The sequence below is a fragment of the candidate division KSB1 bacterium genome, from assembly GCA_034506335.1.
Taxonomy (GTDB): Bacteria; Zhuqueibacterota; Zhuqueibacteria; order JANLFK01; family Oleimicrobiaceae; genus Oleimicrobium.
In genome coordinates, this window is sequence record JAPDPR010000003.1 from 1 (window position 1) to 57,671 (window position 57,671).

The 57,671-nt window shown below is 60.2% G+C and carries 50 protein-coding genes (1 of these 50 running past the window's edge); all 50 read left to right on the top strand.

What is annotated here, in order from left to right; all coding sequences use genetic code 11:
- The first annotated feature begins 156 nt into the window (after nt 1-156).
- A complete protein-coding gene (locus tag ONB25_01880; GenBank protein ID MDZ7391639.1) occupies nt 157-1,380 on the top strand; it encodes a DegT/DnrJ/EryC1/StrS family aminotransferase in 1,224 nt (407 codons plus the stop codon).
- A 221-nt stretch (nt 1,381-1,601) separates the two neighbouring features.
- The gene (locus tag ONB25_01885; GenBank protein ID MDZ7391640.1) at nt 1,602-6,908 is read left to right on the top strand and encodes an FG-GAP-like repeat-containing protein; all 5,307 of its coding nucleotides are present in this window, start codon (nt 1,602-1,604) and stop codon (nt 6,906-6,908) included.
- Between the two features lie 518 nt (nt 6,909-7,426).
- On the top strand, nt 7,427-8,173 hold the full coding sequence (locus tag ONB25_01890; GenBank protein MDZ7391641.1) for a TonB family protein: 747 nt from the start codon (nt 7,427-7,429) through the stop codon (nt 8,171-8,173).
- 207 nt (nt 8,174-8,380) lie between these two features.
- On the top strand, nt 8,381-8,857 hold the full coding sequence (locus tag ONB25_01895; protein MDZ7391642.1) for a response regulator: 477 nt from the start codon (nt 8,381-8,383) through the stop codon (nt 8,855-8,857).
- 31 nt (nt 8,858-8,888) lie between these two features.
- Nucleotides 8,889-9,209, top strand: coding sequence for a hypothetical protein (locus ONB25_01900; protein ID MDZ7391643.1), 321 nt, complete (start codon nt 8,889-8,891; stop codon nt 9,207-9,209).
- On the top strand, nt 9,210-10,007 hold the full coding sequence (locus ONB25_01905; GenBank protein ID MDZ7391644.1) for a TPM domain-containing protein: 798 nt from the start codon (nt 9,210-9,212) through the stop codon (nt 10,005-10,007).
- Between the two features lie 79 nt (nt 10,008-10,086).
- A complete protein-coding gene (locus ONB25_01910; protein ID MDZ7391645.1) occupies nt 10,087-10,815 on the top strand; it encodes a nucleotidyltransferase domain-containing protein in 729 nt (242 codons plus the stop codon).
- 13 nt (nt 10,816-10,828) lie between these two features.
- Nucleotides 10,829-11,410 (top strand): LemA family protein, encoded by a 582-nt coding sequence (locus tag ONB25_01915; GenBank protein ID MDZ7391646.1) that lies wholly within the window; start codon nt 10,829-10,831, stop codon nt 11,408-11,410.
- A 64-nt stretch (nt 11,411-11,474) separates the two neighbouring features.
- Entirely contained in the window at nt 11,475-13,097 is a 1,623-nt protein-coding gene (locus ONB25_01920; protein MDZ7391647.1) for a carbon starvation protein A, read from the top strand.
- A 57-nt stretch (nt 13,098-13,154) separates the two neighbouring features.
- Nucleotides 13,155-14,711, top strand: a complete 1,557-nt coding sequence (locus ONB25_01925) for a DASS family sodium-coupled anion symporter (protein MDZ7391648.1) — start codon at nt 13,155-13,157, stop codon at nt 14,709-14,711.
- A gap of 34 nt (nt 14,712-14,745) precedes the next feature.
- Entirely contained in the window at nt 14,746-16,674 is a 1,929-nt protein-coding gene (locus ONB25_01930; protein MDZ7391649.1) for a PAS domain-containing protein, read from the top strand.
- Nucleotides 16,671-18,047, top strand: coding sequence for a sigma-54 dependent transcriptional regulator (locus ONB25_01935; protein ID MDZ7391650.1), 1,377 nt, complete (start codon nt 16,671-16,673; stop codon nt 18,045-18,047). Before ONB25_01930 ends, ONB25_01935 begins: the two co-directional genes overlap by 4 nt.
- 209 nt (nt 18,048-18,256) lie before the next feature.
- Complete coding sequence (locus ONB25_01940) at nt 18,257-18,679, top strand: response regulator (protein MDZ7391651.1); 423 nt, start codon at nt 18,257-18,259, stop codon at nt 18,677-18,679.
- A gap of 28 nt (nt 18,680-18,707) precedes the next feature.
- Entirely contained in the window at nt 18,708-19,556 is an 849-nt protein-coding gene (locus tag ONB25_01945; GenBank protein ID MDZ7391652.1) for an NAD(P)H-dependent oxidoreductase subunit E, read from the top strand.
- Between the two features lie 55 nt (nt 19,557-19,611).
- Complete coding sequence (gene nuoF, locus ONB25_01950; protein ID MDZ7391653.1) at nt 19,612-22,761, top strand: NADH-quinone oxidoreductase subunit NuoF; 3,150 nt, start codon at nt 19,612-19,614, stop codon at nt 22,759-22,761.
- Nucleotides 22,762-22,779: 18 nt separating this feature from the next.
- Nucleotides 22,780-23,454: a 2Fe-2S iron-sulfur cluster-binding protein gene (locus tag ONB25_01955; protein ID MDZ7391654.1), complete on the top strand. Its 675-nt coding sequence runs from the start codon at nt 22,780-22,782 to the stop codon at nt 23,452-23,454.
- Nucleotides 23,455-23,496: 42 nt separating this feature from the next.
- Complete coding sequence (locus ONB25_01960) at nt 23,497-25,086, top strand: FMN-binding glutamate synthase family protein (GenBank protein ID MDZ7391655.1); 1,590 nt, start codon at nt 23,497-23,499, stop codon at nt 25,084-25,086.
- A 252-nt stretch (nt 25,087-25,338) separates the two neighbouring features.
- Nucleotides 25,339-26,535, top strand: coding sequence for an aminotransferase class I/II-fold pyridoxal phosphate-dependent enzyme (locus ONB25_01965; protein MDZ7391656.1), 1,197 nt, complete (start codon nt 25,339-25,341; stop codon nt 26,533-26,535).
- Nucleotides 26,536-26,666: 131 nt separating this feature from the next.
- Entirely contained in the window at nt 26,667-27,554 is an 888-nt protein-coding gene (gene sppA / locus ONB25_01970; protein MDZ7391657.1) for a signal peptide peptidase SppA, read from the top strand.
- A 302-nt stretch (nt 27,555-27,856) separates the two neighbouring features.
- Complete coding sequence (locus ONB25_01975) at nt 27,857-28,171, top strand: HU family DNA-binding protein (protein ID MDZ7391658.1); 315 nt, start codon at nt 27,857-27,859, stop codon at nt 28,169-28,171.
- Nucleotides 28,172-28,519: 348 nt separating this feature from the next.
- A complete protein-coding gene (gene xseA / locus ONB25_01980; protein ID MDZ7391659.1) occupies nt 28,520-29,818 on the top strand; it encodes an exodeoxyribonuclease VII large subunit in 1,299 nt (432 codons plus the stop codon).
- A gap of 7 nt (nt 29,819-29,825) precedes the next feature.
- Complete coding sequence (gene xseB / locus ONB25_01985) at nt 29,826-30,041, top strand: exodeoxyribonuclease VII small subunit (GenBank protein ID MDZ7391660.1); 216 nt, start codon at nt 29,826-29,828, stop codon at nt 30,039-30,041.
- Between the two features lie 20 nt (nt 30,042-30,061).
- Entirely contained in the window at nt 30,062-31,996 is a 1,935-nt protein-coding gene (gene dxs, locus ONB25_01990) for a 1-deoxy-D-xylulose-5-phosphate synthase (protein MDZ7391661.1), read from the top strand.
- A 15-nt stretch (nt 31,997-32,011) separates the two neighbouring features.
- Nucleotides 32,012-32,881, top strand: a complete 870-nt coding sequence (locus ONB25_01995) for an NAD(+)/NADH kinase (protein MDZ7391662.1) — start codon at nt 32,012-32,014, stop codon at nt 32,879-32,881.
- An 87-nt stretch (nt 32,882-32,968) separates the two neighbouring features.
- Nucleotides 32,969-35,572 carry a DNA mismatch repair protein MutS gene (gene mutS, locus ONB25_02000; GenBank protein ID MDZ7391663.1) on the top strand — a complete coding sequence of 868 codons (2,604 nt, stop codon included), beginning with the start codon at nt 32,969-32,971 and terminating at the stop codon, nt 35,570-35,572.
- A gap of 114 nt (nt 35,573-35,686) precedes the next feature.
- Nucleotides 35,687-36,727 carry a PorV/PorQ family protein gene (locus ONB25_02005; GenBank protein MDZ7391664.1) on the top strand — a complete coding sequence of 347 codons (1,041 nt, stop codon included), beginning with the start codon at nt 35,687-35,689 and terminating at the stop codon, nt 36,725-36,727.
- Nucleotides 36,728-36,932: 205 nt separating this feature from the next.
- Nucleotides 36,933-37,811, top strand: coding sequence for a YicC family protein (locus ONB25_02010; GenBank protein ID MDZ7391665.1), 879 nt, complete (start codon nt 36,933-36,935; stop codon nt 37,809-37,811).
- 14 nt (nt 37,812-37,825) lie between these two features.
- Complete coding sequence (locus ONB25_02015) at nt 37,826-38,104, top strand: DUF370 domain-containing protein (protein ID MDZ7391666.1); 279 nt, start codon at nt 37,826-37,828, stop codon at nt 38,102-38,104.
- Nucleotides 38,085-38,732: a guanylate kinase gene (gene gmk, locus ONB25_02020; protein ID MDZ7391667.1), complete on the top strand. Its 648-nt coding sequence runs from the start codon at nt 38,085-38,087 to the stop codon at nt 38,730-38,732. The genes ONB25_02015 and gmk overlap by 20 nt, the downstream gene beginning before the upstream one ends.
- The gene (gene rpoZ, locus ONB25_02025) at nt 38,732-39,064 is read left to right on the top strand and encodes a DNA-directed RNA polymerase subunit omega (GenBank protein MDZ7391668.1); all 333 of its coding nucleotides are present in this window, start codon (nt 38,732-38,734) and stop codon (nt 39,062-39,064) included. Before gmk ends, rpoZ begins: the two co-directional genes overlap by 1 nt.
- A gap of 6 nt (nt 39,065-39,070) precedes the next feature.
- Nucleotides 39,071-40,291, top strand: a complete 1,221-nt coding sequence (gene coaBC, locus ONB25_02030; protein ID MDZ7391669.1) for a bifunctional phosphopantothenoylcysteine decarboxylase/phosphopantothenate--cysteine ligase CoaBC — start codon at nt 39,071-39,073, stop codon at nt 40,289-40,291.
- Nucleotides 40,292-40,303: 12 nt separating this feature from the next.
- On the top strand, nt 40,304-41,002 hold the full coding sequence (locus tag ONB25_02035; GenBank protein ID MDZ7391670.1) for a uracil-DNA glycosylase: 699 nt from the start codon (nt 40,304-40,306) through the stop codon (nt 41,000-41,002).
- 32 nt (nt 41,003-41,034) lie between these two features.
- Nucleotides 41,035-42,429: a replicative DNA helicase gene (dnaB, locus tag ONB25_02040; protein MDZ7391671.1), complete on the top strand. Its 1,395-nt coding sequence runs from the start codon at nt 41,035-41,037 to the stop codon at nt 42,427-42,429.
- Nucleotides 42,430-42,456: 27 nt separating this feature from the next.
- The gene (locus tag ONB25_02045) at nt 42,457-44,637 is read left to right on the top strand and encodes a bifunctional (p)ppGpp synthetase/guanosine-3',5'-bis(diphosphate) 3'-pyrophosphohydrolase (protein MDZ7391672.1); all 2,181 of its coding nucleotides are present in this window, start codon (nt 42,457-42,459) and stop codon (nt 44,635-44,637) included.
- A 65-nt stretch (nt 44,638-44,702) separates the two neighbouring features.
- Nucleotides 44,703-45,041 (top strand): integration host factor subunit beta, encoded by a 339-nt coding sequence (locus ONB25_02050; protein MDZ7391673.1) that lies wholly within the window; start codon nt 44,703-44,705, stop codon nt 45,039-45,041.
- Between the two features lie 14 nt (nt 45,042-45,055).
- Nucleotides 45,056-45,478 (top strand): Holliday junction resolvase RuvX, encoded by a 423-nt coding sequence (ruvX, locus tag ONB25_02055; GenBank protein MDZ7391674.1) that lies wholly within the window; start codon nt 45,056-45,058, stop codon nt 45,476-45,478.
- 97 nt (nt 45,479-45,575) lie between these two features.
- Nucleotides 45,576-47,171, top strand: coding sequence for an apolipoprotein N-acyltransferase (gene lnt, locus ONB25_02060; GenBank protein ID MDZ7391675.1), 1,596 nt, complete (start codon nt 45,576-45,578; stop codon nt 47,169-47,171).
- Complete coding sequence (locus ONB25_02065) at nt 47,168-48,205, top strand: hypothetical protein (protein ID MDZ7391676.1); 1,038 nt, start codon at nt 47,168-47,170, stop codon at nt 48,203-48,205. Before lnt ends, ONB25_02065 begins: the two co-directional genes overlap by 4 nt.
- 6 nt (nt 48,206-48,211) lie before the next feature.
- The gene (locus tag ONB25_02070; GenBank protein MDZ7391677.1) at nt 48,212-48,895 is read left to right on the top strand and encodes a hypothetical protein; all 684 of its coding nucleotides are present in this window, start codon (nt 48,212-48,214) and stop codon (nt 48,893-48,895) included.
- Nucleotides 48,896-48,918: 23 nt separating this feature from the next.
- A complete protein-coding gene (gene bamD / locus ONB25_02075; GenBank protein MDZ7391678.1) occupies nt 48,919-49,719 on the top strand; it encodes an outer membrane protein assembly factor BamD in 801 nt (266 codons plus the stop codon).
- 88 nt (nt 49,720-49,807) lie between these two features.
- Nucleotides 49,808-50,437: a nicotinate-nucleotide adenylyltransferase gene (gene nadD / locus ONB25_02080; protein MDZ7391679.1), complete on the top strand. Its 630-nt coding sequence runs from the start codon at nt 49,808-49,810 to the stop codon at nt 50,435-50,437.
- 32 nt (nt 50,438-50,469) lie between these two features.
- Nucleotides 50,470-51,117 carry a 1-acyl-sn-glycerol-3-phosphate acyltransferase gene (locus ONB25_02085; GenBank protein ID MDZ7391680.1) on the top strand — a complete coding sequence of 216 codons (648 nt, stop codon included), beginning with the start codon at nt 50,470-50,472 and terminating at the stop codon, nt 51,115-51,117.
- Nucleotides 51,110-52,252: a glycosyltransferase family 4 protein gene (locus ONB25_02090; GenBank protein MDZ7391681.1), complete on the top strand. Its 1,143-nt coding sequence runs from the start codon at nt 51,110-51,112 to the stop codon at nt 52,250-52,252. Before ONB25_02085 ends, ONB25_02090 begins: the two co-directional genes overlap by 8 nt.
- A gap of 101 nt (nt 52,253-52,353) precedes the next feature.
- The gene (locus tag ONB25_02095) at nt 52,354-53,031 is read left to right on the top strand and encodes a Crp/Fnr family transcriptional regulator (protein MDZ7391682.1); all 678 of its coding nucleotides are present in this window, start codon (nt 52,354-52,356) and stop codon (nt 53,029-53,031) included.
- Between the two features lie 34 nt (nt 53,032-53,065).
- Entirely contained in the window at nt 53,066-53,827 is a 762-nt protein-coding gene (locus tag ONB25_02100) for an ABC transporter permease (GenBank protein MDZ7391683.1), read from the top strand.
- Entirely contained in the window at nt 53,828-54,586 is a 759-nt protein-coding gene (locus ONB25_02105) for an ABC transporter ATP-binding protein (protein ID MDZ7391684.1), read from the top strand.
- On the top strand, nt 54,583-55,551 hold the full coding sequence (locus ONB25_02110) for an MlaD family protein (GenBank protein ID MDZ7391685.1): 969 nt from the start codon (nt 54,583-54,585) through the stop codon (nt 55,549-55,551). Before ONB25_02105 ends, ONB25_02110 begins: the two co-directional genes overlap by 4 nt.
- A 146-nt stretch (nt 55,552-55,697) precedes the next feature.
- On the top strand, nt 55,698-56,621 hold the full coding sequence (locus ONB25_02115) for a sugar phosphate isomerase/epimerase (protein MDZ7391686.1): 924 nt from the start codon (nt 55,698-55,700) through the stop codon (nt 56,619-56,621).
- 144 nt (nt 56,622-56,765) lie between these two features.
- Entirely contained in the window at nt 56,766-57,491 is a 726-nt protein-coding gene (locus tag ONB25_02120; protein MDZ7391687.1) for a DUF72 domain-containing protein, read from the top strand.
- 2 nt (nt 57,492-57,493) lie between these two features.
- A protein-coding gene (locus ONB25_02125; GenBank protein MDZ7391688.1) for a radical SAM protein crosses the window boundary here: on the top strand, nt 57,494-57,671 show its 5' end (the start). It continues 647 nt past the right edge of the window; the window shows 178 of its 825 coding nt (coding positions 1-178); the start codon lies at nt 57,494-57,496; its stop codon lies off the right edge, out of view.

The window sequence follows — 57,671 nt, forward strand, 5'->3', positions numbered from 1 at the left end:
ATGTAGCCAACGGGGCGCTGAAAAGCAAGGTGTTTTGGCAGGAGCAGGCGGGCATAAATAGTGCTTGCCGGTGAGCGTGATTTTCCCTATATTTGACGCCGACCCATTCTTCAGGCGGACTTTGACTGTGACACAACAATAGAGAGGAGCGGGTGTATGGCAAAGTTGGCATTGCACGGTGGCGCACCTGTGCGCGAGAAGCCTTTCCCCAAATGGCCGGTATGGGGTGACGAAGAGATCGCCAACCTGACGGAAGTGGTGAAAAGCGGGAAGTGGGGCTCTCTGGCAGGGACCAAGGTAAAGGAATTTGAGCAAAAGTTTGCCGACTACCAGCAGGCGCGGTTCGGCATCTGCGTGAACAGTGGGACCACCGCCTTGCGCATTGCTTTGATGGCTGCCGGGGTGGAGAGCGGCCAGGAGGTGTTGGTGCCCAACTATACGTTCATCGCCTCGGCCACGGCGGTGCTGGAGGCGGGAGCAATTCCGGTGTTCGTGGATGTGGAGCCGGATACGTACAACATGGATCCCGAGGTTCTGGAGCAGCACGTGACGCCCCGCACGGCGGCACTGATGCCGGTGCACTTTGCCGGTCGCCCGGCTGACATGGACAGGATTATGGCCTTTGCCCAGAAACATGCGCTGAAAGTGGTGGAGGACGCCTGCCAAGCGTGGGGCTCCGAATGGGACGGCCGCCGCGTGGGGGCCATAGGCGATGCAGGCGCGTTTAGCTTCCAATCGTCCAAGAATATCAATGCCGGCGAAGGGGGGATCATCACCACCAACGACCCGGAGATCGACAAAATGGCGCGGGCCCATGCCAACTGCGGCCGCAGCGCGGACGGGCAATGGTACGAGCACTTCTACTATGGCGGCAACTTCCGGATGACCGAGTTCCAAGCCGCCGTCCTCTTGGCGCAGCTGGGCCGTTTGGACGAGCTCCAGGCCATTCGACATGAGAACGCCGCCTACTTGGACGAAAAGCTGAGCACAATCCCCGGCGTTGAACCCTTGGCTAACCCGACAAAGGCCACGCGGCAGTCCCATCACCTCTATATCTTCCGCTACAAGAAAGAAGAGTTTGCGGGGGCGCCAAAGGCGCGCTTCATCGAGGCGCTCCGCAAAGAAGGGATACCCTGCAGCCCTGGCTATTCCTTGCCCCTCAACAGGCAGCCGGTGTTCTTGCGCAAGTCATTCGGGCCGCGAGGCAAAACCGTACCTCTGCCGGTGGAGTACAGCGCGGTGCACACGCCCGTGACCGAGCGCGCATGCTACGAAGAGGCGGTGTGGTTCACCCAAAACATGCTGTTGGGAACCAGGGACGACATGGCTGACATCGTCGAAGCGATCGCAAAGATTAAAGAACACGCGCGCGAGCTGTAGCGTTTGCCACGCGGGGGTTCGGCCGTGATCTCCTGACCGGCCCCCGCGGCTTCCCCCACGATTTTCTGCGTTTGTTACAAAACCTTTTTTCCGCAATGGGGGTCTCTGCATGTAAGAAAATCCGACAATCGGAAGAGTCGCGGTGTATGGTCAGGAGGGATGGGCCCGCTGTTCCACGCAACTAGGGTGGGGCTGTGGGCTTTTCTTTGAGGATGGCCGGTATGGATCGCAGAGCACTCGCATGGAGGGGACTTGTCCTTGCTGCGTGCATATGGACGGTAGGAGCCGCTGCGCAGCAGATTCGTTTTACTGACATCACTGAGGCGAAGAACGTCAAAGGGTACCTGGTCAACGGGGTGTCGGTCTATGGGCACGGTGTAGCTATGGCCGACGTAACCGGTGACGGGTTGCCAGAGATCTATGTATCGCAGGCAAATGAAGGGACCTCGTCCTACCCCGAGGTGTTCTATGTCAGCGTGCGGAACGCCGCCTACACCGAGGAGGCGTCGCGACGGGGATTGCGGGACTCATACGGTATTGGCAGTCACGGTGTGGTGTTCTTTGACCTCGACAACGATGACGATTGGGACGTGTACAACGGCAACACCACTGCCCGCAATCGTCTGTACCGTAACAGAGGCAACGGTTTCTTCGATGACATCACCGTGTCGGCGGGCTTGCGTGACTGGCCGTACAGCACCAGGGGCGTGGTGGCGTTCGACGCCAACAAGGACGGGTATATGGATCTGTACTGCGTTGGTGCAGGACTGCCCGACAACCAGGCGGAGCCGAACGAGTTTTACATAAACCAGAAGAATGGGACGTTCCAACTCGTGGACTGGGGACTGAGAAATGTAACCCAGGACGGGTTTGGGCAGCAGGGGGTCACGGCAGCAGACGTTGACAATGACGGAGACATCGACATCTACATCTGTCGTCGCGATAACACGCATGACGGTAAGTGGGGCAGTCCCTGCAATCTCCTTTTTATTAACAACGGCGACAACACATTCAGCGAGCAGGCCGGTGAGCGTGGCGTGCGGGGGGCGTTCTGGAACGATGGGGCCACCTTCGTGGACTATGACAACGACGGGGACCTTGACCTGTTTGTGATTGGGCAGAGCAAGTACCTGGGCAAAGTGTATGTCTACCGGAATCGCGGAGACGGCTACTTCGAAGACGTGACTAACACGCTCAATCTCGCCGGAAGGGGGTACACGGTTTTGCCGATAGATGCCGATAATGATGGCGACATCGACCTCTACATTCCGCAGCATTTCGGCAGTACGGATTCTCCCAATCGGGCGATTTTCTACCGCAACGATGGCGGCAGGTTTGTTGCCCTTTCGAGCACGGGTGCCGAAATCTACTCCTATGACCCCCGCGGTGGTGCGGTTGCAGACGTTGATGATGACGGGGATTTGGACATCTATTTCGCGGACGCCAACAAGGCCGCCGACGCGCGCTACTGGAACCGCCTGCTGCGCAACGATACCCAAACCAGTAATAAGTGGCTCAAGGTCTACGGGCGTGGGCCGAAGGGCGACAAAGGGGGCATTGGCACCAAGGTGTGGGTATTCGATAAAGGGTATTGCGATAGCCTCAATCACCTGGTAGGCTACAGGCAGATGATGAGCGCTTACGGCTATCTTTGTCAGGACGACTATGTTCTCCACTTCGGCCTGGGGCAGCGCGACTCGGTCGATGTCAAAGTTGTGCTTCTTGACGGCACAACCCTCCGTGCCCGTAGCGTCCCAGCAAATACCAAGTTATACTTTTCAAAACCCGCGCAACTGGCGATGGTGGACGGCAATGGGCAACAGGGCCCGGGCAACGTAGCATTGCCGGCTCCGTTGCGCGTGAAGGTAACCGACCAATACGGGAAGAATGTCGTGGGGGCCCAGGTGACTTTCACGGTAGTCACGGGCAACGGGCGCTTTCTGGAGCAGCAGCCAGTGTCCACAGATCGTCTCGGCGTGGCCAGTACGCACTTTGTCATGGGAAGTGTGGGGCTCACCCAGAGCGTCCGGGCAACCTGCGCCGATGTGCCGGGGGCGACGGTGGACTTTACGGCCTCGATCTCGCCCCACCGCGTGGCCGGCAAAGTGCGCTACCCAAACGGCACTATACCGCCAGTGGCGACCTTCACCGCCTTTAAGACATCTTATCCCGATGAGGTCATGACCCAGAGCTCGCCGGGCTGTGGGTATAGCAGTGGGAGTTACTGGATCCAGTGCGAGAACTTTCCCCATACATGGACCCCGGGCGAGACGTTACGGGTAGAGGTGCGCGATGGTGGCGTGGGTCGCGGGAGCGCTTCAGTAGTGTTCTCCAGCGCCGCTGTGGACTCACTCAACTTGGTCATTTCCGTTTTTACGCGGCAGATCACAGTGGCGACAAACCCACCAGGCTTGCAACTAAGAGTGGATGGTCAACTGTATTTGGCACCGCAAACCTTCACGTGGATTGAAGGGTCGTCCCACACGGTCGAGGCCCCCTCACCATTAGCCGGCGGTCCAGGGACTCGGTACGTGTTCGGCACGTGGAGCGACGGGGGTGGCCAGAGTCATTCCATCATCGTGCCTGCCCATGACTACAGTATTACTGCCCAGTACGAGACCCAGTATGAGCTGACAGTCGTCTCCGCCTATGGGGCGCCCTACGGAGGGGGGTGGTACCCGGCTGGAAGTTCGGTGACATTCGGCGTGACCTCCCCAGACACCACTACACCGGGCACCAGGCGCTTGTTCCAAGGGTGGGAGGGGAGCGGCCAGGGCTCGTACAGCGGGCCCAATGCTGTCGCCACAGTAGTGATGAGCAACCCCATCTCTGAACAGGCAAACTGGCAGACACAGTACCGTTTGTGGGTTTTTTCCGCCTATGGTTCCCCCACGGGCCAAGGGTGGTACAACGCAGGAGCGACCGCGCGATTCGGCGTCACCTCCCCGGAGGTGCATGGCGCTACCCGGTACGTGTTCAGCGGATGGAAGGGCGACTTTTCGGGAAGCGGCCCGGTGGATTCCTTGCGCATGGATGGGCCGAAAAGTATTACCGCCTCCTGGGTCACGGAGCACCTTCTAACCGTCTTGACCCCCTATGGTACAGCCTTCGGCCAGGGGTGGTATCGGCAGGGAAGCACCGCCACTTTCGGAGTGGCCCCCAGTGTGGTTGGGTTGAATGGAGGGACTCGTCTTGTTTTTGCGCGCTGGACAGGAGAGGGCCAGGGGGCCTACACGGGTGCCGACACCACAGCAAGCGTGGTGATGTTCAATCCAGTCACAGAGAGGGCCCAATGGACCAGGCAGTACCGACTCACCACTGCAGTAAGTCCGCCAGAGGGAGGCACCATGGTCCCCCAGCCGCCAGGTCTGTGGTGTGATAGCTTGGCGGTGGTGGCGTTGAGTGCCGTGCCGAATAGCACGGGGGGCTACACGTTTGCCGGCTGGTCAGGTGCACTCTCAGGGACGGCTAACCCGGCTTCGCTCACTATGAACGGGCCGAAGAGCGTGACAGCCAACTTCACTCCGCCTGGTCACGTGCGCGTGACCACCGAGCCCAGTGGTCTGAGTGTCGTCGTAGACGGCGTCACTTACAACGCCCCTTGTGACTTCGACTGGCCCATAGGTTCGACGCACAGCATTGGGGTGGTTTCACCCCAACCTGGCGCGCAAGGGGTACGGTATGTATTCTCCTCGTGGAGTGACGGCGGGCAGCAGAACCATACCGTTGTGGTCACCGGTGGTGCTCTTTATGCCGCCCGATTTGGCACGGAGTATTTCCTGAGCTTAAGCACGACTCCACAGGAAGGGGGGACGCTGGTGCCGGCCCCGCCGGGCGGCTGGTATGCGCAGGGAGCCACTGTGGTGCTTACTGCTACGCCCGCCCCAGGCTTCGTCTGGGGAGGTTGGGCCGGCGACTTGGTAGGAATGCCAAATCCGGCCACAGTAGTCATGAGCCGCCCTCTGTCGGCCACCGCCACCTTTCTCACCGTTAGGCAGATTGTCGTCGCCTCTGTCCCAGAGGGACGCCAGATCGTGGTTGACGGGATTCCATATGAGGCCCCTCAGACTTTTTCCTGGCCTACAGGGAGCAGACACACTTTGGCGGCACCATCGCCGCAGAGCATCGGTGCGGGCCGGCGGTATCGCTTCTACTCGTGGAGCGACGGCGGTGAGCAGACTCACGAGGTTGTGGTGGATAACACCACCAGCTACACGGCCGTCTTTGGCGTGGAGTGTTTCTTGGCTACACAGGCAAACCCACCGCAGGGTGGGGACGTGGTGCCTGCCCCACCCGGCGAATGGTACCCAGAGGGAAGCCAGGTGGAGGTGCGGGCCTCTGCTGATGGGACGCGCGGATACTCGTTCTGGGGGTGGTCCGGCGACCTGCGGGGTACGCAGAACCCAGCGTTGGTAGGTGTCGACGCGCCTAAGCAGGTGCGCGCGAACTTTGGGCTCGGTTCGTATGCCCCCCCCATACTGCTTTACAGTTACCCGCGCCCTGGATCGGTAGGGGCACCAAGAAACGCCACCGTCTTCCTTGGTATTCAGGCACGCTCGGGTGGCATTGATCCCAGCACGCTGCAAGTTGAGGTGGAAGGGAGCACTGTGCTGTCAGGGGGCGTTGACCAGACCGGAGGACGAGCCTCGATGCTCTTGGTTGGCGATACCTATACAGTCGCTTTTCACCCGGCAACGCCATACCGGTCCAACGGGCATGTCACCGTGCGGGTGGAATGCGAAGACCTGGGGTATCATCTGGGCAGGTTGGATACCAGCTTTGCCTTTGCCACTTGTCGGGATACGGCCTTTGTCATGCTGAGACAGACCGTAGACCAAATGGGCGGCACCCTGTCGTTAGAGCACACGGGCATACAAGTGCTAATTCCGGAAGGCGCCCTTACCGCGCCGACGCCGTTGGAAATTGGATTCATCTGGGACCCCCCTGCCCTGCCATCAAACGTGAAAGCCGTGGACCTTTTCCACTACCTCGGGCCCGATGGCCTGACTTTCGCCGACTCGGTAACGGTGGGAATCGAGTACAGTTGGGACACCCTTGGCTGGGCAGGGGTGACGCGGCCCGTCGACATTCCCTGCTATCGCTATAGTAGCCGGGAGGGAGCTTGGACACGGGTTCCGGTGTACGATGCCAACGACCATGAGCTCTTCGTGCGCCTCAAGGAATTCTGCTACCTTACTCTGGCCACAGAGAAGACGGAGGTTGCTCAGACCTTAGACGCGGCCGTGCCGCAGTGCCTTGCCCTCTTGCCAAACTACCCAAATCCATTCAACCCTGTGACGGTCCTGGAGTACCACGTTCCCACCTCAGGCCTGGTACAGTTGGGGGTGTACAACGTCAGAGGCCAGCTTGTTGCTACCTTGTGTGACCGGCCGCACCAGCCGGGTGTGTACCGGGTGGCCTGGGACGGGCGAGACGCGTCGGGGCAGCCGGTGGCCAGCGGCGTGTACGTGGCGGTGCTCAGACACGAAGGGGAGGTGCGGAGAATAAAACTGCTATTGGCCAAATAGCCCTGCTGGCTAAGGGATGCTGGCGGCCGCACCCCTGTGGCGCCCAACTATGGCGTGCGAATTAAGGCATGTAGAATATTTAGACATATCGCAACCTTGACAGAGATTCGCATTCTTCCGGCCGCCTTTCTTCCAAAAAATCCGCTTGACTTCTTTCGGAATTGTTGTAAATTTCCACAGCATTTTTCGGATAGGCCGCTGTGCGAAAGGAGTCAGTAGGATACCCACCCGAGAAGTGGCATAAGTGCTCCATCGCCGCGCGGCGTGTCTCCATTTGAGAAAGAGTCCGATATTTGCACATGTCGCGGGGCCTGCGCGGCGATTCAGCTGCGGGGGCCATAAAGGGCGCGACCGCCACGAGGAAAGGACCGAAACCGATGGACCTTCGTGACTTTGAAGGGGAACATCGGGGGGCGGTTGCAAAGGGGGCCGTTTGGACCCGGAGGAGCAAGGAAGGGCAGATCGGCCAGCCTCACAGGCTCTGGGTAGCCGTCGCGATGAAGGGAGGTGGAAGGGTCATGGTGCGTCACGCGGGGAAATGGTGTGTTGTAGTCGGCTGCGTGGCCGCAGTGCTGGCGCTGCGCTTGGGCCAGGGAGAAAAGAGCCCCGAACCCCAACGCCCAGCTGTGAGTGCGTGGGATTCGCTTGTGGTGGCAGGCGGAGGTCAAGAGGGTGAGCGCGAAGAACAGAGATTCGCAGGTACCTCTCATACTAGGGAGTGTGCGCCAACGCCACAAGGGAGTGAGAGCGTAGTTACTACTCCGCCCACTGGTAAAGAGAGTACGCTGCGCGGTTCTCAGCTCGCTCAGGCACCGGAGGAGTGCGGTAGTTCTGGTTCTCGTGCCGTGGCAACGAATTGGCTCGACCTCGCGCGGAATGGCGAATTGGAGCTCATGGAAGAGACCCGAGAAGGGAAGGCGCAAGAGTACAAGGGGAGCACTGCGGCGGCGGCAGTGCTGGACCTTCGCTCCCCGCTCTATGTAGCCGAGGTGTTGGCTCGCCACAACGGGGAGATCCAGGAGTGTTACCGTCAACGGGTAAAGATCAACCCCATGTTGGAGGGCTCGTTGGACCTGCGCTTTGTGGTCTCGCCAGAAGGGAACGTCAGCAGCGTGACCGTCATAGCTTCTACGCTGGGTGATGAGGAGTTGGAGCGAGCCCTTGTCAACTGCATGCTCAGCTGGAGCGATTTTGGACGGTGCCCGGCAGGCACTCCTCCTCGCACCTATCGCCAACGTTACACATTTGGCGTGGAAAACAAGTAGCTCCGTCGACTCTCACGGATCGTCCTCGGCGGGCACAGGTGTGCTCGCCTTTTTTCTTGCCCTTCGAGCACCGTTTTTTGCTTGCAAAAAAGGGGAAAATGGGCTATATTCGGCAGAGGCGTGAAAAACGCATCTAAACCAGGCATGTGTCGGTGGACTGGGACAGGATGTGAGGCGACGAGATCGGAGTGAGGTGGGGAGAAGGCTATGACTGCGACCACTAACATCCTCATAGTTGACGACGAGCAGGACATCCTGGATGTCCTACCGCAGGTAATGAAGCGGTGGGGCTACAATCCGATAGTGGCCAAAGACGGTAGGGAAGGCTTGCAGAAGTATCAGGAGTACCCTATCGACGCAGTGGTCACGGACATGAAGATGCCGGAGATGGACGGGTTGCAGTTGCTCAAAGAGATCATGAGCCTGGACCGACATGCGGTGGTCATCCTGTTGACGGCTTACCCTTCGCTTGATTCAGCGATCCGGGCGATGCGCGAAGGGGCCTACGATTACCTTGTGAAACCCGTGAACTTGGAGGAACTCAAGCTCAGGATTGAGCGCGGTCTTGAACGCAAGAGCCAGCTCAAGGCCATCCCCATGCTGAGGGGGCTGAACTGGGCGCTTATCGTCAGCATTCCGTTGTGGCTCATCCTAGGCATAATCCTGGCCAAGCTCTTGCGTTGAGGCATGAGGGCATCTTAGGGACCTGCTTCTCATGGCACACGAATCGGACAATGAGACAGATCATATCCAGGGTTGCCAGGTTGATTTTCCACTGGCCGATACCATTTCCCTGCGCACGCTGGTCAATCTCCTGCTCAAAAAGGGGGTGGTCACCGTCCAGGAATTGCTGGATGAGGAAAGCAGGAACCTTGCGTGGGATGATGAGGCGCCCCCTGCCGCGGGGAGAGAGAGCAGGAGCCAGCGGATGAGAGGCCTGAAGCGGCTGATGAGCAAACGTCGCTTCACCCGTCGCTTGGGCACCTGGCTGTTTGGATGGCACTGGAAACGAGTGCGTGTTGAAACGGAGCGGTGAGTGAAGCTTCACAGAAGGTGGGCCCCACCCATCTTGGTCTTGATCACGATAGGATTGGCGTGGTTTGCGGCCGGGTCGCTTCCTGCCCAGCAGTTCCCACAGCCGCGGGGTTATGTAAACGACTTTGCCAATGTCATCGAGCCTGACTACGAGGCGCGCATCGCGGCGGTGTGTGAGGAGGTCAAGCGTAAGACCGGCGCGGAGATAGCCGTGGTCACCATGCCGACCGTCGGCGACTACGACTACCAGGACTATGCCAACCGTCTGTTTGAGAGCTGGGGGATAGGCGAGAAGGATAAGCACAACGGCCTCCTCATTTTCAATGCAGTTGCCGAGCGCAAGATCTGGGTAGAGGTAGGCTACGGGCTAGAAGGAGCTATTAACGACGCGAGGGCAGGGGACATCTACCGCGATCAGATTCGTCCGTATCTGAGTCGGGGCGAATATGGCAGGGGTTTATTGGCCGGTACGATAGCTGCCGCGCAGCTCATCGCGCAAGAGTACGGTGTGACCCTGGAGCTCGAGGAACCGGCCATAGACACTTCGCCACGGGCAGGGGGGCGCACCGCGCTTCCTTTCTGCTCAATAGTCTTTATCATTCTCATGCTCCTTCTCCTAAGCCGCTTCGGTGGGGGTCTGTTTCCGTTCCTTGTGTTTAATTCCATGTTCGGTCCCTCGCGCCGCGGTGGCTACTGGGGAGGTGGCTTCGGTGGTGGTTTCGGCGGCGGTTTCGGCGGCGGATTTGGCGGATTCGGTGGTGGTGCAAGCGGCGGAGGCGGTGCGGGTGGTGGATACTAAGCTGAAGCCAGCGCCCCAATTCCGATGCGACCAGCGGCAGAAGGCGCCGGGCAGGGGAATGGACGCGTGGAGGTAAGCGATGGCCAAAGTTCCGTACTCACCTGACGAAGTATTCGCCGCATTCACCAATGACTATCGTGCCGTTTTCGGTCAGGACCTTTTGTCTATTGTCCTCTATGGCAGCGGCGCGCGCGGCGAGTACAGGCGCAAGCACTCAGATATCAACTTCCTCATCGTGCTTACGGAAAATGGCATGAAGGAACTGGCTAAAGCTTTCCCGCTGGTACGGAAGTGGCGAAAGAGAAACGTCAGCATCCCATTGTTCATGACCCCCGAGTACATCAGCACTTCCCTGGATAGTTTCCCGATGGAGTTCCTGGCTTTGAAGCAGCACCATCGCATGGTGTATGGGGATGACCCGCTTGAGTCCCTGCAAATCGACAAAAAGTTGTTGCGCCTGCAGTGCGAGCACGAGGTCAAGGGAAAGCTTCTCCACCTCCGCGAAGCCTACCTAGCCACGCAGGGAAGCAAGGCAGAGCTGACAAAACTGATTCGGCGCTCGTTGACTGCGTTTGTGCCGCTATTTGAGGCTCTGTTAGTATTGAAAGACGTGGAGCCCCCTGCGACAAAGATGGAGATCGTTACCAGGGGCGTGCAGATGTTCGGCCTGAACGAGGAGGTATTTTCACGGCTGCTTGGTGTGTGGAACGGGGAAAAACTCAGCGAGGAGGAAACTGACCGGCTAGCGCAACAGTACATCTGGGAGATAAGACGGTTGGCACTGGAGATTGACAAATTTAAGCCATGACTGGGAGGAGACAATGCGCAAGACAGGCTCTCTAGTCCTCATCGTTGTGATTGTCGTGATCCTGTTCTTGGGGTTACGTGGGTGTTCCACGTACAATGCACTCGTTGGCACGGATGAGGAAGTGAAGGCCGCGTGGGCGCAGGTGGAAAACCAATACCAGCGGCGGTACGACCTCATCCCCAACCTGGTAGAGACCGTGAAAGGTTATGCCGCACACGAGCGGGAGACGCTGATTGCCGTGACCGAGGCGCGGGCGAAAGTGGGGCAGGCGAGGACCCCGCAGGAGCTCATCCAGGCCAACGATCAGCTTTCCTCTGCATTGGCCCGGCTGCTGGTGGTGGTTGAGCGGTATCCAGAGCTGAAGGCCAACGAGAACTTTATCCGTCTGCAGGATGAACTGGCCGGTACCGAAAACCGCATATCCGTGGAGCGCCGTCGCTACACCGAAGTGGTGCAGCGGTATAACACCATGGTGAGGCGCTTTCCCACCAACATCATCGCCAGCATCTTCAACTTCAAAATGCGGGAGACCTTCGAAGCGGTCAGCCCGGCACGCGAAGCCCCTCGTGTTGACTTTGGCAGCGGCGGGCGGTAGAGGCAGCCTCCTTTTCGCCTAACGCCCGATACTGGCGAGCCGTCCACAACACGAGGGAGGATGGATGAGCGCCCCGTTGCTGGTTTTGCTCGGCGCAATTCTCTTTGCGGGAGCCTATCTGAGCTACGGGGGATATGTGGCGCGGAGATTGGGGATCGATCCCACCCGCCCCACCCCTGCACAGACCATGAACGACGGCGTGGACTATGTACCCACGCGAGCCCCCGTGGTATTGGGGCACCACTTTGCCTCCATTGCCGGCGCCGGGCCGATCGTCGGGCCGGTCATGGCCTCCATCTTCGGGTGGCTGCCGGTGTACCTGTGGATTGTGGTGGGGGGCATCTTTGTGGGGGCTGTGCACGATTTTAGCGCCGTCGTGGCTTCCCTTCGGCATCGTGGCAAGTCAATCGGGGAGGTGATTGAGGAGCATATCGGCCGAAACGGCAAAATCTTGTTCTTGCTCTTTTCGTGGTCCACTCTGCTCTTAGTGATCGCCGTGTTCACCCAACTTGTGGCCACGACCTTTGAGCGTGTGCCGTCGGCAGCGACTGCTTCGTTGCTCTTTATGGTGCTGGCAGTGGCTTTTGGGTGGGCAATCTATCGCCGAGGTATGCCGCTCCTGGGAGCGACGCTGGTAGGAGTGATCCTGCTTTTCTTGTGTGTGTATGCGGGGTACCGCTGGCCCTTGTTGCTTTCAGCGCAGATGTGGCGCTACCTGTTGCTCCTCTACTGCTTTGGTGCCGCGGTGTTGCCGGTGTGGTTTCTGTTGCAACCCCGGGACTATCTCAATTCCTTTGTTCTCTACGCGCTCCTGGCGGGGGGCGCATTGGGGATTTTCTTTGCCCACCCGAAGGTCCAATTGGCAGCGGTAACCACATTCCACACCGATCTTGGCTTTCTTTTCCCCGTTCTTTTTGTCACTGTCGCCTGTGGGGCCATTTCCGGCTTCCACTCACTTGTGGCCTCTGGCACTACTGCCAAGCAGGTGGCCAAGGAGAGCGATGCTAAGCCGATCGGGTACGGCGCCATGCTCATCGAGTCGGTGCTCGCCATCGTGGCGTTGATGGCCGCGGCCACCATGGCCCCCGGGCGGTTCAGGCAGCTGTATGGGGCGCAGAGCTTTGTTCCCATCTTTGCCGAAGGCGTCGGTGGATTCATGGCGCGTATTCCTTTGCTGGGCATCAAGGCCGATCTGGCCACCACCTTTGCAGCGCTAGGGGTATCCGCGTTCGTGCTCACCTCGCTGGATACGAGCACTAGGTTAGCGCGTTTTGCTTTCCAAGAGCTGTTCGAAAGGCGGACCCGCAAGGGATCCTCCTCATGGCTGGCAAATCGCTACGTGGGCACCGCCATCACCATCCTGGTAGCATGGGTATTTCTCGTCAGCGGTGGCTCGCAGGCGATTTGGCCGGTGTTCGGATCGGCCAACCAGTTGCTGGCTGCTCTGGCTCTGCTTGCGGTTTCGGTATGGTTGGCAAAGGGGGGGATGCGCACCCATTTCGTGCGCTACCCTATGATCTTCATGTTCTTAGTGACTCTCACTGCCTTGGCTTCGCTGATTCACAAGAACTTTGTGCGAGGCAACTATCTCCTTGTGGGGATAGGCGCAATTCTGTTTGCACTGGCCGGTTTGTTAGTAGCCCAGGCTGTGCGCAGCCTGCGGAGCGTAAAGGGCCAGCAGGCCTAACTTGTTCAGCGGAAGGAGTGCTCAAGAAGCTCTCTCTTTTCCCGTATGGCAGAGGCGGTGGCAAGCGGACATGATGGTGACCAGGCCGCGGTAGCGCGTCGTCTGTGGAAGTGGTGCGCCCTTGCCGCCGGTCCTATCCTATTTGTTGGTGTGCTCTGGGGCTTGCGCGGGACCATGGGACTGGAACCGGCGGCGCACCGTGTGCTTGCCCTGGGTGCGCTGATGGCCTGGTGGTGGATTACGGAGGCCGTACCTGTACCGGCCACCGCGCTGCTCCCCTTGGTGATCTTGCCCGCACTCAGGGTCCAGCCCATGCATGAAGTGGCTGCGAGCTACGGCGACAGCACAATCTTCTTGTTCATGGGCGGATTCTTTCTGGCTGCAACCATGCAACGGTGGGGGCTGCACAAACGCCTCGCCCTCCACGTGATCCGACTCATGGGGACAAATCCCCGTACCCTGGTGCTCAGCTTTATGATTGCTGCAGCCGCACTTTCCATGTGGATCTCCAATACCGCCACCACCTTGATGATGTACCCTATTGCTCTGGCGCTGGTGCTGCACCTGGGTGAGGGTTCTGCAGCGGTGGACGAGCGCCAGCGGACGCGCCTACGCACAGCCCTGATGCTGGGCGTTGCCTATGGCTCCAGCATCGGCGGCATCGGCACCCTCATCGGCACACCCCCAAACCTCATTTTTGTCGCCCAGCTCCGTCGGCTGTTTCCCCAGGCACCAGCTATCGGCTTTCTGGATTGGATGAAGGTGGGGATGCCGCTGGTGGTTCTGTTCTTGCCGCTGAGCTGGTTGGTGCTTACGCGCATCGTCTTGCCAGTGGGCAAGGAGAGGATCGCCGGGGGCCGAGAAGTGCTAGCGCAGGAGCTGGCGAAGCTTGGGCGGCCGTCCCGCGGTGAGTGGCTGGTGGCGGGCCTATTTGTGCTTACGGCCCTGGCCTGGGTGGGGCGAGCGGACATCGACCTCGGCTTCCTGCGCATACCAGGATGGGCCGGTCTGCTGGGAGTAGGGGGCACGGTGAATGATGCCACGGTTGCCATGACCACCGCGGTGCTTCTTTTTGCGCTGCCGGTCGACGTAAAGAAAGGGCAGTTTCTGTTGGATTGGGAGACGGCGCGGGGTATCCCCTGGGGCGTCCTTATTCTGTTCGGCGGAGGGATCGCCTTGGCTGGAGCCTTCGAGCACTCTGGACTGGCCACCTGGGTGGCTGAGCGACTAAGGTCGCTGGGCTCGCTCCCACCGGTGCTATTGACGATGTTGGTCTGCCTGACGGTGACTTTTCTCACCGAGGTGACCTCAAATACCGCGATCGCCTCCATTTTCATGCCGGTGCTTGGCGCCGCGGCAGTGGCCGTGCGCATGAACCCCCTGTTGCTCATGGTGCCCGGGGCTATCACTGCCTCGTGCGCCTTCATGTTGCCGGTGGCCACACCGCCGAACGCGGTGGTCTTTGCCTCGGGGTACCTGACTATCCCGCAGATGGCCAAGGCAGGTGTTCTGTTGAACTTCTTAGGGGTTATCCTCGTTACACTGGTGGTATATGCCGTGGCAATTCCCGCGTTTGGTATCAAGGTTGGACAGGTGCCAGCCTGGGTGCCGTGAGAAGCGCGATGGAACAGGAGATATGAGCTCTCGCTTGGCTGCATTTCTGAGAAGCAACCGCGATCGCATTGTGCACCTCTGGGCGACCGAAATCCAGCGCTCCATCCCCAGCTACCGGTCGCGTCCGCTCTCGGAGCTGCTCATGACCACCGGCAAGCATCTTGATGCCACAATCCACCTCCTTGAGTCCGGTTCCTATGAGCGGCTGCATGAGTTCATGCACGAGATCGCGCCTATGCGCATCCAGCAAGGCTTTCGGTTGTCGGACATCCAGCGTGCATTCCTGGTGGGCAAACGCGTGATCTCGGATCTGGTGGAACAGGCGTACGCGGAAGACCAGGGGAGCCTTTACGCTACTTTGCACCAGGTGGAAGAGCCGTTCCACCAGACCGTGCTGGAGTACTCCGACATCTACCAGGAGCTTCAGGTGAAGGAGGTGGAACGGCGGAGCCGCGAGGCATTAAAGGCCGAGGAGGAGCGGCGGCTTCTCGAGCAGGTGCAAGCCGAGCGCGAGAAGCTCGACCGATTGGTAGCAGCCATTGGCGCGGATATCGCCATCATCGATCGCGACATGCGTGTAGTGTGGCACAACCGTTACCTATGCCGTGGCGAGGCCGACGAGGAGGTCAAACCAGGGACCAAATGTGATGTGTTAGGCTGGCACACACAGCGCGGGTGCGAGGACTGTGCCACCGTCCGGGCCTTCCGCAGCGGACACGTGGAGCAGAGCAACGTGGAACTGCACAATGGGAATGGGCAGACGCGTTATTTCCAGATCATCGCCACCCCCCTTCGAGGCTCAGATGGGTCCATCGCCCAGGTTTTGGAACTCGTGCGCGAGGTAACAGACATCCGCGAGCTGGAACGCCGAGTGGATACCCAGCAAGAGTTTCTCGAGGCAGTTAGCAATGACTCCGCCGATGCCATTGTCGGCCTTGATGCTCATAACCGCATCATCTTCTGGAACAAAGGAGCGGAAGCCATTTTTGAGTACCCCACCTTCGAGATTCTGCACAAGCGCATCACGGTACTGACACCGCCTGGCTCCGAACGGCGCAAACGGCTGCGCCATCTCTTGGCGCAGGTCCGCAGGGACCGCTACCTGCGCAACATCGAGACAATCCTCACTACCAAGGCAGGCCGCGAGGTGCCAGTGGATGTCACCTTGAGCACTATCTGCGACGACAAGGGCCGGATCATCGGCTATTCCTCGGTGATTCGTGACATCAGCGAGCGCAAGCGGTTGGAGGAGAAGGTACTCCAGGCGGAAAGGCTGGCCACTGTGGGGCGCATGGCCGCCAAGGTGGCGCATGATATTCGCAACCCGCTCTCGTCCATCAGCCTAAACGTGGAATTGCTCGGCGATGAGGTGGCCAATCTCAGCCAGGCTTCGCGAGAAGAGATTCGCGACCTGCTCAACTCCATCGCCTCGGAGGTGGATCGACTTGCCCAGATGAGCCAGGAGTACCTGGAGTTTGCGCGCATCCCCAAATTGAAGCTGCAGCTGACTGACGTCAATCAGCTGTTCCAAGAGCTCCTCCGGCGCTCGGCGGTGGAGTTGGCGGCAAAGGGAATCCAGGTGTGCACACAGTATCGAGAAGGCCTGCCGCAGGTCCGCGTGGACCGCGCGCAGATGTACCGTGCGCTGCAAAACCTTCTGCGGAACGCGATCGAGGCGATGCCCAACGGCGGCACGCTCACCTTGGCGACCGAGCACGACGGCCAGTACGTGCAGCTGAGAGTAGCCGACACCGGTGTGGGCATTGAAGAACGGGAGCTGCCCAAGATTTTTGAGCCGTTCCACAGCACCAAGGAGTTTGGCACAGGATTGGGGCTGACCATAACCCGCCACGTGGTGGAAGAACACGGCGGCTCGGTGCAGTGCACAAGCACGGTCGGCGTGGGCAGCGAATTCGTTATCTTTCTGCCCATTCGCGGGGCACAGAGTGTCGAGGTCGTGTGAGTCAAGTGGACAAGACAATACTGGTGGTCGACGACGAGAGCGATCTGCGCGACTCGCTGGGCAAGGTCCTACGCAAGGAAGGGTATCTTGTCTTGCTAGCGGAAAGTGGCGAGGCGGCGTTGGAGATACTGTCGACCAAGCATGTAGATTTGGTGCTCACCGACCTGCGCATGCCGCAGATGGGCGGGATGGACCTGCTGCGTCACATCAAGCGGCAGTGGCCGGATGTGGAGGTGCTGGTGCTGACCGCCTACGGCACCATCGAGGGGGCGGTGGAGGCGATGCGCGCCGGGGCCTACGATTTCGTGACCAAGCCGCTCAAGCGGGCAGAGCTGTTGCAGGCGATTCGGCGGGCGGCTGAACGCCAGACTCTTGCCTTGGAAAACCGCTACCTGCGCGAGGAGCTGGAAGGGCGACAGCGCTACCAGCTGGTGGTGGGACGGAGCGAGGCGATGCGCCGGGTGATGGAGTGGGTGGAGCGCCTCAGCCCCATCTCCTCCACGGTCCTGATCACCGGCGAGAGCGGCACAGGCAAGGAGTTGGTAGCGCGCGCTATTCACGCCCGCAGCCCCCGCGCGGAGAAGCGCTTCGTCGCCATCAACTGCGGCGCCATACCCGAGAATCTCATGGAGAGTGAACTCTTCGGCCACACCCGCGGCGCGTTCACCGGGGCTATCCGCGACAAAGATGGGCTTTTCAAGGTGGCTTCCGGCGGCACCCTGTTCCTGGATGAAATCGGCAGCGTCCCGTTCGGCCTGCAGATCAAACTGCTGCGCGCCATCGAGGAGAAGGAGATCCTGCCTGTCGGCAGCACTACCCCCATCTCCGTAGATGTGCGCATCATTGCCGCCTCCAATCGCGACCTGGCCAAGGAAGTGGAGAAGGGGACCTTCCGGGAGGACCTCTACTACCGGCTGAACGTGGTGGGCATCGAGATACCGCCATTGCGGCAGCGGAAGGAGGATATCCCGGATCTGGTCCACCACTTCATCCGCCTCCACGCGGTAGAGCTGAATTCCAAGGTGGAGGGCATCGATGACGAGGCGATGGCCGCCCTCATGGCCTACGACTGGAAGGGCAATGTGCGGGAGCTGGATAATGTGATTGAGCGGGCTATGATTCTGTGCGACCAGCCTCTGATTGGACTGGCGCATCTGCCCGTTAACCTGCAGCCCAGCAACTATGAGCGCCAGGGCCGTTCCCGGCATCTGAAGGAAGCAGTGAAGGACTTTGAACGTCAGCACATCCTGTCGGTGCTCCGCCACACCGAGCATGACAAGGAGCGGGCTGCAGAGATCTTGGGCCTGAGCCTTTCTTCCCTCTATCGGAAAATGGCAGAGTTGGGCATCCCAACCTCGCCAGTTCATTCTTAGTTCTGGAAAGCACGAAATGGGTCTTTCCCGATTGTGGGAATGGTAGCTGGAGGGCTCCACATGCCCAGGTAAGGGACGAAGATAAGTGGCTTAAGGTTAGGGGACTTGCCGAGCGGCACAAATGGCGAGTGGTGGCACAGTTTTTGACCCCACGGTTTTGCCGCGTACCCGTGGGTGCCGGGACGAGAGAAAGAAGTCAGGACTGTGCCATGGCCTCTCAGACGCCACAATATCGCGTCCTCATTGTCGATGACGATCACGAGTTTCGGCTGTCGCTGGGCAAGACCCTCGCCAAACAGGGGTACGGTGTGGAACTTGCCGCCGATGGCGTGGAAGCACTGCGCGCGGTGCAGAACGGCGCGTTCGACCTCGTGATCACCGACCATCGGCTCCCTGGCCTGCCCGGGATCGAGTTGCTGGCGGAGATACGGCGGTGCAGTCCGCATTCGATGGTGATCCTGGTGACGGCCTATGGAGATGAAGCCGTACAGTGCCGCGCACGGGAGGCGGGGGCATTTGCCTATCTGGACAAGCCTATCAAGCGCGAGGAGATTCTCAAACTTGTGGCGCAAGCACTCCAGCAACGGCAACCACAGGTAAATCCTGATCCGTCAGGGATAGAGGACCAATGAGTGAGTGGTGAACCATGGAAAGGAAGCTATGAAGCCTGAAGAGGTGCTCGAGATCATCGACAAGCACCGAGCCGTCGCAGGCGACACTATCGCCATCCTTCGAGAGATCCAGAACAAATACGGCTATCTTCCTGAAGAGGCGCTCCGCATTGTTGCCGAGAAGACAGGCCGCTCCCTGGTCGACCTCTACGCCATTGCCACATTCTACCGCTCTTTCCGCCTTACCCCCCGAGGAAAGCATCTCATCTCCGTATGCATGGGGACCGCCTGCCACGTGCGCGGCTCGCCGATGGTGGCGGAGGAGTTCCAACGTCAACTTGGTGTCCGCGCTGGGCAGACCACCAGTGACGGCCAGTTTACCCTCGAGACGGTCAACTGCCTGGGAGCCTGTGCCTTGGGTCCAATGGTGGTGGTGGACGGGCACTACTTTCCCCACATGTCTAAGACTAAGGTGCGCCACGTCCTGGACCGCACACAGGAAGGCCTGGACAAAGTGGATGTGACCGCCGACGAGCGGGTCTTTCCGGTGGAGGTCAACTGTCCCCGCTGTAACCACAGCCTCATGGACCCCGAGTATCTCATCGACGGATACCCTTCGATTCGGCTGACGATCTCCTTCGGGCAAAAGCACGGCTGGGTTCGTCTTTCCTCGCTCTACGGCAGCTACACCATTGCCTCAGAACACGAAATCCCTATGGACACGATCATCCACAACTTCTGTCCTCACTGCCATGCGGAGCTGGTGGGCCCATCCAGCTGCACTGAGTGCGGGGCCCCGATGTTTCCCATGGTGGTCCGCGGTGGGGGTATGGTGCAAATCTGCTCGCGGCGCGGGTGCAAGAACCACATGCTGGACCTTTATGGCGTGAACTTTTGATGCGGCAGAGCAGAGTGAGGTGCGCACGATCCGACAGCAAAAGCAAAGCTGAGTTATGAGACGACTTAATTGCATCGACGAATTCTATCAGCTGCAGCGAATCTTGGTAGCTGACCATGACCTTTCCATGCCCACGATTGTCATCTCCGCGGGCACGTGCGGTCAGGCAAGCGGGGCCAATGACCTCATCCGCATCGCCAAGCGGGAACTGCTCGCCAAGGGGCTCACGGACAAGATCCGCCTCTTGATCACTGGGTGCCACGGCTTCTGCGAGATGGAGCCGTCGGTGCTGGTCGAGCCGGCCCGCATCTTCTACCCGAAGGTCACGATCCCGGACATGGTGCGTATCGTGGAGGCGGTGGCCAACGGCCAGGTAATCGAAGAGTTGCTCTACGTGGATCCGGTCACAGGCGAACGCATTGCCAAGCAGGACGATGTGCCCTTTTTCCGCAAGCAGGTGCGCACCATCTTGGGCCGCAACGAGAGGCTTGACCCCATTCGCATTTACAACTACATTGCGCTTGGCGGGTACAGCTCGTTCATGAAGGTCTTGGCGCGCCGTAGCCCGAACTGGGTCATCGAGGAAGTGAAGGCCTCAGGCTTGCGTGGCCGGGGTGGCGCAGGTTTTCCCACCGGCAAAAAGTGGGAACTTTTGGCCACCCAACCGGACGGACGCGGCAAATTTTTGGTGTGCAATGCGGACGAGGGTGACCCAGGTGCGTACATGGACCGGAGTGTACTGGAGGGCAACCCACACAGTATCATCGAGGGGATGCTCATCGGCGCCTACGGCACCGGCGCCACGGAGGGGGTCATCTACGTGCGGGACGAATACCCTCTTGCCATCAAACACCTCATCATCGCCCTCCGCCAAGCACGGGAACTAGGTTTGCTGGGAGAGAACATCCTGCGCACCGGCTTTTCCTTCGACATCCGCCTGGTGCGCGGCGCCGGTGCCTTCGTGTGTGGCGAAGAGACCGCCTTGATGCACTCCATCGAGGGCCGAGTAGGCGAGCCTCGTCAGCGGCCGCCGTTCCCGGTACAAAGGGGGATCAACGGCCGCCCCACGGCCATCAACAATGTGGAAACCTGGGCCAACATCCCGGTGATCTTTGAGATGGGCGCAGATAAGTTCGCGTCCATAGGGACCAAGGGGAACTCCGGCACCAAGATCTTCAGCCTGGTGGGGAAGATTCGAAACACCGGCTTGGTGGAGGTGCCGATGGGCATCACCATCAAGGAAATCGTCTACGACATCGGGGGAGGGCCCGTGGGTAAGGCGAAGATCAAGGCCGTGCAGACCGGTGGTCCCTCGGGCGGGTGTATTCCTGCCAGCCTCTTCGACCTGCCCATCGACTACGACAGCCTCTCCCAGGCCGGCTCGATTATGGGCTCGGGGGGCATGATCGTCATGGATGAGAACACATGCATGGTGGACGTGGCCAAGTACTTCATGAACTTTCTGCGCGACGAGTCCTGTGGCAAATGCTTCACCTGCCGCAAGGGGACGCAGCGCATGTGGGAGATTGTAGACGACATCTCGCGCGGCAAGGGCCGGCCTGAGCAGATTGACCTGTTGCAGGAGTTGGCCGAGGTGGTTAAGGACACCACCATGTGCGGGCTGGGACAGACAGCCTCCAACCCCGTTCTCTCCACCCTTCGTTACTTCCGCCACGAGTATGAGGAACACATTCACCGGCGGACCTGCCAGGCGGGCGTGTGCAAGGAGTTGGTGGGTGCCCCGTGTCAGTCTGCGTGCCCCCTCGGTACTGAGGCATGGCGGTACGTGGCCCACATCGCCCGCGGGGAATACGAGGAGGCCTATCGGGCTATCAGGGAAGCCAACCCATTCCCTTCGGTCTGTGCGCGGGTGTGTCACCATCCGTGTGAAGATCGCTGTCGTGCGGGCGTGGTGAGCGGCCAGGCCATCGCCATCCGCGCCTTGAAGCGCTTCATCACCGACCGCATGGACCCCATGTCGTATCGCCCCACGCGGACCAAGAAGGTGCTCAAGAGCAGTCCCGCCGTGGCGATCGTCGGTGCCGGCCCGGCTGGTTTGACTGCGGCCCACTATCTGTCCCTCATGGGCTATCGCGTAACCGTGTTCGAGGCTGAGCAGCGTGCCGGGGGCATGATGGTGAGCGCCATCCCTGCCTACCGTCTGCCGCGGGAAACCTTGGAAAAGGAGATCGCCTCGGTTCTGGACAAGAGCATCACCATCAAGTACGGCGTTGCCTTGGGAAAGGACATTACCATCGAAGGACTGTTCAAGGACGGTTTCAAGGCCGTCTTTCTGGCACTCGGTGCCCACAAGAGCCGGCGGCTGGGGATCGAGGGTGAGGACGCCGAAGGCGTGTTCCCATCTATCCAGTACCTGCGTTCGTTCAATCTTGAGGGCAAGCAGGAGGCTTGGGGCAGAGTTGGGGTGATCGGCGGGGGCAACTCGGCGGTGGATGCGGCGCGCGTAGCCCTGCGGCAGAGGGATGTGCGCAGTGTGACCATCTTTTACCGCCGTACGCGCGAGGAGATGCCGGCGTTCGAAGAGGAGATTGAGGCGGCGCTTCAGGAAGGGGTGCGCCTGGAGACGCTGGTCTCTCCGGTAGCAGTCTTAACAAGGAGAGGGCGCGTTGCCGGTCTTCGCCTAATCCGCAACACCCTCGGCGATGTGGACGCCAGCGGCAGGAGGCGGCCAGTGCCTGTTCCTGGCTCTGAATTCGAGTGTGAGTTGGATTCTCTCGTCGTGGCCATCAGCGAGGGCTCCGATGTCGACTCAGTGGCGGTTGCCAGTGGCCAGAAGATAGAGACGACCCCGCAGGATACAGTGAAGGTGGACCCTGAGACCCTGTGCACGAACGTGCCGGGGGTCTTTGCGGGTGGCGATGTAGTCAGGGGGCCGAATACCGTGGTAGATGCCATCGCCGACGGCAAGCGCGCCGCGACAATGATCGATCGCTTCATCCGCGGTGAGCCCCTGGCCCAGCCACCAGAGGTGCGCTTGCCAAAGGTCTACGTGCCGCCGGTGCAGGTGAGCGAGGAATTGGCTGGTGCGCGACGGGTGGAAGTACCCCGCGCGTCCGTGGAGTGGCGCAAGAGGGGATTTGCCGAGGTGGAGATGTCCCTCACTACCGAAGAAGCCACTCGCGAAGCTAGCCGCTGCCTGCGCTGCGACCTGGAATTTGTGCAGAGGCCCGAACAGAGAGCCTGAAGCTGAAGGGAAACGCCGATGATCAATCTCACCATCAACGGGTTGCCGGTGCAAGTGGAGGAAGGAACCACGCTCTTGGAGGCTGCCAAGTTCCTTGGATTTCCCATTCCCACGCTCTGTTACATGGAGGGCCTCTCGCCCTACGGCGCGTGCCGCCTTTGCGTGGTGGAGATCGGCGAAGGTGCCCAGGCGAAGTTGGTCACCTCCTGCACCTATCCGGCGCAGGAAGGGCTTAAGGTGCGCACAGCCTCTTCGCGCGTGGTGCGCGCGCGCAAGATGATCCTCGAGCTGCTGCTCGCATCCTGTCCGCAGTCAAAGGTGATCCAAGACCTGGCCTCCAAATATGAGGTGCGGCAGCAGCGCTTCAAACAGGAGTATGAAGACTGCATTCTCTGCGGGCTATGCGTGCGCATGTGTGCCGAGCAGATGGCAGGCAAGGCCATCGGTTTTCGCGGGCGCGGCCAACGGCGCAGCATTGGCACACCTTTCGACATCCGTTCCGAGGAGTGTCGGCTATGCGGGGGATGCATCTACGTCTGTCCGGCATGTCAGCTCCGTTGTACGTACGCCGAGCCGGAGAAGGCTATTTGCGGTGGGTGCGCCAACCTCAGCCCACCGTGCGTGGAGAAGGAGCAGTTCGATGACATGATGTGCTACATGGACCCCTGTGTGGCATGCGAGATCGTCAAGTAGACCAGCAGCGAGCGCGAAGCGTCAAAAACAGGAGTAGCAGGTATGGCAAACACTCTTTCCCGGATAAACTCGTCGGCGGCAACGCTGACGAAGAACCGCACCGAAGGCTCCATCACTCCCTCGTCGGGGATGTGCGTCACCTGCGTGGACGGCTGCATTGGCATGTGCGAAATCGGCAAGTCGGCCTACCGAGGGCATGAGGTCATCTATCCCCAGCCGTTCGGGGTCATCACCACTGCCGCCGAAAAGACCTATCCAGTGGACTATGGGCATTTCAACATCATGGGTACGGCGGTTGGGGCACACGGCATCGAGGCCGATAGCGACAAGGCGATCTTCCCCAACGTCGACTTGGAGGTGAGAATTGGCCATGACCAGGGGATCAAGTTCCGCTATCCGTGGATAATACCCGGCATTGGCTCCACCAACGTGGCAAAGAACAACTGGGAAGGGCTGGCCATCGGTTCGGCGCTGGCAGGCACTGGCCTCACCATCGGGGAGAATGTGGTGGGAATGGACATGGAGGCCACCTTCAAGAACGGGCGCGTCGTGGACACCGTCGACTTGAAACGCCGGGTGGAGCTCTACAGAGAGTTCCAGCGGGATGGCTACGGGGCGATTATTGTCCAGGCCAATGTGGAAGATACCCGCCTTGGCGTACATGAGTACGCGGTGGAAAAACTTGGCGTCCAGTGTGTGGAGATGAAGTGGGGACAAGGGGCTAAGGATATTGGCGGAGAGGTTAAGATACGTGAGCTGAAGAAGGCCCAGACATTGCGCGATCGCGGCTATGTGGTGCTGCCCGACCCGCATGATCCGGACGTTATTCGGGCTTTCGAGCGGGGCGCCTTCAAGGAGTTCGAGCGCCACTCCCGCGTGGGCATGGTGGACGAGGAGGCATTTGCGCAAAGGGTTGAGGAGCTGCGCAAGGCCGGAGCCAAGTATATCTTCCTCAAAACCGGGGCCTACCGCCCGGCTGACCTGGCGCGCGCCATTGCCTACTCGTCAAAATACAAGATCGACCTCCTCACGGTGGACGCTGCGGGTGGTGGCACGGGCATGAGTCCCTGGCGGATGATGAACGAGTGGGGTGTGCCGCCGGTGGAGTTGCACTCGCTCCTCTACTTCTACGCCAAGCGTCTGGCCGAAGAGGGCAGGTATGTGCCGGCACTGGCAGTCGCCGGCGGGTTTACTTTCGAAGATCAGATCTTCAAAGCGCTGGCCCTGGGCGCGCCGTACTTCAAGCTGGTGGGGATGGCGCGTGCCCCCATTGCCGCGGCAATGGTGGGCAAGACCATAGGGCGGGCTATCGAGGACGGACAACTGCCGGTGTATGTGGAGCGGTTCGGCACGACCATCGATGAGATTTTTGTCACCGCCAGTTCTTTGCGGAAGGAGCTGGGCAAGGAGACATTCGAAAAGGTGCCCACTGGCGCGCTGGGTCTTTACACCTACTACGAACGCCTGGCCCAAGGGCTGCGGCAACTGATGTGCGGCAGTCGCAAGTTCACGCTGGCGCATATCAGTCGCGACGACATCGCCGCCCTCACACCCGAGGCAGCGCGCATCAGCGGCATCACCTACATCACCGACGTGGACAAAGAGGAAGTCGAGAAGATCTTGGCTAGCTGACGTCCCCTAATCGTTAGCGGAGGAGGGCCGGTGGAGCGCCTGCGGCGCGGCATCGGCCCTTTCTCTTTTGTCGTCGCCGGGGAGTCTCTTTCGGTCAGAGGTTGCACTTGTTGATAATCCGGGTCGGCACGCGGACCCCGCCTCCGCGCGGCGCACTCCGACAAAGAGGTTGACTTTTTGCGCCAGTCGGCGTATATTTGCCACGGCAAAATGTAACCCAAGTCGTGAGATGGACTATGCGGGAGGCGATGCATGAAGCCTGAGGAGATGCGCAAGCTTAGTTTCGCTACGTTGTGCGTCCATGGTTCAGGGGGTGTAGATCGCTTGACCGGCGCTGTGTCTATTCCCATCTATCAGAGCTCAACATTTGCTTTCCCCAGCGCGCGGGCAGGAGCGGAGATATTCGCCGGGCAGCGTGAGGGGTACATCTATACACGCATCGGTAATCCTACGGTGGATGCCTTCGAGCGGGAGATGGCCTTCTTGGAGGGCGGCGAGGCGGCTTGCGCAACAGCTTCGGGTATGGCCGCTACCACGACCGCTGTGCTGACCGCCGTGCGCACCGGGGAGAACATTGTCGCCTCCGATACCCTCTACGGTGGCACGCATCAGCTCTTCCGCGAAACCATGAAACGGCTGGGCATCGAGGTGCGCGACGTGGAGGCCAGCCAGCTGGCCAACATCGAGGCGGCTATGGATGAGAACACGCGGGTGGTCTTCATCGAGACGCCCAGCAATCCGACCCTCAAGCTCATTGATATCGCCGGAGCCGCGGCTATTGCCCACCGGCACGGCGCACTGCTGATGGTGGACAATACCTTCGCTACCCCGTACTTCCAGCGGCCGCTGTCGTTGGGCGCAGACATCGTCATTCACAGCGCGACCAAGTACATCGGCGGTCATGGCGACACGATTGGCGGGGTGATCGTAGGCCCCGCCGATTTCATCAAGCAAGCCAAGGGTCAGGTGTTGCGCGACCTGGGCGGGTGTCTGAGCCCATTCAACGCCTGGCTTTTTGTGCGTGGTCTGAAGACTTTGCCGGTGCGCATGGAAAGGCACCAATTCAACGCCATGCGTATCGCTCACTATCTGAGCTTTCATCCCAAGGTGGCGCGGGTGTGGTATCCAGGCTTGCGTATCCATCCACAGCATGAGCTGGCGCGCAAGCAGATGACTGGCTTCGGCGGCATGGTGTCCTTTGAGCTAAAAGGGGGCCGGGCCGCTGGTGAGAAGCTCATGGACTCGGTGAAGTTGATGACCTTGGCGGTAAGTCTGGGCGACTGCGACACGCTCATCGAGCACCCGGCCAGCATGACCCATTCCACCTACAGCGAGGAGGAGCTGTTGGCGTGCGGTATCACTCCCGGCCTGGTGCGTCTCTCTGTGGGCATCGAAGCAGTGGAAGACCTGATCAACGATCTGTCTCAAGCCCTGCGAAAAATCAAGTGACCGCAAGCGCTAACCATTTTTCCTTTGATATTTAGGGGCTTTTTTAGTATACTTAAAGTTGGCCCTGTCGGCCACGTCCGTTGACAGACGATGGCTGCTGGCTGCAGAGCAGCAGCGAGTGTGAGGGTGATATGTCGAAGCGAGCTGTTGTGCTCATTGTGTTGGCCGTCGTGGTGCTGGGGGGTGCCTCGCTGATGGTCCTCTCTCTTTTGAGCCTGCGGGCCTCAGGTGAAGCGGGCATGGGATTCCCGGCTTTTGGTCCCAAAGTGGCACTCGTGGAGCTCACCGGCACGATCGTGGACGCCCGGCCGGTGGTGCGCCAACTGAAGCAGTTCCGTCAGGACGGCTCAGTGCGGGCCATCGTTTTGCGCATCGAGAGTCCTGGGGGCGGGGTTGCCGCCTCCCAAGAAATCCACGACGAGGTGCGGAAGACCAGAGAATCGGGCAAGGTCATCGTTGCCTCCATGGGGTCGGTGGCAGCCTCGGGCGGATACTATGTAGCGGTGCCGGCCACGCGCATCATGGCCAACCCAGGCACTACCACCGGCAGCATCGGCGTGGTAGCAGAGCTACCCAACATTCGCCGGCTTTTGGACAAGTTAGGTATCGACTTTACCGTGATCAAGAGCGGGAAGTTCAAGGACACTGGCTCGCCTTACCGTGGCCTGACCGAGGCCGAAAGAGCCTACTTGCAACAATGGGTGGACGATGCTTTCGCGCAGTTTGTGGACGCGGTCGCTGAGGGGCGCCGCATGGAGCGCGCACGGGTGCTGGAACTGGCAGATGGACGCGTGTTCACAGGTCTACAGGCTCTACGCAGCGGATTAGTGGACACACTGGGTACCTTTGAGGATGCAATCCGGCTGGCCGCTGATCTTGCCGGGATCAAAGGCGAGCCACGTCTTGTGCGGCAAGAACGGCGCGGCCTGCGCCTGATTGACCTCTTGTTCCAGAATGTCCGCCAGCTCATTGAGGCCGTGGACCGCTCCCCGCGCCTGAGCTACAAAATGGTGTTCTGAGCGCGAGAGGCACTATGCCGATCTATGAATTCAAGTGTGCCCAGTGCGGGGTTACGTTCGAGGAACTCATCCGCGGAGGCAACGATGCGGCAACTCCACCTTGTCCGCAGTGTGGGAGCCTTCGCACGGAGCGTATCTTTTCAGTGTTTGGCTTTTCTGGGACGAGCCGGCCATCTTCCGGCTCTGCGAAGGCTTCTTGTGGTGGCTGCTCATCCAGGCACTGTTCCACCTGCAGGTGATGGAGAGGGGTGCTTGACTGGAAGGCTGGAGCGGCTGGGCGAACAAAAGGCGGGCAACGTGAAATGACCAAAGACCAGCTCGTCGACAAGCTCGCCGAGGGCACGGGGCTGATGAAGCTGGAAGTTGCCGCGGTGATTGATGGCTTCATCGCCGTAGTCTCTTCGGCACTACGACAAGGGGAGAGCGTTACGCTGCGGGGTTTTGGGACGTTTCTCCCGGTGGAACGCAAAGCGCGCAAGGCGCGTAACCCGGTTACCAAAAATCTGGTGTACATTCCGGCGCGGAGGGCACCATACTTCCGTCCCGCCCAGGAGCTGCGCAAAGCGGTGGCAGACGCGCCTGGCAGCGGAGCGGGTGGCCGGACCTTCGAAGATTGAGACCAAACCTTACCGCACCTTCTGCGCCGGTGCGACAATATGGACGAAGGAGGTGAGCAAGATTGCCCAGTGGCAAGAAGCGCAAGCGACACAAGATTGCAACTCATAAGCGCAAGAAGCGGCTGCGCAAAAATAGGCATAAGAAGAAACTCCGCTAAGCTCGAGGGGGGAGCTACCGAGACAGTGACATTGGTGAGCGAACAGACGGCAAGAGGGCGGTGGCGTCTATGGTCGCCCCAGGCGGAAGGGATAAGGGCCGAGACAGAGGCTTGGCCCTTATTTGCCTTTGTCCGGAGCGCGCCGGCGGCCGCCGTGGCCCCGGTCTTCTGATTCCTGAGGAGAGCGCAGGTGGCAGTGGAAGAGTTCCCGGAGCTGACTCCAGAGATGGGCACCAGCGAAGCCCATATCTACACGGTCTCGGAGCTCACCCGGGAGATCAAAGTTCTCTTGGAGACCACCATCCCTGTGGTGTGGGTAGAGGGCGAGATCTCCAACTTCAAGCTCCATTCCTCAGGGCATATGTACTTCTCGTTGAAGGACGAGAACGCGCAGATCGCCGCGGTCATGTGGCGGGGCCGCAACATGGGGCTCCGCTTCATTCCCGAGGACGGGATGAAGGTCCTGGTGCAGGGCAAGGTCACCGTTTACGAGAAGCGGGGCAACTACCAGCTGGACGTGCTGCGGCTGCAGCCGGCCGGGGTAGGGGAATTGCAGCTTGCCTTCGAGCAGTTAAAGAACCGTTTGCGCCAAGAGGGGTTGTTCGCTGAGGAGCGCAAACGCCCAATTCCGCGCTACCCGGAGCGTGTGGGTATTGTGACCAGTGCCACTGGGGCGGCGCTGCAGGACATCCTGAACATCACCAGGAGGCGCCTGCCAGGGATTGAGCTCATTTTGCGGCCGGCCTTGGTCCAAGGTGAGGGAGCCGCAGAGGATATTGCCAATGCGATTGCCGAGCTCAACGAATACGGGCAAGTTGATGTAATCATCGTTGGCCGCGGCGGCGGTTCCTTGGAGGACTTGTGGGCGTTCAACGAAGAGGTGGTGGCACGCGCCATCTATGCATCCCGCATCCCTGTGGTCTCGGCCGTGGGGCACGAGGTGGATTTTACCATCGCCGATTTTGTGGCGGACCTTCGTGCGCCTACGCCGTCTGCTGCGGCCGAACTGGTCGTCCCTGACCGCCAGCAGCTGCACCAGACGGTGCAGGCCCATCTGACCCGGGCCTATCAGGCTCTGTGTCGGCAGCTCAGTGCCGCGAAGGAGCGACTCAACGCCGTGCGCGCCAGCTATGGTTTTCGCAGGCCCGAGGACATCGTTCACCAGTATCAGCAACGTCTGGACGACCTGACCCGCATGTTGACTGCGGCCACATCTCATGCCGTGGAGTTGGCCAGCCAACGCCACCAGAGCTTGGCCAGCCGCCTTGCCGCGCTGGGTCCGCAGGCGGTTTTGGCCCGCGGATACTCCATCTGCTTCCGCATAGACAGCGGCGAGGTAGTACGAACTGCCACGCAGGTGGCCGCGGGCGAGGCAGTGGGCGTACAACTGGCCCATGGGCGGTTAACGACTGAGGTGAGCGAAGTGGTGCCAAATGCGCCCCTGAGCGAGCTCTCCGCACTCCGAAGGGCGCGCGAGCAACAAGGGTGAGGAACGCATGCCAGAGAAAAGGACGTTTGAGAGCGCCATGCGGCGCCTGGAAGAGATTGTGCAGATCTTGGAGCGGGGCGAGAGCACCTTGGAGGAATCGTTGCGCTTGTTCGAGGAGGGGACTGAATTGGCAAAGTTTTGCCAAGCCCGGCTCAACGAAGCGGAAGCCAAATTGAAGGTCCTTGTCAAGAAGGACGACGGTTTCCAGCTGGAGTTGGTGTGAACCGGGGCGGGCCGTAGACCATGGAACAACGGCAAGCAACATACCCTCTCTTGGACCGGATCAACTCCCCTGCCGACCTGCGCAACCTGGACATTCCCGAGCTCTGCCAGCTCGCAAAGGAGCTGCGCGAGTTCATCGTCTCCACCGTGAGCTGCACTGGCGGTCACCTGGCGCCGAGCTTGGGTGTGGTGGAGCTTACCCTGGCATTGCACTATGTCTTCGATACCCCGCGCGACAAGATCATCTGGGACGTGGGACATCAGTCCTACCCGCACAAGATTCTCACGGGCCGAAGGGAGCAGTTCGCCACGCTCCGGCAATGGGGCGGCATCAGCGGTTTCCCCAGGCGGGAGGAGAGCCCGTACGACGTCTTTGGCACCGGGCACGCCAGTACCTCGATTTCCGCAGCGTTGGGGATCGCCTGCGCGCGCGATTTGGCCAAGGAAGACTACGCCGTGGTGGCGGTGATTGGGGATGGCTCGATGAGCGGGGGCCTGGCCTTCGAAGGGCTGAACAATGCGGGTGCCCTGAAGCGCGACCTGCTGGTCATCCTCAATGATAACCGCATGTCCATCTCCCGCAATGTGGGGGCCTTGGCGGAATACTTGACGCAGCTCATCACCGCACCGGCTTACAACGTGCTTAAGCGCGACATCTGGGAGCTTACCGGAAAGCTCTCCCATCTGGGTGGGCATATCCGCACCGCGGTGCGCCGACTGGAAGAGGGTCTCAAGGCACTGGTGGTGCCGGGCCTCCTTTTTGAGCGCCTCGGGTTCCGTTATTTTGGGCCGATCGACGGGCACAATCTCGCCCTTCTCGTGCGAGTACTGAACGAGGTGCGCCGCTTGAAAGGACCCATTTTCTTGCATGTGCTCACCACCAAGGGGAAAGGCTACGAGCCTGCGGAAAAAGACGCCCCCCGGTTCCACGGACTGGGGCCTTTCAAGATCCACACCGGCGAAACCGCGGCGCCGCACAAGAACCGCACGTACACCGAGGTGTTTGGCGAAACCATGGTAGAGATCGCCGCCAAGCGCCCGAAGGTGGTCGGTATTACGGCGGCCATGGAGTTGGGCACAGGTCTTTGGCGGCTCCATGAGGCCTTCCCAGACCGCTTTTTCGACGTGGGTATTGCAGAAGCTCACGCCGTCACTTTCGCCGGTGGATTGGCCACACAAGGGCTCAAGCCGGTGGTGGCCATCTATTCCACATTCTTGCAGCGAGCGTATGACCAGATAATCCACGACATTGCCCTGCAGAAATTGCCGGTGGTCTTTGCCCTTGACCGGGGTGGGCTGGTGGGAGACGATGGCCCGACGCACCACGGTTCCTTTGACCTCTCCTACTTGCGCAGCGTGCCGAACCTGGTCGTTGCGGCGCCAAAAGACGAGAACGAGCTAAGGCGCCTGCTCTGGACTGCGGTCGACTACGATGGCCCCATTGCCCTGCGTTACCCACGGGGTGAAGGCGTGGGGGTGCCGATGGACAGTGACCCTGCGCTGGTGCCCATCGGCACCAGCGAGTGCCTGCGCAGCGGGCAGGACATCGCATTTCTCGCCCTCGGACCGTTGGTCTATCGCTGTCTGGAAGTCGCAGAGCGGCTAGCAAAGCAGGGCATTGATTGTACGGTCATTAACGCACGTTTCCTTAAGCCGCTGGATGAGCTTATGCTCCGCCAGGTGGCTGAACGCCATCAGCTCCTGGTCACGGCAGAGGACAACACGGTGGTGGGAGGGTTTGGCAGCGCAGTGGGCGAGTGGCTTGCAGACCACGGCTTCGGCCACGTCCGCTTGCTACGCCTGGGTCTGCCCGATCAGTTCGTACCCCATGGCACCCTGAAGGAGCTCCACGCCCACGTCGGGCTCGACGTGGAAGGAATCGGCAAAGCAACGCTGCGGGCATGGAAAGAGACGATGCACCTGGTCCATAGTCCGGCCGCCCGGGCAGTGAGCTGAGAGCGAGGTGAGGCAGTGAAGCTGGGCATCGTCGCCAACACCACCAAGCCGATGGTGCGCGAGGTCGTCCCCCGCCTGGTGCGTTGGCTGGGCAAGCACCACACCCCTTTCCTATTGGCAGACGACATCCGGCAGGTCGTGGACGTGAGCGTACCGGCCTCAAGTTGGGCCGCGGTGGAAGAGCTGGGGCGAAGAAGCGACGTGGTAATCGCCTTGGGTGGGGACGGTACCTTTCTTTCCGTGGCCAGGACGGTGGGGCACCTGGGGGTACCGATCCTGGGCGTCAACCTTGGTGGCCTGGGCTTCCTCGCCGAGGTGCGCATCGAAGAACTCTTCCCATGCCTGGAGGACGTGCTCAGCGGGCAGTACGACGTGATCGAACGGATGTTGTTGCGCGCCACCGTGAGTGACGAGCCCGGTCACGTATTTCACGCGCTCAATGATGTGGTCATCGACAGAGGCGGCTCGCCCCGCATCATCGCGATTCGTACCTATGTGGACGATGTCTACTTCAACACCTATGTGGCCGACGGGCTCATCATCGCCACCCCCACCGGTTCTACGGCCTACTCCTTGGCAGCCGGCGGGCCGATTGTCATCCCCACCATGCGCGTGCTCATCATCACCCCCCTCTGTCCGCATTCGCTCGGGGCTCGTCCCGTGGTCATCCCTCCGGACAGCGTGGTGCGGGTGAGCGCCAGCAGTGAGGAGGAGCGGATCAATCTCACCGCCGACGGCCAGACGGGGTGTGTGTTGCGCAGCGGCCAGGAGGTGGAGATCCGTGCCGCTGACTATCCGGTGCGTTGGATTGCTACGCGCCGCCGACGTTTCTATGAGGTCTTGAGGCTCAAGCTCCACTGGGGAGAAGAGCTGCGCCCAGTCTGAAATCCTGAGATAGTCTTCCCCATGCCTGATAGAGTCGTGTCATCTTCTTCCGCAACAGTGCCGGCGTTTGAGGGCCAAACTCCGCTGATGAAGCAGTACCTGCGCCTGAAAGCGCAGTACCGCGATGCCATCCTCTTTTTCCGCATGGGCGATTTTTACGAAATGTTCTACGACGATGCCAAAATCGCGGCCCAGGTGCTGGGTATTGCGCTGACCAGCCGGGCGCACGGCAAGGCAGCCAATGTGCCGCTGGCAGGTTTTCCTCACCACGCCTTGGAGAGCTATCTGACGAAAATGGTGAAAGCGGGGTACAAGGTGGCCATCTGCGAGCAAGTCGAAGACCCCAAGAAGGCCAAGGTGGTGGTGAAGCGGGATGTATTGGAAGTGGTCACCCCCGGCACAGTGCTCACCGATGGGCTACTAGAGACCAAGCGCAACAATTTCTTGGTGGCCGTATATCTCAAAGGTCAAACGTTTGGGCTGGCCGCTGCCGACGTGTCCACCGGTGACTTTGTTGCCGGCGAATTCCCCACGAGCCAGCTCAGGGAACAGGTGGCGCGCGCCGAACCTGCCGAGTTGTTGGTCAGCGAGGAGCAGTTGTCCTATGTTGTGGAACAACTCGGGCCCGGCCTGCAGGCCATGGTTTCAAAGTGTGAGGAATGGATTTTTCATCGCGAGTATGCCTACGAGGTCTTGACGCAACATTTCGGCACCACCTCCTTGCGGGGATTTGGCTGTGAAGACCTTGACGCAGGGGTGTCGGCAGCCGGCGCAGTAGTGCACTATCTCAAGGAGACACAAAAGAACGAGCTTAAACACCTCAACCGGCTGGCGCGCCTCAACGAAGCGGACTACCTGGGACTGGATGCGGCGACGCGGCGAAATTTGGAGCTGGTGGCGCCGATGAACCCAGGGGGGGCCAGGGCCACGCTCCTTTCGGTCCTCGATCGAACGTTGACCCCTATGGGTGGACGCATGTTGGTGCAATGGCTTCTCCGGCCCCTGACCAACAAGTCTGCCATCGAGCGTCGCCTGGACGCGGTGGAGGAGCTGGTGGCGCACGGGGAACTGCGGCAAAAGCTGCGTGACTTGTTACGTCGCGTTGGCGACCTGGAACGCTTGATGGCCAGGGTGAACACAGGCCGGGCCAACGCCCGCGACCTCAACGCCTTAATGCGCACCCTGACTCTTGTCCCGGAGCTGCGCACCACCTTGGCTCCCCTGGAAAGTGCCCAGCTGTGTCACATCCGCGATGGACTCGAGGAGCTTCGCCCGTTGGTGGAGGAGCTGAAGCGGGCCTTAGTGGATGACCCACCGCTTCTCCTCACCGAGGGGGGGATCATCCGCGCCGGTTACAGCAAAGAGCTGGACGAGCTGCGCGCCATCGCCTTTTCCGGCAAGGATTGGATTGCCAAACTCCAGACGCGCGAGCGCGAGCGCACGGGCATCCCCTCCCTCAAGGTGAACTACAACAAGGTGTTCGGATACTACATCGAGGTCACCAAGCCACATCTCTCCAAAGTGCCCCCAGACTATGTGCGCAAGCAAACCACCGTTGGGGCGGAGCGGTTTATTACTCCTGAGCTAAAGGAGTACGAGGAGAAAGTCCTCGGGGCGGAAGAGAAAATTGCGGTGTTAGAGTACGAGCTGTTTGATCAGCTCCGCAAGCGCACAGCCCTCCAGACCGAAGTCGTGCAACTCGACGCCAGACTCATTGCTGAACTGGACTGCCTGGTTAGCCTTGCGGAGGTGGCGGTCAACAACCGCTACGTCCGCCCAGAAATCAACGAGTCCACCGCCATTCGGCTCAAGGACAGTCGGCACCCGGTGATCGAGCGACTGCTGCCCGCAGGGCAGGCCTTTGTCCCGAACGACCTGTTTATCGACAGTTCCAGCGACCAGATTCTGATCATCACCGGGCCAAACATGGCGGGCAAGTCCACCTACCTGCGGCAGGTAGGTCTCATTGTGATCATGGCGCAGATGGGCAGCTTTGTGCCGGCCGCGGAGGCTCACATCGGCATTGTGGACAAGATCTTCACCCGCGTCGGCGCCTCCGACAACCTGGCAGGAGGGGAAAGCACCTTCTTGACGGAAATGAACGAGACGGCGAACATATTGAACAACGCCACACCTCGCAGCCTCATTTTGCTGGACGAAATCGGGCGTGGTACCAGCACCTTTGACGGGCTGTCAATCGCGTGGGCGGTAGCGGAGTTTCTCCACAATACCCCCCGGCTGGCCGCGAAGACGATGTTTGCCACGCATTACCACGAACTTACAGAGCTGGCGCTGATTTTACCTCGGGTGAAGAACTACAACGTTGCCGTCAAAGAGTGGGGCGACAGAATCGTGTTCCTGCGCAAGATTGTTGAAGGGGGATGTGACCACAGCTACGGCATCCACGTGGCGCAGCTGGCAGGCTTGCCCAAGGAGGTTATCGACCGGGCGAAGGAGATTCTAGCCAACTTGGAGGCCGAGGCCCTGACCCCCACCGAGGAGCCCAAGATTGCGCTGCGGCGACCGTCTTCCGAGGAGAGGGCACAGCAGCTGCAGTTGGACATCTTTGCCGCCCAGGAACGACAGCTGGCGGAAGAACTCCGCAACATCGACGTGAATAACCTCACGCCGCTCCAGGCTTTGAACAAACTCTTCGAGTTGAAGAAGAAGGTTGATGGCGAAAAGCCGTAACGGCTTGTTTCTTTTTGGCCACGATCACGAAAGGCCTTGATTTTCGCCGGCGCCTTTTGTAGATTGCATCAGGGTCAGCGTGCGAACAGTAGGGTTTTTGCCACTGAGGTATTGGTGTTAGCGCAGAACATGGCAAAAGTGGTCGTGACCATCCTTCTGCTGGCGCAAGCGGTGTTGGCCGGCCAGTGGAGGGTGGGCAAGTACGCAGGCGAGTTCATGAGTGTGGGCGTGGGGGCCCGCGCCCTGGGCATGGGAGGGGCGCACGTGGCCGTGGCCAAGGACGTGACAGCTGGCTATTGGAACCCGGCCGGCTTGGCATGGGTGACCTTCCCCCAGCTGGCAGCCATGCACGCGGAGCGCTTTGCCGGCGTAGTCAACTATGACTATGTCGGAGCGGCCCTCCCTCTGGGCCATGCGCTGGCGGTTGGCCTCACCATCACCCGCACAGCCGTAGATGACATCCCCATCACCACGCGACTGCGCAACCCGGAGCTGGCCCTTGGCGAGCTGTACACGGAAAACGGCGTGGTGGTGCGCAACACGCCTTATATCGAGAAGTATGTCACCGACGCCGAGTGGGTGTGGGCCGTGTCGGTGGCGCGAGCACGCTCCAGCTCCATCTCCTACGGCGCGACGGCCAAAGTAGTGCATAAGGGCGTGGGTTCATTTGCTGCCTGGGGGGTGGGATTCGACCTGGGCGCGCGGTGGAATCCGATCGAGCATCTGGTCATTGGAGGCGTGGTGCAGGATGTGACCACCACGGTGTTGGTGTGGGACTCAACGGGTACGCGGGAGTTTGTCTTGCCCACCGCCAAGTGGGGCCTGGCCTACCCGTTGTCTGTTCGCTGGCTCCGCGGGACCATCACCCCGGCGGTGGATGTGGACATCAAGTTCGAGGGGAGGAAGAGCGCCGCGCAGATGAGTCTAGGGCAAGCAAGCGCTGACTGGCATTTTGGGATAGAGTATGCATTCCGCCAGGCGGTGGCCCTGCGCGCCGGCAGCGACGTGGGCCGTCTTACCTTCGGCCTTGGAGTAAGGTTACCCCAGCTGGATGTCGACTATGCCTACCTGAGCCATGACCAGCTCGGTGCCACGCATCGCATCTCTCTTCAGCTTACCATCCAGAAAGAAAAGTTTGGGCGGCGAGAAAAATGATGTGCCTGACCAGGTGGGTTAGCGCACACGCTATGCGGCCATCAGCCGGGAAGTGGAGGCGCGTGGCTTAATATCTTGAAAACATTAGCCCAAACAGAAGATTTCGGTTGACAAAGAGCTGAAAAATTGCTATAATCAACGTCCCGTGCACCGAAAGCAGCCTGGGCGCGTGGGGGGAGTTCTCTGTGGACATCCGAGGGATACCATGATTGCCAGCATGACGGGCTTCGGCACGGCGGTGTGGAGCGAGGATGGCATCGAGGCCACTACCGAGGTGCGTGCCTTCAACAATCGCTTTCTGGACGTCTCCGTGCACCTGCCGCGGTTTTTGGCCAACCGTGACCAGGAGGTCAAAGAGATCGTCCGGCGTCATGTTACGCGTGGACGCGTGAATGTGTCCGTTGCCGTCAAGATGGAGAACAACTCTGCTCTTGGTCTCAAGGTCGACCTGGACATGGCGCAGGCTTACAAGCATCTCCTGGAGGAGCTGAACGAGAAACTGCAGCTCCAGGACCGTGTGCGTCTGGATCATCTGGTTGGCCTGCCCGATATCTTCGGCGTGGAGAGCGACCAGGAGCGTGCGGAGAAGGCATGGGCGGTGGCGGAGCGGGCTCTGGGCATGGCCCTGGAGCAAATGATCGCCATGCGCGCCCAGGAAGGGGCCGAACTCCGTCGGGACCTCGAGAAGAGGATTGCCCTGCTGGAGGAGAAGGTCGGCCGCATCGAAGCCCTGTCCCAAGAGCGGGCAGGCGAGTTGATGCACCGTTTCCGCGCCCGAGTTCAGGCCCTCGCGCAGGATGTGTCGGTGGATGAGAACCGCCTTGCGCAGGAGGTGGCCATTCTGGCGGACCGTATGGACGTGACCGAGGAGTGCGTCCGCTTTCACAGCCATACCAAGCTCTTCCTGGCCTCGATGGACGGGGATGAGCCCCCAGGCCGGCGGCTGAACTTCTTGCTGCAAGAAATGCAGCGCGAGGCCAATACCATCGGAGCCAAGGCGGCCGATGCGGACATCTCTCACCTGGTGGTAGAGCTCAAGGACGAAGTGGAGAAGATCCGCGAACAGGTCCAGAACATAGAGTGAGGAGATCCGCGGCGATGGTAATGGTCGGCATTGGGCACGGCAACTACGTAGCTGCCGACAAGATTGTGGCTGTGGTCGTGGCCAACTCCAAGCCCATTCGGCAGATGATCCGCGAGGCGCGGGAACAAGGGCGACTGGTGGATGCCACCGCGGGCAAGCGCACGCGTACCGTGCTGGTCATGAGCAGCAACCAGGTGGTTTTGTCGGCGAACGTGCCGCGCACTATTTTGCAACGCCTAGCGAAGCCCTTGCCCGCCATGGCGCAGGAGAGCGATGAAGCGGCCCTCGGTTGACACGCGCGGGTTGTTGGTGGTGATCTCCTCCCCTTCGGGCGGGGGAAAGACGGCGGTGGTCCAGGGCCTGCTGCAACGTGACCCCGAGAGGTTCGTGTATGCAGTCACCGCAACTACTCGCCCGCCGCGACCAGGCGAACAACACGGGGTTCACTACTACTTCGTGAGCCCGGCCGAGTTTGCGCAGATGAGGGACGGCGGCGAGCTGGTGGAGTGGGCTGAAGTCCATGGCTTCTTGTATGGCACCCCTCGTCGGTCCATTGAGGAACCGCTCCGCCAGGGCAAAGCGGTCTTGATGGCCATCGATGTGAAGGGTGGGCAGGCAGTGCGGCACCTGTTTCCGGACCGTTCGCTGCTCATCTTTATCAAGCCGCCGTCTATGCGGGTGCTGCGCGAGAGGCTGATGAAGCGGAGCACCGAAGGGGCCGCAGAGATCGCCAAGCGACTGGAGCGGGTGGCCATGGAGATGGCTGCCTCGCGAAACTATGACTATGTGGTGGTTAATAGAGACCTGGAAAGAACGGTTGCGCGCGTGGCAAAGCTGGTTGCAGGCGCCCAGCGCGCGCACGTGACAAGGAAAGGACAAGCGCCACACACTGTGGAAGCCAGTAAGGAGGCTGAGGACTGATGCTGTACCAGATTGCGTTGGAAGACATCGAAAAGCACGCGGAGAGTGTCTACGAGGCGGTGGTCATCATCGCCAAGCGCGCCAGACAGATCAACGACGAGCAGAAGCAGCTGGTGGAGAGGGAAATGCGGGAATTGATGGCGGACACCAAGGACGATCTCCTTGACGACGACCAGCCGCGTGAACCAATCCACAGACCCTTCATGCGGCTGCCGAGGCCGACCACCCAGGCCCTGCAGGAGTTCCTGGAGGGCAAACTGCGCTACACCTACGTCGAGCGTGAGGAGGAGAAGCCAGCAGAGGGTGCAGCGGAGGCACGCGAGGAAGAGTAAGCAGGTATGCTATTCCAGGGCAGAAAAGTGCTGGTCGGCGTCACGGGCGGCATCGCGGCATACAAAAGCTGTGAGCTTGTCCGGGCCCTGAAACGGGAAGGCGCCGAGGTACGCGTGGTGATGACCAAGGCCGCATGTCAGTTCGTCACCCCGCTGACCTTCGAGACGCTCAGTGAGAACACGGTGCTGACGGAACTCTTTCCGGCAGCCGGAAAGGGGGGCACCATTCACATCGAGGCGGCGCGCTGGCCAGAGGTGGTGGTGATCGCCCCGGCCACTGCCAATTGCGTGGCAAAAGTGGCAGCGGGAGTGGCCGACGACCTCCTGACTACCATGGTCGCAGCCACGACTGCACCTGTTGTCTTCTGCCCGGCGATGAACAAGGAAATGTACGCCAAGGCGGTGTTCCGCCAGAATGTGGAACAGCTGAAGCGCCTTGGGTACCTCTTTGTGGATGCAGAAGCAGGGGACCTTGCCTGCGGCGAAGAGGGATGGGGGCGTCTTGCGGACAAGGAGCGCATCCTTGACGCAGTCAAGTCGGTCCTGCTCGGCTCAAAGGAGTTAGCGGGCCACCGCATTGTCGTAACCGCGGGGCGCACCGAAGAGGACATAGACCCGGTGCGTTTTGTCACCAATCGTTCCTCCGGTAAGATGGGCTTTGCTCTTGCCGAGGTGGCCGCGCTCATGGGAGCGGAGGTGCACTTGATCACCGGCCCGAGCGCAGAACGGCCATTCTCCAGTGTCACTTGCGAAAGTGTGCGGACCTCCGCCCAGATGGCTGAGGCAGTGCGGGCGGCAATTGCGGAGGCGGACGTGCTCATCATGGCTGCCGCCGTGGCGGACTTTCGGCCCAAGCATGTGAGTCCCCACAAACTGAAAAAGGGCCTGGAGCGTGTGGCCCTGGAGCTGGAACGGACTGAAGACATCCTTGCCAGCATTGGTCGGCACAAGGAACGGCGGCTTCTGGTGGGTTTCGCAGTGGAGACAGAAAATGAACTGGAAAACGCCACTGCGAAGTTGAGTGCAAAGAATCTCGACATGATTGTGCTCAACAACCCGATGGAGGAAGGTGCCGGCTTTGGCACCGACACTAACAAGGTAACCCTCATCAAGCGGGATGGGACAGTGCTGCGCCTGCCGTTGATGTCCAAGCGCGAGGTTGCACGGGTAATCTTGGGGCACGTGGTCGAGCTCTTGGCGAAGAGGGGGGATGCCAGCAGCTTGTAGGGCGAAGAGGCCATGGGAGGCATTGACGAGACAGATCGTGAGCTTGTGGAGCGCTTCTTGCGGCAGCACGCCGAGCTGTACGGGCCAGAGGTGTTTGTGCCTGCCCGTGCGCAAGCTCCTGCAGTGCCTACAGCCGATCCGCTCCGAGCTTACTACGAGGAGATTCGCCACTGCCGGAAGTGCCCTTTGGCGGAGAGACGCACGCACTTTGTGTTTGGCGTCGGGAATCCTCACGCGCGCGTCATGCTCATCGGCGAAGCCCCTGGAGCCGACGAAGACCGGCTGGGTGAGCCATTTGTGGGCCGGGCAGGACAACTCTTGACCCGTCTGCTCAGAGAAAGCGGTTTTGCGCGCGAGGAGGTCTACATCGCAAATATCCTCAAGTGCCGGCCTCCTGAGAACCGCGACCCGCTCCCCACAGAAATCGCCCTCTGCTTTCCCTACTTGCGAAAGCAGATCGAGCTCATTGCCCCGGACTTTATCGTTGCTCTTGGGCGCATTGCGGCGCACACCTTGCTGAATACCACCACACCGCTGAACAAACTGCGGGGGGTGGTGCACGGGTGCGCAGGCGCGCGCTTGATCGTCACATACCACCCGGCGGCGATTCTCCGTGCACCCCAATTTGAGGAGCCTGCGCGCCAAGACCTGCGGATGCTCCGGATGCTTTACGAGCAAAAGTACGGCAGCGCCAGTTCGGCAAAGGCATGAAGATGTTTATCGGAATGAGGGCATGAAACCATATGGCACGTGAACGGACTTCCGCCCAAAGCAGGCCCCTCCCGGAAGCGGGCGAGCGTGTGCCCCCTCAAAGTTTAGAAGCAGAGATGGCCGTCCTGGGTGCGATTCTGTTGCAGGAAGAAGCGCTTGGGAAGGCTATAGAACTCCTGGACGAGCAGGCATTCTACAGGCTTGCCCATCGCAAGATCTTCAGTGCCGCCCTCGCGCTGCACCAACGCAACGAGCCGGTGGACATCGTCACCTTGAGCAATGAGCTGGCAAAGCGCAAGGAGCTCGACGAGGTGGGGGGCTCCTACTACCTCACGGAGTTGGTGGAACGCGTCCCCTCGGCGGCCAACGTCGAGTACCACGCCAGGATCGTATTGGAAAAGGCCTTGCGGCGCAGACTCATCGAAGTGGCCAACGAGATAAGCACTCAGGCCTATGAGGGCGAGGAGCAGGCGTATGAGCTGATCGACCAGGCGGAGCAGAAGATTTTCCGGCTCGCAGAGCGGCGCCTCCGCAGGGGGTTCGAGAGCATCGACCGCATCATGCACGAGACTTTTGACGTAGTTGAGCAGTTTCACCGGCGGCACGGAGGGGTCACCGGTGTACCCACGGGGTTCACCCGCCTCGATGAGCTGACCGCCGGACTGCAGAACTCCGAGCTCATCATCATTGCCGGGCGCCCTTCCATGGGCAAGACAGCCTTTGCCTTGAACATAGCCCACCACGCGGCGATCAACGCCGGGGTCACGGTGGGCATCTTCAGCCTGGAAATGGCCAGACACCAGCTTGCCTTGCGCATGCTTTGCACAGCCGCCCGCGTCGATCAGCACCTGGTGCGCACTGGGCGACTGGCTGACGAAGATTGGCCGCGCCTGAGCCTGGCAGTGGGCCACCTGGCCGAGGCCCCCATTTTTATTGACGATACGCCAGCCATCAGCGTGCTGGAAATTCGCGCCAAGGCCCGTCGCCTGAAGGCTCAATACAATCTGGGCCTGCTCATTATCGACTATCTGCAGTTGGTGCGGGGACCAAGCCAGGCGGAGAACCGCCAGCAAGAGATCTCTATGATCACCCAGTCGCTGAAGGCGCTGGCCAAGGAGTTGAATATCCCGGTGGTGGCCCTGTCGCAACTGTCTCGTGCTGTGGAGACGCGCGCCGGCGACCGCCGTCCTATCCTTTCCGATCTGCGTGAATCGGGCGCCATCGAACAAGATGCCGATGTGGTGCTGTTTCTCTATCGGCCAGAGGTGTACAGGGCGCCTGAGCAAGAAGGGACGGCAGAAGTCATCATTGGCAAGCAGCGAAGCGGTCCTACCGGAACCGTCAACCTCACCTTTGTCAAGGAGTACGTAATGTTTGCCAACCCAGCGGCGGAGGTGGGGTTAGTGCCGCCAGAAGAAGTGTTCTGACACGCACGAGGATGGGCTGAACCAATCGTGGAAGAGAAGTACCGAAAAGCGTGCGACGCCCTCATCCGCCGGGTGCGACGGTACAATCCCAAGGCCGATACCGACCTCATCGACCGCGCATGCCAGTTTAGCTATCGCGCGCACAAAGACCAACTGCGCAAATCCGGTCGCCCCTACTTTGAGCACGCGCTGGCCGTGGCAGAGATTCTGGTGGATCTCAGGCTCGACCCGGACACCATCGCCGCTGGATTCCTGCACGATGTGGCCGAGGACACCGGCACCACGCTGGAGGAGGTAGAGAAAGAGTTTGGCCCCACCATTGCCGGGCTGGTGGACGGGGTGACGAAGATCGGCGGCCTGGGCTTCGACACCTTCGAGGAGCGGCAGGCGGAAGACTTTCGCAAGATGATTTTCTCCATGATTAAGGACGTACGGGTGATCCTGATCAAATTCGCCGACCGCCTGCACAACATGCGCACGTTGCAGTACCTTCCCGAAAAGAGGCGGGAGCAGGTTGCCCGGGAAACCCGAGACATCTATGCGCCATTGGCTCACCGATTGGGCGTAGCGAAGATCCGCTGGGAGCTGGAGGACCTGGCGCTAAAGTATCTTGATCCTCAGGCCTATGAGGAACTGAGCAGGCTTGTGCGTGAAGGTCGTGCTGAGCGCGAGCGATACATCCAAAGGGTAGCTCGCCCGATTCGGAAGGCGCTCAAAGACGCAGGTATACGCGCTACCATCACCGGCCGGCCGAAACACTTTTACAGCATCTACAACAAAATTCATAAGCGAGGCGTGCCTTTTGAACAAATCTACGACTTGTTCGCTATCCGCATCATCGTCGACCGGGTTGAAGAGTGTTACGGCGCCTTGGGCATTGTGCACAGCCTGTTTACGCCTGTACACGATCGTTTCAAAGACTATATCGCTATCCCCAAGTCCAACCGCTATCAATCGCTGCATACCACCGTCGTCGGGCCGGACGGACGCATGGTGGAGATTCAGATCCGCACCCGGGAAATGCACCGGATTGCAGAGGACGGCATTGCCGCGCACTGGAAGTACAAAGAGGGCAAGGTCAAGGAGGATGAGCTCGACAAGTATCTGACCTTTCTGCGCCAATTCCTCGATTGGGAAGCGGAGACGCACGAACCGGCCGATTTCTTAGAGAATCTGCAGATCGACCTCTACCGAGACGAGGTGTTTGTCTTCACGCCAAAAGGCGACCTGCACAAACTTCCTGTGGGTTCCACGCCGGTGGACTTTGCTTTTGACGTGCACACCGACATCGGCCTGCACTGCATCGCCGCCAAGGTCAATGGGAGGATCGTTCCTCTGGACTACCAGCTGCGGAGCGGGGACACAGTAGAGATCATCACCTCTCCCGCGCAACGGCCAAACCCGGACTGGATCAAGTTCGTGCGCACCACCAAAGCTCGCAACCGCATCAAACGGTGGGTCCGGGAATCTCTGTTCGAAAGCAGTGTCCGTATCGGTGAGGACTTGCTGCGTGAGGCGTTGAACAAGCATCACATTAGTCGCGATCGGGTGGACCTGCCCGGACTGGCGCAAAGCTATGGTTTTTCTGACGAGCAGAAGCTCTACGCCGCCATCGGGCAGGGCGACATACAAGTGGACAACGTCATCCGCAAACTTCTGCCTGCCGAACCAAAGCCGGAAGAGCCCTCGGACCAATCCCTGCTGCAGCGCTTCTTGCAGCGGGCGCGCGGCTCGGCAAAGGGGGTGCGCGTGCAGGGGGTGGATAATGTGCTCATCGAGTTTGCCAAGTGTTGTCAGCCGGTGCCTGGCGATCACATCTGGGGCTTTGTCACGCGGGGCCGGGGCGTGGTAATCCACAGAACCGATTGCAACAACGTGCTCAAACTCATGGAAGAGCCGGAGCGGCACGTGCAGGTGGAGTGGGACGTGGACCGGGACAAGTTGTTCCTGGTCAGCCTGTACGTGCTGAGTGAGGACCGCAAGGGGTTGCTGGCCGACATATCAAAAGCCATTACCGATTCCGACACCGAGATCGTGAGCGTCAACATGAAGAAGGAGGACGCTCTGGCGAGCGGGTTCATCATTGTGCAGGTACGGAACCTGCATCATCTCAATCGCATCATCAGCCGCATTAGCAAGGTACAGGGTGTGGTGAGCGTGACCCGCATGGAACCTTCCTCCCAGCAGAAGGTCGATGCCGGCAACTAAAGGAGCGCTCGCTACACCCCAGGGTTAGGATTGCAACAGTTGTTCACCAACAAGGAGACGCGTAGATGAAGAGGACCATCACCAAGAAGGACGTAGCGAAAAGGACAGCCAAGAACGTCGGGGAACGAATCTACGTAGTTGAGAAGGTAGTAGACGGCGTCTTTACCGCGCTGCGTGAGTTCATGCAGGAAGCGGACCCCGAGGTGCGCATCGAAATTCGGGACTTTGGTGTGTTTGAGGTGAAAACCACGAAGCCGAAGCCCAAAGCTCGGAACCCCAAGACCGGCGATATCATCTACGTTCCGGCACGGCGCAAGACTCACTTCAAAGCCGGCAAGCTTCTGAAGGAGGCGCTGAAAAGGCCTTTGGCCGAGCTTGAGGCCGAAGCAAAGGCCTCCAAGTGAGTGTGGCAGGCACGGTGACAGAGATCCGTATTCTGGCCGTTGACTACGGCAGGCGTCGGGTGGGTGTGGCGGTGAGTGATCCCACCGGGCATATTGCGCAGGGGTTGCCCACGCTCACCCATCGCGGCTTGGCACACGCTGCGACCCTGGTGGCACACCTGGTGCGAGAGTATCGGGCGCAGACAGTGGTCGTCGGCCTGCCGCTAAGCATGCGCGGCAGCACTACCAGCGCCACCGAAGAGGTGGAAAAGTTCATTGGCAGGCTTGCCACACTGGTCACCGTGCCCATTGTTCGTTGGGATGAGCGGCTCACCACCGTGGCTGCCCAGCGCGCCATGCAGGAGATGGGAAGCTCGCCAAGCCGCCATCGTGAACGGGTGGATCAGGTGGCCGCTACGATGCTCCTCCAGGCCTACCTGGACAGTCAAAAGCGATAACCGCTACCTGGCACCCACACAAGGACCCAATGCACCGAACACAGAGATACGCTTGCTTGCACGCCAAAGACCTTCATTCGCGACGGATGTGCGCTTCATGAGAACTAACCTTATTCTTTGCCTCTTGACAGGGATTAGCTTGACGTTGGCATTCCCACCTTTCCACGTGGGGTTTTTGGCTTACGTCTCGCTGATCCCGTTTTTCTTTCTGCTCAGAGGCAAGACCTTTGGCGAGACCTTTCGCTGGAGCTACCTCTGTGGCCTGATTGTGAGCGTGGGGACCCTGTACTGGATCAACTGGGTCACGCTCCCCGGCGGGCTTGCCGCAATCGTGGTGCTGCCGCTCTACTTCTCTATCTACGCGCTGCTTCATCATCTCGTCCACAAGCAGTGGGGCGAAATTGCCTTTGTGACTATCCCCTTTCTTTGGACTGGGGTGGAGTTTCTCCGCTCGCTGGGAGAAATCGCATTTCCCTGGACGCTGCTGGCCTATACCCAGACGCGCTACCTGAAGCTCATCCAGTTTGCCAATATCACGAGCGCTTTTGGCGTGTCATTTTGGGTGGCCACGATCAATGTGCTTCTCTACCGTGTTATCCTCACTCGGCGGAACTGGAGAGCGGCCTTAGCCTACGCAGCAAGTGCCGTACTGCTGTTTGCGCTTCCCTGGTGGTACGGCACGCGGGTAATGTCCAAGGAGAAGGCGCCGGACCGTTCTCTGCGGGTGGTGCTTGTGCAAGGGAATATCGACCCATTGCTGAAGTGGGACCGCGAACTCAAAGAGCTCAACTTTGCCACGTACGAACGTCTCACCCGAGGATCGATTTGCCACAACCCAGATTTGGTGGTATGGCCTGAAACGGCTACACCGTGCTACCTGCGCCATGAGCCTGAGGACATGGACAGGGTGCGTCGGCTCGTGGATTCCCTTGGCGTGCCGCTCCTGACCGGTTCCCCTGACTACGTCTACGATCTGGAATCTGGTTTTGCCACCTACAACTCGGCCTTCCTACTCTTGCCTGGCGAGGATGACCTCCAGCGCTATGCGAAGATGCAGTTGGTGCCATTCGGAGAACGGGTGCCGTACCAGGACGCTTTCCCTTTCTCTTTGGTGAAGAGGCTTCTGGATGCCTTGGAACTGGGGGAGGGCAATTGGTCTCCAGGCAAAGATGCGGTAGTGTTCACGATGCCTCATCGAGAGGGGGCCAGTAGGTTTTCGGTGCCGATCTGCTACGAATCGGTGTTTCCGGAACTAGTGCGCAAGTTCGTGGTGCGCGGAGCGGAGTTTTTGGTGGTGATTACCAACGACGCTTGGTTCGGTCGGCCGTCCCTTCCACGGTGGTTATGTGGAGGCATGTACCAGCACGCGGAGATCGCGGTGTTTCGGGCCATTGAAAACCGCATTGCCATCGCCCGGTGCGCGAACACTGGTGTTTCAGCGTTGATCGACCCGTACGGTCGTATTGTCCAAGCTACAGACATATTTGTCGAGGCAGTGGTGGCGGGTGAGGTGCCCCTGCGCCGAGAGGACACTTTCTATGCGCGGCACGGAAATGTGTTCACGGTAGTGGCCTCGGCAATAGGCGCGGCGGCGGCAGCAGCAGGTCCATTCGTGGGGCGGATCCGAGGTTGCCGTTCGGAGGAAGAACCTTGTGTACAGGCGCAGCCGGAGCGCCAAGGAGTGAACTCATGACCGGGCGGAGCGGCCTGCCGCTGGCTCTGCTGTGCTTCGTCGTGCTCATACGGGTGGCTTGTGTGGGAGTCGTGCCTGCTGGCGCCCAGGAAGACCGCTTTGTTACTATCAGCACCCTCAAGTGCCGTAGCCTGTCTATGGGGGGAGCGAGCGTGGCGGTGCGCGATGACCTTGGTGCGGTGAACATGAATCCGGCAGCGATCGACCTCTTCGCTACTCCGCAAACCCTGCGCTTTGCGGTTTTTTTCAATCCCGTGGCTCCTGCCGTTGCGTTTTGTCGTTCTGCCGATCTGGGCACAGCCCGCAATGAGCAGGCCATTGCCCTAGCGGCCTTTGTGAAGGCGATTGCGGTCACCCTTTCGCCCTTGGACCTGGTGGTGTCCTGGGGCGAAGAGGTCCCCGGATTCGGACCTCGGCAGCACGGCCCGGAGGCATTCCAGCTTCGTCATTTCGCTGATGTTTTTTGCAGCTCTGGGGCTGTGCGTCTCCGCCTGGCTCCTCAAGTGGCCCTCGGTGCTGGAAGCACGGTTTGGCACCTGCGGCAGCAAGGGCACAGCCTATGGCAGGCAGGGTTTTCGTACGGGGTGCTGGTGCAGCCGGACCCACGGGTGTGTGTGGGTGCCGTGTATGTTGAGCTTCCCGACTCGTTCGAGACGGCCCGGCAGCCCCTGGAACGAATCGGGGACGAGTCGCTGAACCTGGGTTTTGCCTGGCACCCATTTTCCTCCACCATGCTGAGCGCGGACCTCCGCAGTGTAGGTGAGGAAGGGAGCCCGCTCTCGCGGGAATTGCACGTGGGGTTTGAACAGATAGTGTTTGGACATCTCGCCCTGCGCGGCGGCGCATTTCGGGAAAAGGAGAGCAGGAGTCTTGTTTATTCCGCCGGGGTGGGGTTGTTCGATACCAATGCCTTTGTTTCGGCTGAAAAGCGATTGGCCCACCCGGCCTTTGCGGTGAACTACGCGCTGGTCTATCGGGCCGTTTCGCCTGGTCCAGTTCGTTGGCACTTGCTCTCCGTGCTGCTCAGACTGTGAGGAACTTTGCTCAAGGCCGCAAGTATCAAAGGCATGCATGGAGGCCAGCGGGCTTTATGGCGCTCCGGTGTGGGGTTCCTGGCAGCGCTCATGTGCCTGACTAAAGGCGTGCGCGCAGGCGACCCCCAGCCCAATTTGGCATTGCTGCGCTCTGCGGTCGCGGAGGTGGCCGAGCGCGCCATTGCGGAAGTGAGGGCCTCACAGATAGTGCTTCGGCCTCTCCCGCCCGGACACGAGGCAAATTGGCTCCTGGAACAGGAACTTGTGCGGGCGGCCCAGGTCCGTGGCATCCAGTTATATGTGCCCCAAGATAGTAGCGCAAGGTCCGACGTGGGGGGCCGGGAGGATGCCTCGACGTTGGGGTTTGCCGTTCTGGGCGTGGGAATCGAATACCGAGACCGGCAAGGTGGACTGTTGAAGCATGCGCGGATTACGCGCACAGCCTCTGTGACGGTGCATTTTCGCGAGGTGACCTGGGACGGACGACTGCGGTGGAGCAGGGACTTTGAGCACCAGGTGGAGGACACTGTGCCGCTTCGCTTGGTAAAGCGACTGGAAGAGGAACGGATGGCTTTTACCCACGGAGACCTCCCCCAGGTCCAAGGGCTGCGACGAGTCTTGGAACCTGCTTTGGTGCTGGTGGTGACGGGAGTGGTGACCTATCTTTTCTACGCGTATCGGAGTCGATAATACTACTGACGCTGGGAGATTAGATGCGAGGTGTGCGAACGCTTGTTTGCTTAGGGGGGATTGCGGCAGTGCTGCTTGCCTCCTCTTGTGCGAAGCAGAAGATTCGACCGAACCTCACTGCCGAGGAACGCTTGGCTCTGGCGAAGCAGATGTTCGCGAAGGAGGATTACCTAGATGCGAAGCAGCAACTGTTGGTGCTTACGCTGAGTTTTCAGGGGAGTGCAGTGGCCGATGAGGCGCAATTCTATTTGGCGGAGTGCCATTACCGACTGAAAGAGTACGTGCTTGCCATCAGTGAATACGAGCGGCTGCTGAAATCGTACCCAAATTCCCCCTACGTGGATGACGCCGAATACAAGATCGGCATGAGCTACTTCAAGCTTTCACCCAGCTCTGGGCTCGACCAGGAGAACGCGCACAAGGCGATAGAACACTTTCAGCGTTTTCTTGAAGACTATCCGGACAGCCCTCTCAAGAAAGAGGTGGAAGCGAATCTGCAGGCATGTCGTAACAAGTTGGCAAAAAAGGACTATGACAACGGTGTCCTTTACAGGAAGATGGGTTACTTCGACTCCGCGCTGATCTATTTCGATAGCGTGCTCGCCAACTATTATGACACGCCGTACGGCGACAAGGCGCTTTTCTGGAAAGGCGAATGTTTGCTGAAACTAAACCGTCGCAAGGAAGCGCAGGAGGCGTTCGCCAGCTACGCCCAACGTTACCCCCGCGGCTCGCAGATCGACCGGGTACGGCGCCGACTGAAAGAGCTTTCTGCTCAGTTGGGAAGCGAGGAGGCCGCGACTAATCCTCCCCCCAGAAGGTGAAGGCCTAGAAGGCGAGCTCCGCTCCGGGGAGGCGAGTGAGAAGTACCATTGGGAGGGAAATCCGCACAGGCCGAGCTGGTTGGTAGCCATGAGATTGGGACTTTTCGGTGGAACATTCGACCCCATCCATATTGCCCATCTGATAGTCGCGGAGTGGGTACGCGAGGAGATGGGCCTGGACCGCGTACTTTTTGTGCCTGCCGCACTCCCTCCGCATAAAACAGACCGCATGCTTTCTCCAGCCTGGCAACGCTTGGCAATGGTTCGCCTGGCGACGGCCGGTTCCCCTTGGTTCGAAGCCTCCGACCTGGAAATTCGGCGCGGTGGAGTGTCCTATACCATTGAGACGGTGCGGGCTCTGCGGCAGCAGTACAAGCTGCAGCCGCATGAGCTTTTCCTCATCATCGGGAGCGATAGTCTCAAAGACATGGGGTCGTGGCGCGAGCCCGAGAGCATCTTCGCCGAGTCGGCAGTGGTCGTGGTGCCAAGGCCGGGTTTTGACCCCAGCGAGGCGCCCCCCCAGTTTGCGTCAAAGGCAACGCTGATTGCTGCGCCGTTAGTTGAGATCTCCTCCTCTGAGATACGGGAACGCGTGAGGAGCGGAAAGAGCATTCGCTACTTGGTGCCCCCAGGCGTGGAACGCTTAATCAACGAGCATGGATTGTACCGGCACCCGTCTGAGGTGACCTCCGGAGAGCAGGGGGATGGGGAGGGGTGACCTAGGGCAGAAGGAGTGCTGACGGGGTAGCGATGATCTACTGGCTTTCGGTCCTTTTCTTGCGCGTGCTGGCGCGTGTCTACTTCCGGGGCAGGGTATTTGAGCGGTATCGTTTGCCCCGCACCGGCGCGTACATCGGTGTCATCAATCATCAAAGCCATCTGGACGTGGTGGCGCTCACCATGGTGGTGAACCGGCGCGTCCACACCATGGCCAAACACTCGCTCTTTTCCATTCCCGTTGTAAGGTGGTGGCTTCGGGCGGTGCATATGTTTCCGGTACGGCGTGAGACGAGCGACCATCGGGCGTTCGGTCATGCGCTGACCCTGTTGCGTGCCGGAGAGGTGCTGTTTATGGCCCCGGAGGGCACTCGCCGCCGTCCGGGTCAACAGCCGCCTGGACGGGCACGGACTGGTTTCGTGCTGTTGGCCCATTTGGCCGGATGTCCGGTGGTTCCTGTGGCTGTCTGGGGGACCGGGCGCGCGTTGCCGCCCGGGGCGCGCTTCCCCAGGCCAGTGAGGGTGGCGCTCATGGTGGGCGCGCCCATTATGCTTCCGCCGCTGCCGTCCGGCCCGGAGAGAAAGCGGGTCCTCCAGGAGCAGGCTGACGCAGTGATGCGAGAGGTGTACCGGATGCTCGAGGAAATCGAGCAGCGAATGGGGAGAGCACAAGGTGAGTGAGCCCCCCGGTGTGCTGCGTATCCTCCAGGTGTGTTCCTCGCCATCGTGGGGTGGCATGGAGATGCAGGTAGCTACCTTTTCCGCGCTGCTCCGCAGACGTGGCCACGAAGTCTCAGTGGCGTGTGCCCGCGGAACACCCTTGTACCGGGAGTTGACGCGGCTGGGGTTTGCACCTCACCACTTTCGGCCGCGCGGGTATCTCGATCCCGCGGCCATCGTGCGTCTGGCACAGTTGCTGCGGGCCCAACACGTGCAGGTCATTCACTGCCATTACTCTCGGGATCTGTGGACCGTGGTGCCTGCAGCGCGTCTCGCAGGGCGGGTGCCCACGGTGCTGATCAAACACGTGGGCACCATGCGCCCCAAACGGGATCCGGCGCACCGGTGGTTGTATGGCCACGTGGCGCAGGTGTGGGCAATTTCCCGTGTTATCCGTGAGAACCTCATTGCCACCCACCCCATTGCGCCCGAACGGGTGGCGGTGGTGCACCAGGGCGTGGACCTGGCGCGCTTCAGGGTCCCACCGCAGGAAAGGGCGCGCGTGCGTGGCCAATTTGGTTTTGCGGAAAACGCGCTGGTTGTCGGTACTATTGGCAGGCTGGAGCCGGGCAAGGGCCACCTTGAGTTCTTGCACATGGCAGCGGAGGTCGCACGACAGGTGCCGCAAAGCGTGTTTCTTGTGGTTGGCGGCACCACCCGCGGTGAGGAGTTTCGGGCTGAGCCAATCTATCGCCTGGCCGCAGAACTCAACCTAGGCCCGCGGTTAGTCTTTGCTGGCTTTCGCCAGGACATTCCGTCTGTCTTAGCTGCCATGGATGTGTTCGCTTTCCCCTCCAGGGCTGAGGCGTTCGGGCTGGTGGTCATCGAGGCCATGGCCGCCGGGGTACCGGTTATCTCTACTGCCAGTGATGGCGTGCTGGACATTGTGGTTGATGGTGAGAGCGGGCTCCTTGTGCCGCCGCAAGACGTGGCAAGCCTCACAAAGGCGGTAGTGCGCCTTTTGACGGACGCGGAACTGCGACACAGGCTGGGCCGGGCAGGCCGTCAGAGGGTCAAACGCCTGTTCACCGTGGAGCGGATGGCTGCACAGGTTGAAATGCTTTCCCGTGGACTCCTCGGCCCCAGGCAGGCGTAACCTGTGGTGGTAGGCTCTCCTACTCTGGTGTCAGTGCCAAAGGAGGTGGCGGCACAGAGCTAGGACCACTTGCGAGGTTCCAAGACAAGCGCGGAGCGGCTATGGACACCAGACTGCTCAAGACCATTCCCATTTTCTCCGCCCTCGATGAGGAGGACCTGGAGCGAATAGCCACGCTGTGCGTGCGCAAGACTTGTGCGCCAAACCAGGTGATCTTGGTGGAGGAAGAGAGCGGGCAGTCGCTCTTCATCATCAAACGCGGCAGCGTCAAAGTATCGCACGTGAGCGACGAAGGGCGCGAGGTTATTCTGTCCATCCTCAACGCTGGCGAGTTTTTTGGCGAGATGGCCCTGCTGGATGGGAAGGGGCGTTCTGCGAACGTGACGGCCTTGGTGGAGACCGAGCTGCTGATGCTGCGGCGCGCCGACTTTTTGAGCTTACTGGAGGACTATCCGCAGATATCGATCGCTCTGCTCCGCGAGTTGGCCGGCCGTATCCGCATGAGCGATTCGCACATCTCCACTCTAAGCCTCAAGGATGCGCTGGGACGTGTGGCCATGGCGCTCATCCACGTGGCAGAAAAGACAGGACGGCCCCGCGGGCAGGAGATGGTGATTCCCAAGCTCCCCATTCAGCAGGACCTGGCCAACATGGCAGGCACCGCGCGCGAGACCATTTCCCGCGCCTTGGGTCATTTCGAGGAGTTGGGCTATCTCCATCGCGAAGGACACCGGGTCGTTATCAAAGATTTCCAGCTGTTTAAGCGCGCCTTTACTTGACAGACACTAGCCAAGAAAGCGAGAGCCGGCGAGCATGTTAAGGACGATTCTGTCGTTCTTCGTGCATCTTCACGGTCTGTTCGAGACATTCCTGAACGGGTGGGTAGGGCTCTTCCGCAGGCCCCTCTACGGTCGGGCGATCATCGAGCAAATGGACGTGATCGGCGTCCGTTCCACGGCGATCGTAGTGCTCACCTCGATGTTTACGGGATTGGTCCTTGCCCTCCAGTCGGGCTATGAAATGGCAATCTACGGGGCGAAGATGTACGTGGGCACCCTGCTCAGTGTGTCGCTGGTGCGCGAGCTGGGGCCGGTGCTGGCCGCGCTAATCGTCACCGGCAGGGTGGGCTCGGCCATGGCGGCTGAAATTGGGTCCATGGCAGTGACCGAGCAGATCGACGCCATGCGGGCCTTGGGTACGGACCCCATCAAGAAGTTGGTCACCACCCGCATGGTGGCGGCCACCGTGATGCTCCCAGTGCTTACGGCAGTCGCTGATGCGGTAGGGGTTCTGGGGGGACTCGTGGTTGCGGTGAGCTCGTTGGGGATTAGCAGTTCCTTCTATTGGGTCACCGTGGTACGCGCCTTGACCTTCGACGACTTGGTTATGGGCCTCACTAAACCTGTCCTGTTCGGGGTGCTCATGGCGACGGTGGGGTGCTATATGGGCATGTCCACCACCGGGGGTACGCGCGGTGTGGGCGAGTCCACCACCAAGGCAGTGGTGCTCACTTCGGTGCTCATCTTCGCGGTGGATTTCCTTTTCACCAAGCTCTATCTTGCGGTGGCAAGCTGAATGAGTGAGGAGCGCACACACAAAAGCGGTGCCACCATCGAGTTCTGCGACATCCACAAGTACTTCGGGGAGAATTGGGTGTTGCGGGGGCTGTCGCTGCAGGTGCGGGCTGGGGAAACGCTGGTCATCCTCGGTCGTTCGGGGTGTGGCAAGAGCGTGCTGCTCAAGATTCTGCTCGGCCTCATCAGGCCGGAGAGCGGCGAGGTGTGGTTCGACGGCACAGAACTCACTTCGCTCAGCGAGCGCCAACTTGTGCCGTTTCGGACCCAGATCGGGATGCTCTTTCAGGGCTCGGCCCTCTTCGACTCGCTGACCGTAGGCGAGAATGTGGCATACTGGCTGCGGGAGCACACTCGCCTGAGCGAGGAGGAGATCGCCGCGCGGGTGGCCGAGTGCCTCCGTTTTGTAGAAATGGAGGGCACAGAAGAGCTCATGCCTTCTGAACTCTCCGGAGGGATGCGCAAGCGGGTGGCGCTGGCGCGGGCCATGATTTCCATGCCGCGCGTGATGCTGTACGACGAGCCCACAACTGGACTGGACCCGATCACCGCCACGACCATCAACGCTCTGATCCGAAAAACGCAGCACGAATTGGGTGTGACCTCAATCGTGGTAACCCATGAGCTGGAGAGCGCCTTCAGCGTGGCAAATCGCCTGGCCGTCATCCACGAGGGGGTTATTGTGGCCGTGGGCACCAAAGAGGAGGTGCAGGCCTCTGACAATGAGTTTGTACGGACGTTCTTGGCGGGACCAAAATGAAAACCAGACGAGAACCTTTGTTCAGCCATGAGGTGCGGGTAGGGCTGACCGTGTTCATTGGCGTGCTCATCATCGTGGTGGCGATCATGATGGTGGGAGGCCAGGAGGGCTTCTTGGCCGACCGTTACCACCTACGAGTGATGATGTCGCGAGTGGAGGGGCTGCAGACCGGCGCGCCGGTGCGTCTGGCCGGAGTGCGCGTCGGCACGGTGACGTCGGTCAAGTTCTCGCCAGACATCTCTGAGAACCGCATTATCATCGAACTGGAAATCGACACTAAAGTAAAGGATCGCATACGCAAGGACTCCATCGCTCATATCGGCACGCTGGGGCTTCTGGGTGACAAATACGTGGGCATCACCATGGGATCACTGGACCAGCCGCGCCTGGAGGATGGGGAGTACCTCCAGGCAGCCGAACCCCTCGATGTGGAAAAACTCATCGATGAAGGTGTGGCGGCGTTCAATCTCCTCAAGCGGTCCCTTTCCACGGTTGACGACATCGTCACCAAAATTAACTCGGGCAAGGGGACCCTCGGTCTGCTGGTGAACGACCCAAGCATGTACGTGGACGTGAAGGCCCTGGTCCGCATCTCCAGCAGCATCCTGGCCTATATTCGCTCCGGAGAGGGCACTGCTGCCCGACTCTTCACCGACCCTCAGCTTTACACGCGCATTACTACGCTCCTTGCCTCCAGCGAAGCGCTGGTGGACAGCCTCCGCAGGGGCCAGGGCACGGCGGCCCGCTTCGTCCAGGACCCGTCCCTTTACCAGGAGCTCACCACGCTGACCAAGAACGTGAGCCTGATTGCTGCGCGGCTGGAAAAAGGCCAAGGGAGCCTGGGGATGATGATGAACAATGACCTGCTTTACCGGCGCCTGAACGCGCTGACGGCCAGCCTTGACTCGCTCGTCACCGATCTAAAAGCCAACCCCTCGCGCTACCTGAAGGTAGAGATTTTCTGATGCACTTGTGCTTGGCGTGGAGCGGCGGGAGAAGTTTCCCTTGACATTATCCCGGCGCTTTTGTATAATCTCAAGGTCTTTGCGCCGGCATGAGGGAGTTACTAGGCCGGTCACACGACGGCAGAGCCAGAGTAGAGTGAAGAGGCATGCTTGCGCTTTCGACTGCCTGGGTCGCAACGGAAGTAACCGACGGCGATCAGCTGCTGGACGCGGTGCGAGAGGTGGGACTGTCCGGGTTGGAGCTGGATTATCGGCTCACAAAGGCCATGCTCCACCACATCCGACGGCGGCTACGCTCCCATGAGTTCACGGTGGTGAGCGTACATAACTATTGCCCGTTGCCGGAAGGAGTTCCACAACATGAGGCTTCTGGTGACCTTTTTCTCCTGTCCAGCACGGATGAGGAGGAGCGTCGCCATGCGGTCAAGCTTTCCATAGAGTCGGTGCATTTGGCCGCGGATGTGGAGGCGCGGGTTGTGGTGTTCCATTTGGGCGCCGTAGGCGTGGACAACCATGACCACCGTCTTCGCGAGCTCTATGAACAGGGGCTCATCGACTCGGCTGAGGCAGAGCGCTACCGGGAGGAACGACGGGCGGAGCGCCTAGCCAAAAGGCAGCCGTTCCTGGACGCCGTCTTGCTCAGCTTGGACAGGATTCACGAAGAAGCCGTACGCTTGGGCGTTCAGGTGGGGGTGGAAAACCGACTGTATTCGCACCAGATTCCGGATTTGGAAGAAGTCGGGATCATCCTTCAGGAGTTCGCGGGGGGGAACATCGGCTATTGGCATGACTGCGGACACGCCCATGTTCAGGAGCGATTGCGGTTGGTTGACCATGAAAGCTGGCTAAGGGACTATGGAACGTGCCTCCTCGGGGTGCACTTTCATGATGCGCGCGGGCTAAAAGATCACCTCGCGCCGGGGAGTGGCGAAATCGACTTTGACATGGTGGCCAAGTATCTAAAGCCCGAGATGCTCCGGGTCTTGGAGGTGCATCCCATGGTGAGCGCCGAGGAGGTGCAGCAGGCGGTGCGGCTGTTGCAGCAGAAGGGGATCGCCGAGCTGGAGTGAATCATCCAGTAGCCGGCATGTGCGTGGGTCTGCAGTGGGCGGGTTTTCGCGGTTTTGGTGAGGCGCCCATGTGAGGCTTCGCGGGCAGCTTTGCTGATAAACCCTTGCGAGCATCGAGCGGAGAGCGGATAAGAGCGCGCGGCAATGCAGGTCAAGGTAGGGTGTTGTGGCTTTCCCGTAGCACGGCGGCTCTATTACCGGACGTTTCCGGTGGTGGAGGTGCAGCAGACCTTTTACCATCCGCCGCTTGTTGCCACTGCGGCGCGGTGGCGCGAGGAAGCGCCGGAGGAGTTCGAGTTTGTGGTGAAGGCCTGGCAGCTGATCACCCATCAGCCCTCCAGCCCCACCTACCGGCGCTTGCGGCAACCCATTGCGGAGGAACGTCGGGATGCTTATGGCCGCTTTCAGCTGACTCCTGAGGTCCAAGAGGCCTGGGCTCGCACCGCCGAGGTGGCCACAGCGCTCGGGGCCAGAGTGGTGCTCTTTCAATGCCCTGCGAGCTTTACGTGCAGCGAGGAGAACGTGGCCAATCTGCGCGCCTTCATGAATCGGGTCGACCGGCGCGGCTTTCTCTTCGCCTGGGAGCCGCGTGGGGGGTGGCCCGCCGAGCTCATCCGGGACCTGTGCGTGGAGCTTGAGCTGATTCACGCGGTGGACCCATTCAAGAGTAACCCGCTATGGGGGAAGCCGGCCTATTTCCGGCTGCACGGCATCACCGGCGCGGGCTACCGGTTCTCGCATCACGACTTTGCCCAGCTGGCATCGGTGGCGAAGCAGGCTGGCGAGGCCTATTGCCTTTTCAACAACGTGGCTATGCACGAGGACGCCGGTCGTTTCATGGAGTTCATGAAGAAAACGGAGGCCGCGTAGCCTTGGGCTCCGCAGGGAGAGTACTGCCCCTGCAGAAGGGGATTGTCTATGGTCCCGTGGCCTCACGCCGACTAGGGCGCTCATTGGGCATCAACCTGATGCCGACAACCTATAAGGCGTGTAGTTACAATTGCGTCTACTGCCACTACGGGTGGACCAAAGTGGCGGTGCTCGACGGCA

Bases quoted from the DNA above. Each gene is read 5' to 3' on its own strand.
- ONB25_01945 (MDZ7391652.1), top strand. From the start codon at position 18,708: ATGAAGCCTGAAGAGGTGCTCGAGATCATCGACAAGCACCGAGCCGTC.
- ONB25_02015 (MDZ7391666.1), top strand. From the start codon at position 37,826: ATGGTAATGGTCGGCATTGGGCACGGCAACTACGTAGCTGCCGACAAG.
- dnaB (MDZ7391671.1), top strand. From the start codon at position 41,035: ATGGCACGTGAACGGACTTCCGCCCAAAGCAGGCCCCTCCCGGAAGCG.
- ONB25_01895 (MDZ7391642.1), top strand. From the start codon at position 8,381: ATGACTGCGACCACTAACATCCTCATAGTTGACGACGAGCAGGACATC.
- ONB25_01955 (MDZ7391654.1), top strand. From the start codon at position 22,780: ATGATCAATCTCACCATCAACGGGTTGCCGGTGCAAGTGGAGGAAGGA.
- ONB25_02050 (MDZ7391673.1), top strand. From the start codon at position 44,703: ATGAAGAGGACCATCACCAAGAAGGACGTAGCGAAAAGGACAGCCAAG.
- ONB25_02110 (MDZ7391685.1), top strand. From the start codon at position 54,583: ATGAAAACCAGACGAGAACCTTTGTTCAGCCATGAGGTGCGGGTAGGG.
- sppA (MDZ7391657.1), top strand. From the start codon at position 26,667: ATGTCGAAGCGAGCTGTTGTGCTCATTGTGTTGGCCGTCGTGGTGCTG.
- coaBC (MDZ7391669.1), top strand. From the start codon at position 39,071: ATGCTATTCCAGGGCAGAAAAGTGCTGGTCGGCGTCACGGGCGGCATC.
- gmk (MDZ7391667.1), top strand. From the start codon at position 38,085: ATGAAGCGGCCCTCGGTTGACACGCGCGGGTTGTTGGTGGTGATCTCC.
- ONB25_01965 (MDZ7391656.1), top strand. From the start codon at position 25,339: ATGAAGCCTGAGGAGATGCGCAAGCTTAGTTTCGCTACGTTGTGCGTC.
- nuoF (MDZ7391653.1), top strand. From the start codon at position 19,612: ATGAGACGACTTAATTGCATCGACGAATTCTATCAGCTGCAGCGAATC.
- ONB25_02100 (MDZ7391683.1), top strand. From the start codon at position 53,066: ATGTTAAGGACGATTCTGTCGTTCTTCGTGCATCTTCACGGTCTGTTC.
- ONB25_02115 (MDZ7391686.1), top strand. From the start codon at position 55,698: ATGCTTGCGCTTTCGACTGCCTGGGTCGCAACGGAAGTAACCGACGGC.
- ONB25_01900 (MDZ7391643.1), top strand. From the start codon at position 8,889: ATGGCACACGAATCGGACAATGAGACAGATCATATCCAGGGTTGCCAG.
- ONB25_01910 (MDZ7391645.1), top strand. From the start codon at position 10,087: ATGGCCAAAGTTCCGTACTCACCTGACGAAGTATTCGCCGCATTCACC.
- ONB25_02010 (MDZ7391665.1), top strand. From the start codon at position 36,933: ATGATTGCCAGCATGACGGGCTTCGGCACGGCGGTGTGGAGCGAGGAT.
- nadD (MDZ7391679.1), top strand. From the start codon at position 49,808: ATGAGATTGGGACTTTTCGGTGGAACATTCGACCCCATCCATATTGCC.
- ONB25_02105 (MDZ7391684.1), top strand. From the start codon at position 53,828: ATGAGTGAGGAGCGCACACACAAAAGCGGTGCCACCATCGAGTTCTGC.
- ONB25_02120 (MDZ7391687.1), top strand. From the start codon at position 56,766: ATGCAGGTCAAGGTAGGGTGTTGTGGCTTTCCCGTAGCACGGCGGCTC.
- ONB25_01920 (MDZ7391647.1), top strand. From the start codon at position 11,475: ATGAGCGCCCCGTTGCTGGTTTTGCTCGGCGCAATTCTCTTTGCGGGA.
- bamD (MDZ7391678.1), top strand. From the start codon at position 48,919: ATGCGAGGTGTGCGAACGCTTGTTTGCTTAGGGGGGATTGCGGCAGTG.
- rpoZ (MDZ7391668.1), top strand. From the start codon at position 38,732: ATGCTGTACCAGATTGCGTTGGAAGACATCGAAAAGCACGCGGAGAGT.
- ONB25_01880 (MDZ7391639.1), top strand. From the start codon at position 157: ATGGCAAAGTTGGCATTGCACGGTGGCGCACCTGTGCGCGAGAAGCCT.
- ONB25_02085 (MDZ7391680.1), top strand. From the start codon at position 50,470: ATGATCTACTGGCTTTCGGTCCTTTTCTTGCGCGTGCTGGCGCGTGTC.
- ONB25_01885 (MDZ7391640.1), top strand. From the start codon at position 1,602: ATGGATCGCAGAGCACTCGCATGGAGGGGACTTGTCCTTGCTGCGTGC.
- ONB25_01940 (MDZ7391651.1), top strand. From the start codon at position 18,257: ATGGCCTCTCAGACGCCACAATATCGCGTCCTCATTGTCGATGACGAT.
- ONB25_01890 (MDZ7391641.1), top strand. From the start codon at position 7,427: ATGGTGCGTCACGCGGGGAAATGGTGTGTTGTAGTCGGCTGCGTGGCC.
- xseB (MDZ7391660.1), top strand. From the start codon at position 29,826: ATGCCAGAGAAAAGGACGTTTGAGAGCGCCATGCGGCGCCTGGAAGAG.
- ONB25_02065 (MDZ7391676.1), top strand. From the start codon at position 47,168: ATGACCGGGCGGAGCGGCCTGCCGCTGGCTCTGCTGTGCTTCGTCGTG.
- lnt (MDZ7391675.1), top strand. From the start codon at position 45,576: ATGAGAACTAACCTTATTCTTTGCCTCTTGACAGGGATTAGCTTGACG.
- mutS (MDZ7391663.1), top strand. From the start codon at position 32,969: ATGAAGCAGTACCTGCGCCTGAAAGCGCAGTACCGCGATGCCATCCTC.
- ONB25_01960 (MDZ7391655.1), top strand. From the start codon at position 23,497: ATGGCAAACACTCTTTCCCGGATAAACTCGTCGGCGGCAACGCTGACG.
- dxs (MDZ7391661.1), top strand. From the start codon at position 30,062: ATGGAACAACGGCAAGCAACATACCCTCTCTTGGACCGGATCAACTCC.
- ONB25_02035 (MDZ7391670.1), top strand. From the start codon at position 40,304: ATGGGAGGCATTGACGAGACAGATCGTGAGCTTGTGGAGCGCTTCTTG.
- ONB25_02095 (MDZ7391682.1), top strand. From the start codon at position 52,354: ATGGACACCAGACTGCTCAAGACCATTCCCATTTTCTCCGCCCTCGAT.
- ONB25_01915 (MDZ7391646.1), top strand. From the start codon at position 10,829: ATGCGCAAGACAGGCTCTCTAGTCCTCATCGTTGTGATTGTCGTGATC.
- ONB25_01975 (MDZ7391658.1), top strand. From the start codon at position 27,857: ATGACCAAAGACCAGCTCGTCGACAAGCTCGCCGAGGGCACGGGGCTG.